Annotated in this window: 40 protein-coding genes, 1 tRNA gene and 1 pseudogene (1 of these 42 running past the window's edge); 18 read left to right on the plus strand and 24 right to left on the minus strand. The window is 59.5% G+C overall.

From position 1 onward, the window contains the following. Positions 1 to 83: 83 nt before the first annotated feature. Together A9Q02_RS24085 and A9Q02_RS03000 are read left to right on the plus strand one after the other, a co-directional pair. Complete coding sequence (locus A9Q02_RS24085) at positions 84 to 242, plus strand: hypothetical protein (protein WP_172450564.1); 159 nt, start codon at positions 84 to 86, stop codon at positions 240 to 242. Between the two features lie 646 nt (positions 243 to 888). Beyond that, positions 889 to 3,972: a hypothetical protein gene (locus A9Q02_RS03000; protein WP_097650883.1), complete on the plus strand. Its 3,084-nt coding sequence runs from the start codon at positions 889 to 891 to the stop codon at positions 3,970 to 3,972. A 147-nt stretch (positions 3,973 to 4,119) separates the two neighbouring features. Here the strand turns inward: A9Q02_RS03000 and A9Q02_RS03005 are convergent, their stop codons facing one another. The 11 genes from A9Q02_RS03005 to zigA form a co-directional block, all read right to left on the minus strand. Beyond that, positions 4,120 to 4,341, minus strand: a complete 222-nt coding sequence (locus A9Q02_RS03005; RefSeq protein ID WP_097650884.1) for an antitoxin family protein — start codon at positions 4,339 to 4,341, stop codon at positions 4,120 to 4,122. 94 nt (positions 4,342 to 4,435) lie between these two features. Next, positions 4,436 to 4,765 (minus strand): hypothetical protein, encoded by a 330-nt coding sequence (locus A9Q02_RS03010; RefSeq protein ID WP_097650885.1) that lies wholly within the window; start codon positions 4,763 to 4,765, stop codon positions 4,436 to 4,438. 15 nt (positions 4,766 to 4,780) lie between these two features. Next, a complete protein-coding gene (locus A9Q02_RS03015; RefSeq protein WP_097650886.1) occupies positions 4,781 to 4,975 on the minus strand; it encodes a hypothetical protein in 195 nt (64 codons plus the stop codon). Between the two features lie 388 nt (positions 4,976 to 5,363). Beyond that, entirely contained in the window at positions 5,364 to 6,581 is a 1,218-nt protein-coding gene (locus tag A9Q02_RS03025; RefSeq protein ID WP_245860237.1) for a sugar ABC transporter permease, read from the minus strand. A gap of 34 nt (positions 6,582 to 6,615) precedes the next feature. Then, positions 6,616 to 8,136, minus strand: coding sequence for an ATP-binding cassette domain-containing protein (locus A9Q02_RS03030; protein WP_097650887.1), 1,521 nt, complete (start codon positions 8,134 to 8,136; stop codon positions 6,616 to 6,618). A 13-nt stretch (positions 8,137 to 8,149) separates the two neighbouring features. Beyond that, positions 8,150 to 9,208 carry an RRXRR domain-containing protein gene (locus tag A9Q02_RS03035; RefSeq protein WP_097650947.1) on the minus strand — a complete coding sequence of 353 codons (1,059 nt, stop codon included), beginning with the start codon at positions 9,206 to 9,208 and terminating at the stop codon, positions 8,150 to 8,152. Positions 9,209 to 9,546: 338 nt separating this feature from the next. Beyond that, entirely contained in the window at positions 9,547 to 10,692 is a 1,146-nt protein-coding gene (locus tag A9Q02_RS03040; RefSeq protein WP_097650888.1) for a sugar ABC transporter substrate-binding protein, read from the minus strand. 455 nt (positions 10,693 to 11,147) lie between these two features. Then, positions 11,148 to 11,462 carry a hypothetical protein gene (locus A9Q02_RS23560; RefSeq protein WP_141508677.1) on the minus strand — a complete coding sequence of 105 codons (315 nt, stop codon included), beginning with the start codon at positions 11,460 to 11,462 and terminating at the stop codon, positions 11,148 to 11,150. Positions 11,463 to 11,476: 14 nt separating this feature from the next. Further along, positions 11,477 to 12,706, minus strand: a complete 1,230-nt coding sequence (locus A9Q02_RS03050; protein ID WP_097650890.1) for an FAD/NAD(P)-binding protein — start codon at positions 12,704 to 12,706, stop codon at positions 11,477 to 11,479. Positions 12,707 to 12,715: 9 nt separating this feature from the next. Beyond that, entirely contained in the window at positions 12,716 to 12,958 is a 243-nt protein-coding gene (gene rpmB, locus A9Q02_RS03055) for a 50S ribosomal protein L28 (RefSeq protein ID WP_097650891.1), read from the minus strand. Further along, positions 12,942 to 14,219, minus strand: a complete 1,278-nt coding sequence (gene zigA, locus A9Q02_RS03060) for a zinc metallochaperone GTPase ZigA (RefSeq protein ID WP_097650892.1) — start codon at positions 14,217 to 14,219, stop codon at positions 12,942 to 12,944. Before zigA ends, rpmB begins: the two co-directional genes overlap by 17 nt. Positions 14,220 to 14,493: 274 nt before the next feature. Here zigA and A9Q02_RS03065 point away from each other — a divergent pair, with 274 nt between their 5' ends. After that, positions 14,494 to 15,429 carry an apurinic/apyrimidinic endonuclease family protein gene (locus A9Q02_RS03065; RefSeq protein ID WP_097650893.1) on the plus strand — a complete coding sequence of 312 codons (936 nt, stop codon included), beginning with the start codon at positions 14,494 to 14,496 and terminating at the stop codon, positions 15,427 to 15,429. Positions 15,430 to 15,630: 201 nt separating this feature from the next. Here A9Q02_RS03065 and A9Q02_RS03070 read toward each other — a convergent pair whose 3' ends face one another. The 3 genes from A9Q02_RS03070 to A9Q02_RS03080 all read right to left on the minus strand — a co-directional run bounded on the left by A9Q02_RS03070 (position 15,631) and on the right by A9Q02_RS03080 (position 18,174). Next, the gene (locus A9Q02_RS03070; RefSeq protein ID WP_172450567.1) at positions 15,631 to 16,566 is read right to left on the minus strand and encodes a YihY/virulence factor BrkB family protein; all 936 of its coding nucleotides are present in this window, start codon (positions 16,564 to 16,566) and stop codon (positions 15,631 to 15,633) included. Further along, positions 16,550 to 17,608, minus strand: a complete 1,059-nt coding sequence (locus A9Q02_RS03075) for a patatin-like phospholipase family protein (protein ID WP_097650895.1) — start codon at positions 17,606 to 17,608, stop codon at positions 16,550 to 16,552. The genes A9Q02_RS03070 and A9Q02_RS03075 overlap by 17 nt, the downstream gene beginning before the upstream one ends. A gap of 200 nt (positions 17,609 to 17,808) precedes the next feature. Continuing rightward, a complete protein-coding gene (locus tag A9Q02_RS03080) occupies positions 17,809 to 18,174 on the minus strand; it encodes a VOC family protein (protein ID WP_097650896.1) in 366 nt (121 codons plus the stop codon). Positions 18,175 to 18,554: 380 nt separating this feature from the next. On the opposite strand from A9Q02_RS03080, the gene A9Q02_RS03085 reads away from it, so the two are divergent. Continuing rightward, complete coding sequence (locus tag A9Q02_RS03085; protein WP_097650897.1) at positions 18,555 to 18,875, plus strand: DMT family transporter; 321 nt, start codon at positions 18,555 to 18,557, stop codon at positions 18,873 to 18,875. A gap of 96 nt (positions 18,876 to 18,971) precedes the next feature. Next, positions 18,972 to 19,057 (plus strand) — tRNA-Leu (locus tag A9Q02_RS03090). A 438-nt stretch (positions 19,058 to 19,495) separates the two neighbouring features. Here the strand turns inward: A9Q02_RS03090 and A9Q02_RS03095 are convergent. Next, positions 19,496 to 21,763 carry an NB-ARC domain-containing protein gene (locus A9Q02_RS03095; RefSeq protein WP_172450570.1) on the minus strand — a complete coding sequence of 756 codons (2,268 nt, stop codon included), beginning with the start codon at positions 21,761 to 21,763 and terminating at the stop codon, positions 19,496 to 19,498. 193 nt (positions 21,764 to 21,956) lie between these two features. Here A9Q02_RS03095 and A9Q02_RS24090 point away from each other — a divergent pair, with 193 nt between their 5' ends. Continuing rightward, positions 21,957 to 22,154, plus strand: a complete 198-nt coding sequence (locus tag A9Q02_RS24090; RefSeq protein ID WP_135478179.1) for a hypothetical protein — start codon at positions 21,957 to 21,959, stop codon at positions 22,152 to 22,154. Between the two features lie 441 nt (positions 22,155 to 22,595). Then, the gene (locus tag A9Q02_RS24785) at positions 22,596 to 23,432 is read left to right on the plus strand and encodes an ATP-binding protein (protein WP_097650899.1); all 837 of its coding nucleotides are present in this window, start codon (positions 22,596 to 22,598) and stop codon (positions 23,430 to 23,432) included. 390 nt (positions 23,433 to 23,822) lie between these two features. Here A9Q02_RS24785 and A9Q02_RS25295 read toward each other — a convergent pair. Further along, positions 23,823 to 24,587, minus strand: a pseudogene (locus tag A9Q02_RS25295) (site-specific integrase); the annotation flags it as partial. On the opposite strand from A9Q02_RS25295, the gene A9Q02_RS24795 reads away from it, so the two are divergent. The 7 genes from A9Q02_RS24795 to A9Q02_RS03135 all read left to right on the plus strand — a co-directional run bounded on the left by A9Q02_RS24795 (position 24,468) and on the right by A9Q02_RS03135 (position 36,479). Beyond that, on the plus strand, positions 24,468 to 24,926 hold the full coding sequence (locus A9Q02_RS24795; protein ID WP_245860258.1) for a hypothetical protein: 459 nt from the start codon (positions 24,468 to 24,470) through the stop codon (positions 24,924 to 24,926). The pseudogene A9Q02_RS25295 and the gene A9Q02_RS24795 sit on opposite strands and share 120 nt — an antisense overlap. A 743-nt stretch (positions 24,927 to 25,669) precedes the next feature. Next, positions 25,670 to 26,194, plus strand: a complete 525-nt coding sequence (locus A9Q02_RS03110; RefSeq protein ID WP_097650901.1) for a hypothetical protein — start codon at positions 25,670 to 25,672, stop codon at positions 26,192 to 26,194. Between the two features lie 45 nt (positions 26,195 to 26,239). After that, positions 26,240 to 27,784: a PD40 domain-containing protein gene (locus A9Q02_RS03115; RefSeq protein ID WP_097650902.1), complete on the plus strand. Its 1,545-nt coding sequence runs from the start codon at positions 26,240 to 26,242 to the stop codon at positions 27,782 to 27,784. A gap of 77 nt (positions 27,785 to 27,861) precedes the next feature. Then, positions 27,862 to 30,207 (plus strand): WD40/YVTN/BNR-like repeat-containing protein, encoded by a 2,346-nt coding sequence (locus tag A9Q02_RS03120; RefSeq protein WP_097650903.1) that lies wholly within the window; start codon positions 27,862 to 27,864, stop codon positions 30,205 to 30,207. A 90-nt stretch (positions 30,208 to 30,297) separates the two neighbouring features. After that, positions 30,298 to 32,085: an RCC1 domain-containing protein gene (locus A9Q02_RS03125; RefSeq protein WP_172450573.1), complete on the plus strand. Its 1,788-nt coding sequence runs from the start codon at positions 30,298 to 30,300 to the stop codon at positions 32,083 to 32,085. A 22-nt stretch (positions 32,086 to 32,107) separates the two neighbouring features. Continuing rightward, complete coding sequence (locus A9Q02_RS03130; RefSeq protein ID WP_097650905.1) at positions 32,108 to 33,352, plus strand: RCC1 domain-containing protein; 1,245 nt, start codon at positions 32,108 to 32,110, stop codon at positions 33,350 to 33,352. A gap of 16 nt (positions 33,353 to 33,368) precedes the next feature. Continuing rightward, positions 33,369 to 36,479: a WD40/YVTN/BNR-like repeat-containing protein gene (locus A9Q02_RS03135; RefSeq protein WP_097650906.1), complete on the plus strand. Its 3,111-nt coding sequence runs from the start codon at positions 33,369 to 33,371 to the stop codon at positions 36,477 to 36,479. 671 nt (positions 36,480 to 37,150) lie between these two features. On the opposite strand, the gene A9Q02_RS03140 is transcribed toward A9Q02_RS03135, so the two are convergent. Continuing rightward, entirely contained in the window at positions 37,151 to 38,170 is a 1,020-nt protein-coding gene (locus tag A9Q02_RS03140) for a tyrosine-type recombinase/integrase (protein WP_097650907.1), read from the minus strand. A 47-nt stretch (positions 38,171 to 38,217) separates the two neighbouring features. Next, positions 38,218 to 38,442 (minus strand): hypothetical protein, encoded by a 225-nt coding sequence (locus A9Q02_RS23565; protein WP_141508678.1) that lies wholly within the window; start codon positions 38,440 to 38,442, stop codon positions 38,218 to 38,220. Positions 38,443 to 38,746: 304 nt separating this feature from the next. Between A9Q02_RS23565 and A9Q02_RS03145 the strand changes: the two genes are divergently transcribed. The 4 genes from A9Q02_RS03145 to A9Q02_RS03160 are packed head-to-tail and all read left to right on the plus strand — an operon-like array spanning position 38,747 to position 43,720. Beyond that, the gene (locus tag A9Q02_RS03145; RefSeq protein WP_097650908.1) at positions 38,747 to 39,589 is read left to right on the plus strand and encodes a hypothetical protein; all 843 of its coding nucleotides are present in this window, start codon (positions 38,747 to 38,749) and stop codon (positions 39,587 to 39,589) included. Beyond that, a complete protein-coding gene (locus A9Q02_RS03150; RefSeq protein ID WP_097650909.1) occupies positions 39,586 to 40,821 on the plus strand; it encodes a BREX system ATP-binding domain-containing protein in 1,236 nt (411 codons plus the stop codon). Before A9Q02_RS03145 ends, A9Q02_RS03150 begins: the two co-directional genes overlap by 4 nt. Beyond that, positions 40,785 to 42,155: a BREX system ATP-binding domain-containing protein gene (locus tag A9Q02_RS03155; RefSeq protein WP_097650910.1), complete on the plus strand. Its 1,371-nt coding sequence runs from the start codon at positions 40,785 to 40,787 to the stop codon at positions 42,153 to 42,155. The genes A9Q02_RS03150 and A9Q02_RS03155 overlap by 37 nt, the downstream gene beginning before the upstream one ends. Next, complete coding sequence (locus A9Q02_RS03160; protein WP_097650911.1) at positions 42,152 to 43,720, plus strand: DEAD/DEAH box helicase; 1,569 nt, start codon at positions 42,152 to 42,154, stop codon at positions 43,718 to 43,720. Before A9Q02_RS03155 ends, A9Q02_RS03160 begins: the two co-directional genes overlap by 4 nt. Positions 43,721 to 43,738: 18 nt before the next feature. Here the strand turns inward: A9Q02_RS03160 and A9Q02_RS03165 are convergent, their stop codons facing one another. The 6 genes from A9Q02_RS03165 to A9Q02_RS03195 form a co-directional block, all read right to left on the minus strand. Continuing rightward, positions 43,739 to 45,718 (minus strand): phospholipase D-like domain-containing protein, encoded by a 1,980-nt coding sequence (locus tag A9Q02_RS03165; protein ID WP_097650912.1) that lies wholly within the window; start codon positions 45,716 to 45,718, stop codon positions 43,739 to 43,741. 123 nt (positions 45,719 to 45,841) lie between these two features. Beyond that, positions 45,842 to 46,738 carry a hypothetical protein gene (locus A9Q02_RS24800; RefSeq protein ID WP_245860260.1) on the minus strand — a complete coding sequence of 299 codons (897 nt, stop codon included), beginning with the start codon at positions 46,736 to 46,738 and terminating at the stop codon, positions 45,842 to 45,844. A 378-nt stretch (positions 46,739 to 47,116) separates the two neighbouring features. Then, a complete protein-coding gene (locus A9Q02_RS03180; RefSeq protein WP_097650915.1) occupies positions 47,117 to 49,531 on the minus strand; it encodes a hypothetical protein in 2,415 nt (804 codons plus the stop codon). Positions 49,532 to 49,601: 70 nt separating this feature from the next. After that, on the minus strand, positions 49,602 to 53,732 hold the full coding sequence (locus tag A9Q02_RS03185; protein WP_097650916.1) for an EVE domain-containing protein: 4,131 nt from the start codon (positions 53,730 to 53,732) through the stop codon (positions 49,602 to 49,604). A gap of 149 nt (positions 53,733 to 53,881) precedes the next feature. Continuing rightward, complete coding sequence (locus A9Q02_RS03190) at positions 53,882 to 54,883, minus strand: N-acetylmuramoyl-L-alanine amidase (protein ID WP_172450577.1); 1,002 nt, start codon at positions 54,881 to 54,883, stop codon at positions 53,882 to 53,884. Between the two features lie 71 nt (positions 54,884 to 54,954). Continuing rightward, positions 54,955 to 57,671, minus strand: the 3' portion of a protein-coding gene (locus A9Q02_RS03195) for an OmpL47-type beta-barrel domain-containing protein (RefSeq protein ID WP_097650918.1). Its footprint extends 1,510 nt past the window's final position; 2,717 of the gene's 4,227 nt are visible here — the last part of the coding sequence; its start codon lies off the right edge, out of view; its stop codon occupies positions 54,955 to 54,957.

The raw sequence follows: 57,671 nt of genomic DNA on the forward strand, positions 1-57,671 counted from the left end.
TCGTGAGGCAACGAGCCCGACAAAGTAAGATTCTCTCGTGAGGCAGAACGGGCGGCAAATCTAGTTGACATTTAACATGTAGTGTGCGGGGGGCGCAGCGGCATCCCATCGGCGGCGTGCTCGCCCCAAACGAGAGTCGCGTCTTTCCCGGGCCACCCGAGAACATCTGGAACAATAGCTCCTCTGATCCGGGCTCCCTCTATGATCCGGCGGGCCGCCTGGTCAGCTACTGGCCGGATTGAGCCGCTTGGCTCCGCACGTCTTCACCCCTATCGGGGTACCATATCGCCGTCGGCATTGCCTCGGCCATCCTGGTTGTCATGGTGCTTGGCGTTCTCGTTCTGCTGATCCAACGCCCCCCCCTCCGTGAGCGTACCCGCTCCCCCTCCCACACCGTCAGCGGCTTGTGTCATTAAGTCGTGATCGCAAGGTCACATTGGATCCAAACCACTGGCACCTTGCTCACTTTGGATCGAGCCGCTAGAGTCAACAACGTGGATTCCGAGTCTAAAGAAGAGACACTGCGTGGTCGAAAACGGCCCAGGAAAATCGCAAAGGCTCCTCGACACTGGTGAACAATAAAGAGCACTCCTTTGTAGAGTGACATGGTATACTAGTTGTAACACTGAAAGTACACGAGAGTCGCATAGGTGATAGTGCAATGCAGTGTCTCTGATCAAATATTCGGAGGCTGTGCTCACATACAAGAGTCAAAGGTAAGATCGCAGTAGCGCATAAGGAACGCTGTCACGCTGAACGAAGTGAAGCGTCCCTGCCGAGATGCTTCGCTTTGCTCAGCATGAGGGAAACCGGCACAGTGTGACTTCTGCGGTATTGCGGGTCCGCCTTCGCACGCTCATCGCCCTGCGCTGGAACCAGGAACCCCCGATGACCAGAACCCGCGCTGCTCTCGCACCGCTCCGGCGCCTGCTCGCCATAATCCTGCTGCTCTGTTTGCTGCCCGCCCCGTCGCCGGCGCGGGCCGCCGTCGGCTTCGACGTGATCACCCTGCCTCCGAACCCGGAGCTCCAGGCGCTGGCGGGCGGCCTGATTGATAACAACGGCACGGTCTACTTCCTTGCCCAGATCTCCAGCACCATCGGCGTCTACCGGCTAATCGCCAACAGCGTCGAACCCTTCCTGCTCGACGGCGCTCAGGTGCCCGCCCAGCTACCCTCGGGGATCGGCACCAGCATTACGATCAACCGCGCCGAGCCCTGGTTCGTGGACGCGAGCGGGCGCGTTTATTTCTGGATCAACGAGGCCGGGCAGAGCCTGATCACGCGCGCGCTGCGCCTGGAGGTCGGCGGCGGCTTCACGCTGCTGCCACTCGGGCCGCCTGGCAGCCGCTTCAGGCCTGAGCACCCGACCAGCAATGGCCGCTGGCTCGCCACCGAGCCCGCCGAGGTTGAGGGGGACTCGGGTTTTATCGTCTACCGCAGCGATGGCGTGAGCAGCCAGGAAGTGCTACGGCGGCCGTCCACGCGTACTTCGTGCAGTAACGGCAGGCTCGCCGCTGCCAGCAGCAACGAGTCGCGGGTGCGCATAAACGCCAACGGCAAGGGGGTGATCCACGAGATCCTGAGCACACTGGTCTACCCCAACTCCGACTGCAGCGGGCCGCGCCCGCGCTTAGAGCAGATCGGCTTTCGTATCAGCAGTCTGAACGGCACCACCCAGGTCGAACAGCAATTTTCGACCACCGAAGTCAGCGCCCTTGAGGTGCGCAGCCTCCAGTTGAATGACGCCGACAACCTGATCTACGCGCTGCTCACCTTTGCGCCGAACGACACCTGGAACTTCAGGCTGGTGCGCGACGGCAGTACCCTGCTTGAGCGCAGCGGCAGCGGCCAGCCTTCGCGTTCGATCAGTGCCACCTTCAGCAGTGCGCTGCTTCAGCCCGACGGCAGCGTGGTCTACCAAATGGCCCCCGGCGACGACCCGGCGCAGCCAGCCGGCGGGCTGTTCCGCGACTCCACCCTGATCCTCGCCGGCAACGATCCGCTCTTCCCCGCCCCGATCAGCTTCAGCTTCCTGTATCGGGCGAGCAGTGGGGGCGCACTGGCAGCCAACTACTTCGACCCGACGCTCAGCCGGGCCCGGCTCGTACTGCTCTCGCCCACCCTCGGTCGCTGGATCAACGGCGACGGCGGCGCCTGGAGCGACCCGACCAACTGGGCGGGCGAAGAGGTGCCGGGCCAGGGCGACAGGGCGCTGTTCAACCTGGCGAACACCTACACCGTCAGCACCGGTACGCAGCAAGTGGGCAGTGTGGAGGTGCAGGACGGCGAGGTAACCTGGACGGCAGGCGAGTTGGCGATCATCGGCGCGCTGCGGGTGGGCAGCCGGGATGGGCAGGGCGAGACGAGTCTGTCGGTCGTGGATCGCGTGCAGGTGGGCGAACTGTACGTGGGCGCGCTGCCGACCAGCGCCACTGACGACGAAACAAACGCCATCGTCCAGATTCTCGCCGACGGGCAACTCGACGTGAGCGGGCCGCTGGTAATCGGGCAGGCGGGCCGCGCCGGCTTCGGTCTCTTTGGCGGGAAGCTCACTACGGGTGAAACGAAACTTGGCGTTGGCGGGGTGGGGCGATTTGCTACCCTCGTGGGGGGAGAGTGGGACTCGGGCAGCCTGCTGGTGGGCGAGAGCTACCCCGGCTACATCAGCCTCGTCGGCGGCAGCGCGTTGCAGAGCAGCAGCGCACGCATTGGCGGCGCGCCCTTCTCGCCGAACTTCGATCCCGCCTTCGACCCCAGCGGCGGTGAGGGCGGCTTCTCGCAGGTGTCGGTCAGTGGGGTCGGCTTCGATGAGGCGATCAACCCCACCAACCCGACAAGCTGGAGCATCCAGGCCGGGCTGGAGCTCGGCAGCGGCCACCCCGGTAGCCTGCGCATCAGCGATGGCGGCAGCGTGCAGGTCGCGGAGACCCTTGCGGTAGATAATCTGGCACCGGGGCTGCCGGTCGCGTTGCCGCCCGGCTCATCAACATGGAGCCGCGTACTGGTCGGCGGGGTTGACGAGAGCCTAGAGCAGCCAGCCACGCTGCTGATCGGGCAGGATCTCCTGCTCGGCAATACCGCCGGGGCCGTCTCCAGCCTGCGCATCGTTGACGGCGGCATCGTCGATATCGGCCGTTCGCTCTCAGTCGGCCACCAGCCCGGATCGCTGCCCATCGTGTTCGTGGAGGGCGCGGGCGCGAGTCTCACGGCTGGGCAGGGGGCCGGCGCGAGCTGTAGTATCGGTTTCAGTGGAACCGGCGATTTCAGGGTGAGCGACGGCGGGACTTTCCGCTGCGTCGGCCCGCTCTTCATCGGCCTGGGCGACGACGAAGCGTCGCTGTCGGTTGCTGGTGCGGAGAGCCAGACGCGGGCGCAGCGCATCGAGGTGGGTGCCCCGGCCAGCGCCGAGCCTACCGGCGCCGGGGCAATCGAACTGGACGGCGGGCGCGTCGTTGCCGACCAGAGCCTCACCATCTGGGAGAACGGCACCCTCGGCGGTAGTGGCGAGGTCGTCGGCACGCTGGTGAACCACGGCACGATCAACGTGGGGCTGGAACCCCTGCCGCCGAGCGGCAATCTCCAGACACTGGCCGCGCTCGGTGCCCAACCGGGCACCCTGGCCATCGTAGGTGCGGCGACCTTTCTACCCGCCAGCAAGCTACGGCTGGATCTCGTCGGGGCGGACCAGTACGACCAGTTGACTGTCAGCGGGGCGGCGCAACTCGATGGCGAACTCATATTGGCGTTCGGCGAGGGCTACGCGCCCCGCGCTGGCGACAGCTTCGCGTTCGTCGGTGCCGGCAGCAGCGCGGGCGCGTTCTCGACCGTCACGGTGACCGGTCTGGCACCTGGATGGCAGTTCAACCTGAGCAGCAGCGGCGGCGTCACCACGCTGCGCTCGGAGAGCGACGCTGTGGCTACCACCACCCCGACGCTGCAGCGTGTCTACCTGCCCCTGGCCCGCCGCTAAGGGGCCTGGCGCACGCTGAACGTGTAGGTACCAGTTTCTTCTGCTGAGCACGGAGGTCTTGCGCCACCTGTACGGCTTTCGGATGCAACGCATCCCGCACATTCGCAAGGGCAATCGCGTAGGCGGTGTCCAAAAACACCTCATGGTTCATGGCGGCACCTTGCCGCCATATACATAGGTATCGAGGTGAAGCGACCAATCGGCTGGACCTTCCAGCGCGAAGGCTTCAGCCACATCGAGGAAGGAGCGTGCCGCTGGCGGCGCTTCGGCGATGATGGAGCGTTGAACTCGAGTGTTTGGGGGTACGTTGATCGGCTGCGTCGGCAAAAACACGTGGCCATCAAACACCGCATCAATGGTCGTTGTCATCACATCCTCCCTGCTTGCTTTCCATGCCGCCCACATACGGAAACACCGTTCCAGAAGCCATTGGAGCATAGAAGGGGAGGACGGAACGACAAGCTCATGCTCTGGCACGAGCCGTGAGCAGCGGGGGTGCATGGACACGATGAAACATCACGGCAGAAGATCGCTGCGTGCTCAGCGCCGCCTGCGTTGGGGTGGCCGCCGCCCGCTGGAGCACCCGCCCCAATGCAGGCGGTACCTCGCGCAGCCGCGCCACCGCGAGCGTGTCCGCTGCGCCAAAGATGCCCTCCAGCCGCTCCAGATGTTCCTGCGGGCCGACAGACACGCCCACCACGAGCGTGCCCTGGCGCCGCACCATTGCGACCGTCGCGGCGACCATGGTCGGCGGTTCGTCCGTCGGCACCCCATCGTGCAGGTACAGGATCAAGCGCGTCGCTTCGGGTCACCGTGCCAGCACGGCGTGCGCCGCTGCCAACGACGCACTGGCACGCTCCGCCGTACTATCACCATACAACCCGGCGATCAGGGCTTTCGGGCCTTCCGCCTGCGCCGGCGTCGTCCACGTGCGCAGCCAGGTGACCGGCTGATGCGGGCGGTTGAAATGCCGTACCGGTTCGTCTGGGTGCAGGTCATGCACCCGCTGGCCCCGATCCCCCGCGAAGCTGATGGCCAGCCTCCTGGTAGCGCGGTGCCGTCTGCGCCAATCATTCACGTTTCGCTCGATACCTCATCAGGGACCTCACGAGACACCCTACGCTCTCTAGGTTCACTTGCGTTGGGTGACATTCTTCGTGAGGCAACCATCCTGTCAAGGTTACATCGAACGTGAGGCGATGTTGCGCTCTGGTTTCCACAGAGCAGCGTTACCTTCCATGCCGATGGCTCAGCCGATGTCTCCGCAGAGACCCACGATCTCTGGCAGGCCCGCCAGATCCTTGTGAGGTATCGTGAACTACGCCCCGAGGGCTAAAATGCGCCGAACGGCAAACACATGTGCCGTTCGGCGCCTTTCATCCCTTGTTGACCTAGCGTGCGGCGCGCCGCGTTGCCACGTCGAAGATCACCGCAGCCGCCAGTACCACGCCACGCACGATGTACTGATACGCAATACCGACGCCCATCAGGTTCATGCCACTGGTAAGCGAAGTCATAACCAGTGCACCGATGATTGAGCCGGTCACGCGGCCTACGCCACCCGCAGCCGAGACGCCACCCACATAGGCCGCCGCAATCGCATCAAGCTCAAACAGCGTACCGGCGGTCGTCGTTGCTGATTGGAGCCGCGACGCAAACAGGATGCCGGACAGCGCCGAGAGCATACCCATCGAGCCGAACACAATGTAGGTGATACGCTTCACGCTGATCCCACTGAGTTCGGCGGCTTCGGGGTTGCCACCGACCGCATAGATGTGCCGCCCCAAGACGGTGCGTGTCGTGACAAAGTGGTAAATGCCAACCACCAAAAGCATCACCACAACCGTCCACGACAGCCCATTAAAGTTTGCCAAGACCCAAGTAATCCAGCCCACAATCCCACTAATAAAGAGTAACTTGAGGATAAAGATCGCATTTGGCAGAACTTCGAAGCCATACACAATCTTCTTCTTGCGACTAATCAGTTCGTTATAGATAAAAAGCCCTATGGCGATAATGCCAAGCAATAAGGTGAGGCTATGAATCTGTTCAAATGGCCCACCAAGCGGCAAATCGGGAATAAAACCGTTCCCAATCGCATTAAATGCCGCATCGGGAATAATAATCGTGCCGGTTCCTTCGGTGGCGAGTTGGAGCATCCCCCGGTAGATCAACCAACCCGCCAAGGAAGCTACGAACGACGGAATGCCCAATTGGGCGATCGGGAACGCAGTGATCAAGCCGGCCAACGCGCCCAGACCCAGCACCATCGGAATGACAAAGAACGTTGGCAGGCCCCATTGCACCAGGGCAATCGCCGCCACTGCGCCCAAAAAGCCTGCTAAAAAGCCCACCGAAAGATCAATGTGGCGGATGACGATCACCAGCGTCATGCCGACGGCCAGCACCGCAATGTAACCTGTCTGATTGAGCAGGTTGCTCAGGTTGCGTGGCGAGAGAAAGATCCCGTTTGTGGTGATAGCAAAGATTACCATGATCACAAACAGGGCAATATACATCCCATAGTCGCGGATGTTCTGACGCAGTACCTTACTCAGATCCTGCAAAAACGACCCCGGCGTCTGCGCTTCAGTCTTCCCCGACATCATCGTTGTGACTCCTCGGTCAATGCTGACCGTCCACTCAGTTCGTTGCCAATTCCATAATCTTCTCGGGGGTGGCCTCAGTCACCAACAACTCGCCGGTAATCCGCCCCGACGCAACTACATATACCCGGTCACTCATCCCCAGCACTTCGGGCAGTTCCGACGAGATCATAATGATGCTCATGCCTTGATCGACCAAGCTATTCATCAGGGTGTAGATCTCGTATTTGGCCCCGACGTCAATCCCACGCGTTGGCTCATCCAGGATCAGCACATCTGGCTTTACAAAGAGCCATTTGCTGAGGCAAACCTTTTGCTGATTACCGCCGCTGAGATTCGAGATGCGCTGTTCGACGCTCGGCGTCTTGATATTCATCGTCGTGCGATACTCATTGGCGATCTTGACCTCGGCGTTGGCATCAATCACGGTGCGTTGGGCCAGGGCACGCAGGTTGGCAAGGGTAATGTTTTGCTTGACATCTTGGATCAGGATCAAGCCATTGCCCTTGCGATCCTCGGTGACGTAGGCAATCCCGGCGGCAATCGCATCGGAGGGACGCCGCAATTGGCACGGCTTACCCTTGACCTGAAGCTCGCCCTCAATCCGGTAATGGGGCGAATTGCCGAAAATGCTCAAGGCCAGTTCGGTACGCCCCGATCCCATCAGGCCCGCAAATCCGACGATTTCGCCTTTGCGCAGGGTGAAACTGACGTTGCGCAAGACTTGGCGACCCAAACTTGGGCTGTAGGCGCTCCAATCACGCACCTGGAGCACGACCTCACCGGGTTGCTTATGCTCACGCGGCGGATAGATCTGTTCAATCTCGCGCCCGACCATATGCTTGATCAAGACCGGCTCGCTGACCTCACCTTCGTGGGCATCAAGCGTACAGATCGTCTGCCCATCGCGCAGCACCGTCACGCTATCGGCAATCGCGATCACTTCCTTGAGTTTGTGCGAAATGAGGATGCAGGTCACGCCCTGATCGCGCAGACCACGCAGCAGATCGAGCAAATTGGCGCTATCATCTTCATTCAAGGCGGCGGTCGGCTCGTCCAGGATGAGCAACTTCACATCACGACTGAGCGCCTTGGCAATCTCGACCAGTTGCTGCTTGCCGACGCCCAAATCCTTAATTTTGGCTTCGGGATTGACATCGAGGCGCACTTTGGCGAGCATCTGCGTCGCCCGTTTAATCGTCTCGTTCCAGTCAATCAACGCCCCTTTGCGCACCTCGTTGCCCAGAAAGATATTCTCGTACACTGTCAGTTCAGGCACGAGGGCTAGTTCTTGATAAATAATTGCAATCCCGACGCGCTCACTATCGCGGATGCCCCGGAACTGCTGAACTTGGCCGGCAAAGCCAATCTCACCGGTGTAGCTACCGTGCGGATAGACCCCGCTCAACACCTTCATCAGCGTAGATTTGCCCGCACCATTTTCGCCAACCAGACAATGAATCTCGCCCCGCTTCACACTGAAGGTGACATTATTCAGGGCCTTCACCCCAGGAAACTCCTTGGTGATGCCCCGCATTTCCAGAATAGCAGTGGTCATAGATAGCTTGCCTTTAGGCGCGGAAACCCAGCCGCTTTAGCGCTGGGAGGAGCGCCCTGCTTGAGACAGCTTTAGCTCGTATCCGCCATGAGGCAGTACAAAGCATCTGGCAGTCGGATACATGTACGGTCTGTGTCAGTCGCTTGCCAGTCTGCATGTTGTGCAGGCTGATCCGTCCTTTGTACGTGCCTCCCACGTAGGCTACTCCCCACTTCGGATGGCGCACCCATGATCCTCGTTTCAGTCCGAGGCTACGTGTACCGCCATACGGTTTACGGACACCTCCCTTCTCTGGTTGGAGGCGATGGAGTTGCCGCCGGTGGAACCGCAAAGGGACAAGATAGAGCATGTTGATGCTCGTCGGCTTTGAAGGCCCGCCTAGGGCGTAGCTCGCCAGCACAAACGAATCGACACAGTGCGCATCCCATTGATCGCTCGTTTTGTCTCGACTTTTCTTCAGTCCTGCCTGCTCTCTTAACGACTTGGTGTAGTGCGATGGAACGGCCTGGACAGGCGCGATCTGATCGAGTTGGTCGTAGCCCCACAGCTTGCCAACCTCAAGCGGGCTGAAAGACGCATTCCAGCGGCGTTTGCCCTCCAGCGTGATAGCGGCAATATCCTCAATCACAATGGCCGTGATGGGGTAGTAGCGAGCAAGCCAGCGAGCAATGCGAACCTTCCAGCCCCAGCGGGACCGGGTTGAAGGTGGTATGCCGCCGCGTGCCCGGTTTTTGCGATTGGCACGGCACGGCGTTTTGCGATAGCGCCTGGTCCGGCGCATCTGCCGTCTTGTTTCGACGTGTTCCTTCACCCAGGTGACAGCATCAGCCTGAATGTTTAGGATGGTGTGCTGCTCAGTCTGAAGGGTGTAGGCCTCCTTCTTGCTTCCGGGGTCTATCCCGAGCGCTATCGGCTGGGTTTCGCCGGTCTCTCGCTTGGTCAGCACCAGGTAGCAGATTCCACGGTCAAAACGTTTGACCGCCTTTCCGTTACGAATAAGCTGCCGAGCGCGTGCCGCGTGACAAGGCATCAGCCGCTCGCCAGTAGCACTCAAAACCGGAATATATTGCATAGTGATCACTCACAATCTCGCCCGAAGGCGGCTAATTATCCCTTCGACACTGACCGACCGAGCGGGTAGGGACTAGGGAGGCATCTCTACCGTCGTTTGGGCTGCCACGCCCAGCCGGTTCAGTATGTGTGTCTAGTCAGGACTTGCGTTGTGGGTAAATGATTGGCGTTCGTTTACTCCACAAGCCCAGGAGCTTCAGTCCTGGGTTCTTGACCTGTGCTTCTCGCCTCGTTGGCTGATGGTCAGTCCTTGGCCTCGCGGAGGTTTTGGGAGGGCCAAGCCCTCCCAAAACCCACGGACCGGCAGGTGAGCGTGAGCTTCCATGCCGGTCGAACCTCTTACGGCAAACCAGTGAAGTCACTGGCCTGATAGTAGCCGGAGTCGATCAACTCGGCCTGGACATTGTCACGGGTCACTGTAACCACGGGGGCTTGGACGGCGGGTACCTCAATCCGTCCGTTGTTGTAGCTCCCCGACGCTTCAGGTGTGCCATCGGTCAGCAGGGCAATCGAGGCGTCAATCGCGCTTTGCACCAGGGTGCGCACGTCCTTGAAGACGGTCATGGACTGCTTGCCATCAATGATGTACTGGACGGAGGCTTGCTCGGCGTCTTGCCCGGTGATCAAGAAACTGGTTACAGCTGGGTCGGTGGCGAAGGTGTCGGCGATGGCGCGGGCGGTACCGTCGTTGGGGGCCAAAACGAACACGTCACCCTTGGCATCATCAGGCGCGGCGGTCAAGTTGGCCTCAGCCAAGGTCTTGGCAGTATTAAAGTCCCAATTGGTCGTGATCTGCCCAATGATCCGGGCCTGCTGTTCGCGGGTGAGCGTCGCTTCATTGGACAGGGCCACAGCCTCGGACGAGTTGGCAACCACAAAAGTGCCATCAGCAATCTTGGGCTGCAAGACACCCCACGCACCTTCGAAGAAGATGAAGGCGTTATTGTCGGTGGCGGCCCCGGCGTAGAGATAGAGCGGGTTGCCGCTGCCAGTGGCGTTATCCACCAAGAACTGCGCCTGCTGGGCACCGACGGCGATGCTATCAAAAGTTACGTAGTAGTCAACCGCGTCAGTCTCGCGGATGAGCCGGTCGTAGGAAATGACCTTGACTCCGGCAGCACGGGCAGCGTTGGCCGAAGCGGCGGCAGCTGTCCCGTCGTGCGGGGTGATGATCAGCACTTGGATGCCCTTGGTGATCAGCGACTCAACATTGGCCTGTTCGCGGGACGAATCGCCCTGGCTAAACAGAATCTCGACCTGATAGCCAGCGGCTTCCAGAGCTTCCTTAAAGCGGGTCTCATCCTGGATCCAGCGCGGCTCGTCACGGGTGGGCAACACAATTCCGACCGCGAGTTCGGAAGCGGGCGAGGCGGTAGTGGTTCCAGCGGTGGGCTCAGATGGAGCAGCGGGAGTTTGAGCGCCACAGGCAGCGAGCAACAAGCTCGCGATCAGCGCGAGAATAGCGAAGACACCTTTGTTTCGCATGGGTGCATGTCCTCCTAGACAGCAATAAAGTTCAAATAACGCAAACAACCGACGACGAACCGAACCTGAGCACCGAGCTAGAGCATAAAGAGGATAAAGATATAGATGGTGAGCGAAAGCCTCCTTTCGCTGTCGGCCCAATACTTTGGGTAGCAAAGCGTTGCAATTATACCACTTTTGCGTAGGAAATTGGTATCCGCATGGCGTCACGAAAGATCTTACTTTAGGCAAGCACATGCCTCATGAGTTCGATGAAGATATGGTCGTGGGCGCGCCCACGACCGTCCATGCTGATCCTGGCTCCTGCGGCCTCTAGCTTGCTCGTGAGCTGCGGACTGGTGAAATGGCTATCAGGTAAAACACAGCGCCCAGAAAATGGTGAGTGGGACTTGCATAAGGATGCGTTGAAGCACAGCGGTGAAAGAACTATGTTGAGGCGCAGTAGCGATCAAAGTTTACGGTTCTGGGACGAGCGCAAGAAAATCCGCCGCACTGATGATCGCGATGCCGCGAAAGACGCCAAGAGGCAGCAGATGCTTGCGATCGCCAGTCACGATCGTGCGCACTTGCAGGAGCAGCGTTTTGTGGCTCTTGGCCGACGGCGTGATGAGAAATTTGTGCTGTTTGCCGTTGGGGTACTTCCGGATGTGCTGCCCCAGAACGTCGAACCCGTCCGCGATATGCGTGAGGCTGGTCTTCTCGGGCGAGTTCGATGTGGACGGGCGATGCTTGCGCACACCGGCCCTCACGGGTGGGCGCATCAAGATCAAAGAAGCCCAATTCTTTAGAATTGGGAGTTGTCACATTTGCCAATAAAACGTGCCCCGGCGTGACGCGCTCCGGCGATATTGCGTGCGACTGGTCCCAGTTCGAGTTCGGCGAGCGCCCCGGTGACATAGAGTCCCGGTGCCCAGACGAGTGATGGTGAGACGCATGGGTAGCCGCAGGGCGCGGTGGGCAGTTCGTAGGTGGCAATCGCCTCGTCGAGCCACGCACCGCCAGGGCGATGGGGGGCAAAGCCGGTTGCCAGCAGCACGTGGTGCGTGTGGAGCGTCAGGTTCGGGAGTTCCAGGCTCGTGGTGCCATCTGGCTCAACCCTGGCCTCGCCTACTTCACCATGCATGATCCGCAGCCAGCCTCGGCGTTCGGCGCGGCGCAGGGCACGCGCAACGTCGTCGGGCATGCTGCCGGGACGTCGGGCACCAGTGATGAGCGCACGGCGGCGGCAGACGTCGGGCTCATCGTGGAAACCACGGAGTTCCTTTGGCCCGACCCAGCCCGGTGGGCTATCAAAGGCCTCGATGCGCAGCGCATGGCGCATGAGGAGCGTCACCCGTCCCGGGGTTGCCTGGGCGAGCGCCACGGCCACCTGGGCGGCGCTTATCCCTCCCCCAATGACAACCGTGTGATCGCCTGGGTTCCCGTTGGCCCAGAGCGATTCGGACGAGGCGGCATCTTCACGTGAGACCGGGCTAGGATCGCATGCGTCGGGCTCATAGAGATGGCGCACACTTGCGCCAGCGGCTCGCAACGCCTGCGCCCATTCCGGCCAGCGTGGTTGCTCGCCGGTACTGAGGGCGAGCAGCACATGCCGTGCTGCCAGGCTCCCCTGATTGGTCGCGACATGCCAGCCCTGTGCGGTGCGTTTGAGGCCGGTTGCACGTCCTTGCAGATGCATCTGATCAAGCCCGTGCTGCTTGATCAGGTGCGCGCAATGGTCGCGAAACAGCGCGAGGGCGGGGCGGCGATAGGGGCCGCGAAACTGCGTGGTTTGCACCCCACGCCGTCGGGCGAAGTGCCAGAGATCGTGCGGATCAAGCGCCAGATGATGCACCAGCGTTGAGCGCAGATAGGTCATGCCAGGGGCCGAGGTGCAACGATCCCAATGGGCGAGCAGATGCGCGTGTGGATCGAGGATGCGCAGCCGTTCGGCGGCAACCCCGGCCCGGGCCGTCAGGACAAGCGCCAGATGGGTGCCGTGGAGGCCGCCGCCAATGATGAGCCAGTCGAGCATTGGCGTTGCTCACCGTTCCACATCTTTGAGTTTGAGACCACGGTCACGCAGCGCGAGCATCAGCCCCTTCTTCTCGATCTCGCGCAGCGCGGCCGCCGACAAGCGCAGGCGCACAAAGCGTTGCTCTTCGGGCACCCAGATCCGGTGATAGTGCAGATTCGGCTCCCAGCGACGGTTGGTACGCCGTTTTGAAAACGAGACATTGTGGCCGTAGGATGGTTTGCGGCCCGTCAGATCACATCGTTTTGCCATTGCTCACGCTCCTTTCGTACGTGTCGTCGTCGTCGTCGTCATACGCATCGAAAAACTCCCATGACCCGAAGGGATCCTCGAAGTGGGCCCATTCGTCAGGGCCGAGAGCCATTTCGCGTTCGGTCAACAGACAGGCATCGAGTTCAGCGCGCAAGGCGGCCTCATCGAGATGCTGCCCAATCAGGACAAGCTCCTGGCGTCGGTCGCCCCAGGTCGGATCCCAGCGCTTGACGAGGAACAACTCGTGCTCGGGATCATCGGGCACGGCCTCTTCGGGCAGCGCGGCCCACCAGCGACCACCTGGCTCAACGCGACAGGCACCGCCGGCCTGTGACCAGACGCCGTTCAAATCCATGCGGGTAGCTAACCAGAAGAGCCCCTTGGAGCGGAGCACACCGGGCCAGGGCTGGTTGATCAGCTCCCAGAAGCGCTGAGGATGAAACGGACGCCGGGCGCGATAGACAAAACTAGCGATGCCGTACTCCTCGGTCTCGGGCACATGCTCACCGCGCAGCTCCTTGAGCCAGCCGGGAGACTGGGCGGCGTGTTCGAAGTCGAAGCGACCGGTATTGAGCAGCGCGTTGAGCGGCACCTGACCAAAGCTGGAGCGCATGATCTGGGCCTCGGGATTGAGTTTATGCAGCAGCGCCTCGAGCTGATCAAGCTCATCGGGCTCCACCAGATCGGTCTTGTTGAGCACAAGAAGATCGGCGAACTCGATCTGATCGATCAGCAGATCGACCACCGTTCGCTCATCGCCTTCACCGGCATCGATGTTGCGGTCGCGCAACTCATCGAGCGACGCAAAATCCTGGGTAAAGTTAAAGGCATCGATTACCGTCACCATCGTATCGAGACGAGCGAGATCACCGAGATTGACGCCATCAGGCCCGGGAAAGGTAAAGGTCTCGGCGACCGGCAGCGGCTCGGCGATCCCGGTCGACTCGATTAGCAAATAATCGAAACGACCTTCGCGGGCGAGGCGCGCCACCTCAACGAGCAGATCCTCGCGCAGGGTACAGCAAATACAGCCATTAGACATCTCGACGAGGCGCTCTTCGGTACGGCTGAGTGCGGCCCCCCCACCGCGCACGAGCTGCACATCAATATTGACCTCGCTCATATCGTTGACGATCACCGCGACACGCAGGCCCTCACGATTCGCGAGCACATGGTTGAGCAGCGTCGTCTTGCCCGAGCCAAGAAACCCTGAGAGCACCGTCACGGGCAGGCGGTGCGGAGATACGGGAGTTGCTGTCATAAGTGATACATTCTATCAATAGTTTCTAACGAAAAAGAACGACTCAAGGCGAGTCGGTTATGCTGGTAATGATAGAATATATCATTGTGCTTGTCAAGGAGCGAGCGTCAAACAAGTAGGGCGCTTGCGGGATGCATACACAGAAGATGCAATCGCCCTGGTCAAACAAGGTGTGTCCGTGGTATCGGGCGGCTTGACCGCCCCACAGCACGGACATACCTATGGTATAATCTACACGGAAACGTATAAAACCCCTCGACTAGGGAGGTCTGGCATGGTACGACTGGGTTTTGTCGTGCGGGCGATTGGGCGTCCGGGGTTAGCCAGTGGTGGCAGGCGCGAGCGGGGGGCGCATTTGAGCCTGGATCTCGCGCGGCTCGGGGATATGGTGGGGTATCTGGGACAGATCCAGGTGCGCTACTACCGGGCTGCGTTAGCGCTCACGGCACGCGACGGCTTTGGGCAACTCGCGGCGTGTGCCGATCAACTCGATCTACTGGCCGAACAAGTTGCGCAGGCGGGCCTCCGCATCACGCTGCACCTTGAGCATGGGCTCACGCTGGCGACCGCTGATGCTGAGCTTGCGCAGCGGAGTGCGGCGACGATCGAGGCGGCGGCGGCGCTGCTCGCGGCGCTCGATGGGCAGCGCCGTTCAGCGCAAATCGAGGGCATCGTTGTTGCGCATCTTGGAGCGGCAGCGGATGATCCGCTGAGTTACCGTCGCTTTGCGCTGCGCTACCGAGCACTTTCGCCGCGGGCGCGGGCGCGTCTGGCGCTGGAGCATGAAGCCAACGGGCCGAGTCTTGGGCAATTGCTGGTGTTGCACGAGCAGTGCGGGGTACCGCTGGTCTTTGACACGTTGCACTGGGAACTGCACAACCCCGAGGGCTTCAGCCTGCCTCTTGCGCTCGGGCTGGCGCTGGCGACCTGGCCGCCGGGGACGCGGCCCGAGGTTCACCTGAGCACGCAGCGCACCGAGGCGCACCTCTTGCCGGGGCGAGCCGGGACACCGATGCGCATTGTCGCGCCGCGGGTGGGGCAACATGCCGACTTCATCGCCCCGGGCGACCTGATCCGGCTCTTGGTTGCGGCGCGTGGCTTGCCGTCATTTGACATCATGCTCGAAGCGAAAGGGGGTGATCTGGCGCTCGCGCGCTTGCGGAACGACCTTGCGCGGACGGCGCCAGAGCTTGCCGCGAGGCTTGACTGAGGTAGCGGGCAGGTAAGACGAGAAGCAATCCCTTTTGGCGCAAAGGCGCAGAGGCGCAAAGGTTTGATGGATCTGCATCCACAGCTTCGCGCCGCTGCGCCTTTGCGTCACCTTATCCGGCCTTATTGGCAGGGCACAGCATCAAGGCAACCAGGGCTTGCCAACGGGGAGGACAGCGAGGCCAAAGAGATCCTGGAAGAATCAGGTGGAAGCAGCATTGCGTACGAGCAACTTGGTCAACTCGGCGCAACTAAAGAGCACAAGCGCATTGATGTAGGTCCAGAGTTGCAGTGCAAAGATCGTACCAATCGCGCCATAAATGCTCACGCCACTAAAAAAACGGATATAGAGTCCGAGGCCATAGGTCGTGATCAAGACCGCAACGGCGCAGACAAAGCCGGGCACAACAATATCGCGTAGGCGCAGGAGGACAGGGGGCATCACCCAGAGCAAGAGCATAAAGATCAGGCTATAGAGAAAGAGCAAGATCAACGGAGCGAGTAGCGAACTCAGGGTACTGCCGATCAAGGGCAGATCATTGAGTAACGCACGGGCAAGATTGAGCAGAAGATAGATGAGCAAGCCAACGGTTGCGATCAACGGGGCGACAAAGACGATGCCAAACGCGATCAAGGCATCAACAATGCGTCCCGGCAGCGTTGCGCGGAGACGGCCCAGCGAAGACGTCGTTGGAGGGACGGGTTGCTCATTGCGCCAGATCCAGCGGAAGGCATAGCGGAGAAAGCGAAAGCCCGAGGAGGCGCTAAAGAGCAGCATCCCAACGCTCACCCCGGCGATGAGCAGCGACTGATGCTGCACCCGTTCGAGGAACGTCGTCAGAATCTCGGTAAAAGTCGGGCCGACGAGTTCCGTCATCTGACGAACAAAGCGATCGGCGGCGACCGGATCAACCACACGGAGCAGGAGACCGGGCAGGGAAATAATCAAGATGAGCAGCGGCACGGTCGAGAGCGTACTATAGTAGACCAGCGCCGCACTAAGGGCACGGCCGCCATCGTCTTTGAAGGCAGCGTAGGTGCCCCGCAGCAGGATCAGCAGGTAGGCGAAGTCATGGCGGATCTTCTCACGTACTGAATCGAGCATCGACGAGGGACGACGCTCAGGTTGCAGCGACATCGGCATTCCAGTTCGCAAGAAACGCATCAGCCTGAGCCTCGCCATCGGCGATCAGATTCAGCAGAAAATCGCGATCGCGGTTCAGCTTGGAGACATAATTGAGGCTCCCCTTCAGATGCGGGCTCATCTCGATCGAGTGAATATCCACTGCTTTCAGCCCGAGATCTTTGAGCTGCCCCTGGCGCACCCATTCTGAAACCTTGCGAATCACATCGAGTTCGTGGTTCAGCGAAAGATTACCAGCAAGCGAATTGCGGCGATCCTCAATCTCTTCGATGCTCATTGGTTCCTGGGTAATGCGCTGGGGATTAATGCGCACCACCCAGATCTCATCCGGCTTGAGCGCCGTATCAATGCCCACAACAAGCTGGCGCACCGGCGGATTCTGCGAAAAGAGCCCGTCCCAATAGACTTCATCATCGATCTTGATCGCCTGGAACAGGGTGGGGAGGGTGGTTGAGGCAAGCACCGCATCGGTACTAATCTCGGCCTTCATCGAGTCGAAGGCTTTAAACGTGCCGGCCATGACCGCAATCGCACCAAGCAACAAACGGGGCTGATCGACCGGTTGTTGGATTTCATCGACATGAAAATACTTGTCAAGCAACATCCGCAGATCGAGGAACTCGGGGCGGGGCGCAAATTGCTTGAGCAGGTCATTAGCCAGCACCATCTGCGGCGTATACGGGCTCGACTTCAGGGCTGGCAACTTGCCGCGCACCTGCATATTGAGCAAGGTCATCGTCCAATCATTCCAAAAGCGTTCCCAGGGCAACTGAGGCGCATTATCGAGCCAGAAATCTTGGATGATCGCGCTAATCTGCTCGCGCTGCCATTCCCCCCGTTCCACCTTGATCAAGCCATACCAGGCGAGGGCGGCACAGATAGCCCCACCGGAGGTACCAGTCAACGCACAGATCTGATAGCGGCCGTGGGCCTCATCACGCAGCAACGACTTCAGCACTCCGGCCGTAAAGGCCGTATGGCTGCCCCCGCCCTGACAGGCAATCGCGACCCGGCGTGGACTTGTTTGGCTAGACATCACAGTTTCCTCAATTCTGTACGCGCAAAAGGTTGGGCCGTGTTGACGCAAAGGCGCAAAGGCGCAAAGGCGCAAAGACGCAAAGACGCAAAGACGCAAAGACGCAAAGACGCAAAGACGCAAAGACGCAAAGCTATGGATGGAGCTAGATCAAACCTTAGCGCCTTTGCGCCTTTGCGTCAAACTCTCCGAGCCTTTACTTACGGAAACGGATGGAGAAAGCGTTGGATTTCGACGCGATAGCCATCGGGATCGCGGGCAAAGAAATGATAAATCTGATAGCGCGGATTTTCGCGGGGCGGAGCATCGACTGAAACCCCGCCAGTGGCGAGGCGCTCATACCAGGGATCAACCTCGTGGGTCACGAGGGTCAGGATCAAACGATCATCGGGCGCAAGCGGCCCCTGCTCGTGCTGACAGAGACCAACAAAGGCACCGGGTGCCACCTGATAGATCTGAATACCGCCCTGATCGAGCACCAGCTTTAGTCCCAGAATATGGTGATAAAACTGATAACTACGTGACAGATCGGCGACTGGAAAGAAGAGGATATGACTGTCAAACATCGCGTGTGTCCTTGCCAAGAAGACGAGTTATTTGACGCAAAGGGGCAACGCTGCGGATGTTGTTTGACGCAAAGTCGCAAAGGCGCAACGCTGCGGATATTGTTTGACGCAAAGGCGCAAAGTCGCAAAGGCGCAACGCTGCGGATGTTGTTTGACGCAAAGGCGCAACGCTGCGTATAGAGATGCATCAAGGCTTAGCGCCCTAGCGCCTTTGCGTCAACACGACTCAACCGTTGGCTTGAGCGGATTATCCTGGGGTATTATATAGCAACCCGAACGGGTTTGTAAAAGGGGTTTGTGTTGCTGCGGCAGCGCCTGGGCAGGGTTTTGGGGCGTAACCCCAGTTCACTGAAGACCAATGACGAGTAAGGAAGAACAACATGGCATGGATTGTCCTCATCATCGCGGGCCTCATGGAAATGGGGTGGGCCTTGCTCTTAAAACAGACGCAAGGGTTCACGCAAGTGGGACCAACGATCGGCTTCATCATCACCTTAAGCATGAGCATGGCGCTGCTCGGCTACGCCTTACGCACGCTGCCGGTGGGTACCGCGTATGCGGTCTGGACAGGCATCGGGGCCGCGGGCACCGCGATTGTCGGCATGATCTGGCTTGGCGAACCACGGGACGCACTGAAGCTCATCTCGTTAGCCATGCTGATCGGCGGCATCATCGGCTTACGGATCAGCGCCGGGGAGTAGATTTTGCCGCAACAGGTTCAGCTTTGCTGAACCTGTTGCGGCAGCCATGGCAAAGAAGCACATGGTTGATCGCATGGTATAATCAGGGGAACGTCAGCCGGAGTGGCGAAAAGGCAAACGCTGCGGTCTTAAAAACCGCTGGGGGCAACCCCTTACGGGTTCGAGTCCCGTCTCCGGCACCAGCATTGCAAAGCCATGAAACGCCTCCGGGCCGGTCGCCAAGATCGGCCCGGAGGCGTTTCATGTAGCCAATCATGTAGCCAAAGCCGGAGCGTTTGTAGCCGTCCACGGCGGTGTGTAGCCATACGCCAGGCGTGCGTTGATGAGGTGCTCGGAAATTCCTTACAACTCCGAGCCTGCTCCGGCCACCCCGACACTGAAGTTTACCCCATAACGTATCCCGCACATCCGAGCGATTTCACGCGATACTCTAACCATCGGCCCAAGCAATGATAGCCCAGGAGGTTAGAGATGAACGGCAACCGCACCGCCCGCGACTACCGAGCGACGCTCGCCCTTACCGCCTTCGTCCTGTTCGCCTTCGTGCTGCTCACCGCGCTGCTGGCCCCCGACGCTATCCCGCTGCTAAGGGGGCTGAGCGCGCGAAGGTGGACGAGGCGTCAGACCGCTGGCGCGTCGCCCATCTCATCGAGTCGACGCAACTCCTCGCGGGCCTCGGCGAGGTCACGGCGTAGGCCTATTCGTTCAAAGAGATCAATTGCCTCGGCAAGCGCTGCCTTTGCGGCATGGGTATTCTCCTGCATCGCGCACAGACGCGAAGTCAGACGTAAAGCGTATGCGAGCTGTTCGCGATCATGGTAGTGGCGTGCTAGCCGAACACTTTGCTCAAGTGCCTGTTCGGCACGCTCGATGTTTTCTTCATCCAGTTCAAGCGCAGCGAGACGGATCTGGTTGAAGAGCATGTAGCGCCCATAGTTATGCGCAACGGCCTCGTGGAGTGCCTCCTGGAACAGCGCACGGGCTGCTTGCTTCTGTCCTTGGTAGTATAAGCACAGACCTACCCATTGACGACTTGTCACACTTCGATAGTGGGAGAGCTGTTCGGGTTCAGCAAGAATCCTTCGCCAAGACATTTCAGCCGCTTTAACATCATCAATGGCAAGAGCATATGCACCGAGACAATGGTGAACGAGGAAGAAGGTGTCCCCAGAGAGAGGTCGGTTGTGGATGCGATGTTCAAGTGCTTGGCGAAACTCCGTTGCCTCACTAATTTTTCCCTGTCGACTTAACATCTGAACTTGATATGCGAGCGCACGAACCTCTTCAATGAAATTTTCTATCTTTCGCACTGCTTCGAGCCGCATCAAGTTTGCATCAAACCATTTATCCCATAACCCTTTCACATAATAATAGTACATAGAACCGTGCCCGAGTTGGAGGACATCTTCATAGCAACGATTGTGGTAAGCCCACTTCATCGCCCAGAAGGTTGTCTCGTGTTCCAGATCGAGCAGTGATAATTTTTCCACTTCATGAGGGCAATGGCCTACTTGTAGTGCAAGAGTTACACACCAAGAAACCCATCGTTCGCGGGCATTACGCTCAAATAATGGCTGGTCGGCCAAGCGCGCCATGGCAAAGGCAAGAACCAGAGGATGAATGGTGTAGCGTGGTGGATGATTGAGATCATCCTGCTGCACATCAAGCAGCGCAAGATCCGCGAGACGCTCTACTGCTCGGTCGAAGGCAAACCCCTGGACATCAGCGCTGGCACTCAGTGCTTCGGCGCTCGCATTGGTTGGGAAGAAGGTGGCAACCAGAAGCACGCGTCGAGCGGCTTCGTCAAGGAATGACCAGGCACGATCAAAGAGGTCAGCGAAAAGCTCGCCACGCGCCGCATACAGATCATCAACCACCTGCTGCAAGGGTCGCCGTTCGTATTTCAGCAGCCCCAGGGTGATGGTCAAGGCTTTGGGGTTGCCGCCCGTAGCGGCGAGCAAGGGTTCCACCTGGGCTGGTGCGCCAATGAGTTGATCAATCTTGAGCAGGCGCGCCCGTTCGTGGATCAATTGCCACGCTTCACCATCGCTCATCCCGCGCAACTCAACCGGCCAGCCGCCGCGCCGATATTCGCGGCGGTATTCGCGGGTGGTGATCATCGCTTTGCTTGGCTCTGGCAAGTTTAGAAGCCAGGCGATCAGGGCGCCGTCGGTGATGGTCTCGACGTTGTCGAGGCAGACGAGCACGCGCTGGCGGCGTAGCAGTTGCTCGACCTCGCGGCGTTTTTCGTCGTGCTCGAACTGGGTGAAGCCGGGGTAGTCGAGCGTGCGGGCGATCTCGTCGAGCACGATGCTGAGGTTGGTCGTGCCTGGGCGGTCTTTGTCGCTGACCCAGACCGCCGCATCGAACCGTGCCGGGCTGTTCTCGTCTTTCAGGCAGGCGTCGGCAACTTCGCGGGCGAGGCTGGTCTTGCCGTTGCCGCCCAGGCCGACGATGATTACCGCCGCCGAGCGTTTGCTCAGGCCGTCCAGTACCTCAGCAAAGGCTTCGGCACGCATCACAAACTGGCTATAGGTTGGGGCCGGCAGGTTCTGGTAGACGCGCGGCGGCCGCGGGCGCGCCGGGCCGAGGGGACAGAGGCGGTCAAGCAGTTGGTCGGCCTGGTGGTACCGTGCGGCGTGCAGGAAGCGCTGGAGCCATTCGCGGGAAAAGAGGCCGCGTCGAACGGCAGCTTCGGCGATGATTTCGATGGTGCGCGGGTCGGGGGGCAGGGAGCCGGCCTTGTAGCGCTGGATCGCTGAGCCGGCCAGTCCAACTTGCTCGGCCAGTTCCTCCTCGATGATCGGCGCGGTCTTGCCTTCATAGGTGGCAATGCTGTTGATGGCCCCCTTGAGCAGGCGGCCAAAGGTTTCGCTACGGTTACCCATTGTCTTCTCCTGGCAGTTGCATTGGCTCACTTGACCATGTTGCCGTGTCGCCACGCGGAGATGTCGGCGCAGGCACGCCGAAATTTCGGTGTCACCACTGGGGAAAGTTCCGCGTTGCCTGGGGGCCATATCCGCGCTGGCCTGTAGTTTACTACAGCCAGGAACAGTGTCCACGCCGAGAGGAGGCCCCCCGATGGAAATTTTATCACTGATGGCCCTGGTCGTCGCTCTTGCGGCCCTGCTTGGCGGATTCTTTCGCAGCCCGCCAGCGCCGCAGGTCATCTACATTCCGGTGCCCCAGCCCGAGCCGTCCGCATCGGGTGGCGGTTGCCTGCCTCTGATCATTACCGCGCTGGTGATGCTGGTGCTGTTGGGCGTGATCCGCTTCTGAGGGATAGGCGGGCCGCTTGTTCTCGAACGAGATGGTTGATTCTTTCAGCCACGAAGGAACGCAAAGAACGCAAAGAACACCCATTGGTTGATTCTTTCAGCCACGAAAGAACGCAAAGAACGCAAAGAACGCAAAGAACACTCATTGGTACTGCTTGACACCTGGGGGCAGCATTGCCGCTGGGAGCGTGGGCGGGCCGCCCGGGCTCCCAGGAGACAGGAGACGTTGGAACAGGCACGCTCTTTGGCGGGCGCTCAGGCCGTCTACGAGCCGCCCAGGTGGCATACCTGACCCTGTCAGCAAGCCGTAGGGTGTCAATGCTTGAACCGAAAACATCACAGGTGCGCTCTTGGGAGATACGGCGGCGAGGCGCTCGACCGCTACTTCGCAAGCCGGTCGCCCGAGAGCCGGGCACGCCAGCGCCATAGCTCTGGAACCGAGATGCTCATCGGCCTCAAGGCGGTGGCCGAGGATCCGCAGACTGGCGAGGCTCGCCCCACGCACGCCGGCCTCCTGATGTTCGGCTACGACCCGCAGCTTTACCTGCCGCAGAGCGAGGTCGTCTGCATTAAGTACGCCGACACCCAGGGCATCCGCACCTACATCGACCGCAAAAACTTCGTGGGAACGATGCCTGAACTGATCGACAAGGCGAGCAGCTTCCTGCGACAGTATATCCGCGTGGGAGCCACCATCCGCGGCTTTTACCGCGAGGACGAGCCCGAATATCCCTATGAAGCCCTCCGCGAGGCGGTGGTCAATGCGGTGATCCACCGCGACTACGCCCGCTCCGGCGAGACGGTGCGCGTCTTTCTGTACTCCGACCGCGTTGAGATCCGCAGCCCGGGGGCCTTGCTGCCCGGCGTCTCACTCAACGACCTGGTCGCGCTTCGCGTCACCTCAGTGCCGCGTAACCCTGTACTGGCCGGCCTGCTCCGCGATTTGCCGGGGTACATGGAGCGCATTGGCTCCGGTATCCGCTTTATGCTCCGCGAGATGGAAGCCCTGGGCCTGCCGCCGCCGGAGTTCTCCGAGCACTTCGACTTCGTCGTGACCTTCCGCAATGGTGGGAAGGGGATGGAGCCGGAAGGGCTGAACGAGCGCCAGTTGAAGGCGCTGGAGATGGTGCGGGTGGCCGGGAGCATCAGCACCAGCGAGTACTGTGTCGCGACGGGTGTCTCGCCAAGCACCGGCCTGCGTGACTTGACCGAACTTGCCGCGCACGGGCTGCTCGTTGCCCGTGGAAAGCGCCGGGCGAAACGTTTCTACCTGCCCTGATCCGTTTCTTTTTCGCCACACCATTTCGTCAGGCTTGACGAAATAGTGTGGCGAAATCGTATGTTTCCTGTCGTTGTAATGGCGCGTGTGCGGCACCATCACCGCTTCTTGCCCGGGATGCTCGAACCGCGTTGACTTCTGCCCGCCAATTTCGTCATGCCTTTTCGTCACCGATGACGAAATCGGCGTGGAAATGCTCCCCTCCCAGTCGGCTGTCTCCGGCGCCGAAGACGTCGGGGGATTGGGCGGGGGCGCCGTTGTCGCAGCGCCAGGGTCTCCCTCAGTTAACAGCCCGTCGAGGATGTTGACCGCCTCGCGCTGCACTTCGGGGAGCACGTGCCCGTAGGTGTTCATCGTGGTCGAGATTTGGGAATGGCCCAGGATCTCCATCACCACGCGCGGGTGAATATCTTGCTTGATCATCAGTGTGGCGCAGGTGTGGCGCAGGTCATGAAAACGGACGGTCTTCGGCAGGCCGGCCTTCTCCAGCAGCGCCTTGAAGTGCTCCGTCAGGCTCTCTGGTGCGAGTGGCGTGCCAATACGCGAGGTGAAAACCATCCCGCTCTTGCTCCAGTTTGCCGCAGCCTTCTGCTCGGCCTCCTGACACGCGCGGTGTTGCTTCAGCGCGTTCACCAGGCGCAGCGGCAGGGCAATCGTGCGGACACTGGCCTCGGTCTTGGTCGTGCTGCGCTCTAAGCGACCATTCTGGCGCTGCAATGAGCCAGAGATGCAGATTGTGGCCCCGACCAGATCGACATCCTCCCAGCGCAGCCCGAGGATTTCGCCTTTTCGTGGACCGAGCCCCAGGGCAATACGGTAGAGTGCCTCCAGACGATCCCCCTGGACAGTGTCAAGGAGTTTCTGCGCCTGGACCGTCGTGAGCGGCTGGGCTTTGAATGTGACCTTGCCAGGGATGTCCACCAGGGTGGCGACATTGCGCACGACGTAGCCGTAGCGGAGGGCCTGATTCAGGGCGCAGCGCAGCGTTGCCCGCACGTTGCGGATGGAGTTGGACGAGAGCCCGTTGTCTGCCAGATGGTTGAGCATCTTCTGGACGTGGTCAGGAGTGAGCCCGGTGAGTTGAAGCGTGCCTACCGCTGGAATGATGTGGTGCTGGACGTCCTGGGCATACTTGGCGTACGTTCGCACGCGCACCTGGCGCTTGACGGTCTCCTCAAGCCAGGTCTTCAGGAACTGCGTAACGGTCTGTTGCTGCGGCGTCAGATTGACGCCGGCGGCCTGGTCGCGATGGATGGCCTTCAGTTTGGCCGCAACCTCTTTGCGGGTCTTCCCGTAGATCACTTTGCGCGTGCGCTTGCCATTGACCAGGCCCAGGTCGACGGACGCGCACCACTTGCTGTCGCTGTCGCGCTGGTAGATGGCCCCTTCTCCGTTGCCGCGCCGTTGTCCTGCCGATGTTGTGTCTTGACAAATGGCTCCACCTTAATCGTTCACTGGTGTCCACGCACCCCCGCTGCGCACCGCGCTGCCTAAAGCGGTGCGCAGCGGGGGTGTTGCGGTGTGAGGGCGCGGCGCAGGGCTGCACGGCGGTCAATGGGGGGCAGGGATGGCGTGGGTGCGGTGCTTGGCAGAACATGCGGTCAGGGCAATGGGGCGTGCGCGTGCGGTATGTTGGCTCCCGCGAGCGCATGCCTCTGAGCATGCGCGTTTTCGGAGGTTTTGCCCCGATCCCGCTGGTAGACCCGTTGCGTGATCGTCGCAAGATGCGCTCGCCCGGCCCCTTGGTTCACGGGTTCACGCAGCGGTGCCAAGCCCCGTTTCGGCCTCCCCGGATAACGCCATGCTTTACGACCTTTACGAGTCGTTTTCTTTGTGCTTTTTTCCACAAAAAAACATGTCACTGCTGCGTGGATGGTTTTTAACCAAACAGGACTGATTTCTATGCTATCTTCATCGTGCCCATCTTCCCTCTCGCGACGCCGACCTGGGCCGACGACCGAGCTGCTCCTGCATCAGGGTGCTCGTTGTTGTCGGTGTGACTGAGCGTGGTGATCTCCGCGGCCCGTCACCTGCATGCTGCATCTTGCTCCTCGTCCCGGTTGTTGACGTGCCACCAAGTCTGATTCCGTGTCCATCCGTGACGATGCGCTGCCTCTTGCCACGCGGCGAGGGGAGGGCGCCAGAGGTGGTCGCCGAAGCCCCCACCAGCCATAGCAGGGGGGCGGGACTGGCTCCGGGTGATCGGTGTCGTTCGCCCGTGCCAGAGAAAGCCAGCGATGCAGCTTCGGAGCCTCGGAAGCATGGTGGGAAGTCTGGCCGCAGGCCCGGTTGGGGCGCTGCTCGGCGGCCTGGCGGGGGGCCTCGTCAGCGCAGCGGCCGACCAGGTGCTCCCCGGTGCGTCGGGGATCCTCGCCAATGCGCTCAGCGCATCGGGCAGCGAGGCGCTGCAGACGGCGGGGCTCCGGTTGCGGGAGGGCAGCACCCCGGCTGAGCGGGCACACCTGAATCACGATCTGCAGACTGCCTTGCGTGCGGCATGTCTGGCGGCCCTGCACGACCTGGGTGGGGCGGTCAGTTTTCCTGCGGCGTGGATGCCCGCCCCCACCCTCCGCTCAGGGAGAACGTTTTGGGCTGGCGATAGCCTTTCCCTCCCACCCGCCCCTCGCCCCCACCAGGGTGGAGGGGCGTTTTCCTGCACCGCCATCAGGTGTTTGGGCATCACCGCTCCTCGCTCCCACCAGGGAATCAGGAGACAGGGGGGCGAGCTTCCGCCACTGCTAGGCGGCCAAGCGCTCAGGTAGGCTCGAAGTCAAGGGAGACACATAGCGACAAAGGAGTGCAAGACCATGCAACGTTTCTCACTGGTGTTGGGGATCCTCATCGTTGCGCTGCTGCTGGCGCTGCCTGCTGCGCCGTCTGGCGTGCAGGCCCAGGCGGATCAGGGGCGGATTGTGTTTGTTTCGTATCACGAAGCAGAAGGTAAGCGTGCGATCTCGGTCATCAATCCCGATGGGAGTGGCCTCACCCGCTTGACTTCGTTTGATACTCGAGGTGATTATGCGCATCCGGTCTGGTCGCCGGATGGAAGCCAGATTGCTTTTACTATCTATCAACAGTTTAGAGCCGATGCCTGGCACAGCGATATCTATGTCATGCAAGCCGATGGCAGCAATATCAGACGCCTGACGAGATTGGATTGGGCGTCTCAGCCAGTTTGGTCGCCTGATGGTCAACGCATCGCTTTTATTTATAGCGAAAATGAATCGGCAAGAAAGCTTTTCACGATGCGTTCTGATGGATCAGACATCGTTGAAATACCGATATTCTTTCAACTTAATAACGAACGGCCAAATTGGATCGCTGATCTTGCTTGGCATCCTGATGGGAATAGAATTTCTTTCTCATCTGTGGATGTACGCGAGGGAGAAGGTGTTACATATCATTATAACTACTCAGCTATTTATATAGTTGATAAAAATGGCGGTGCTGCTCAGTTCTTAACAGCAGGTAGCGCCCCAGCATGGTCACCCGATGGTAGCCGCTTGGCGTTCATCGCTAATACCGCTGGTGATGTTGGCTTCTTGTTTGTAATGCCTGCTGATGGTTCTAGCGCAGCTCGCTGGATCAACGAAGACGATTTTTTTGAGGCTTATGAGCCCACATGGTCTCCTGACGGCAGCAAAATAGCTTATTACGGCATGGAGTTGGGAGGAATTGGCATTTTTATCGTCAACGCCGACGGATCAGGGCGGTTTAAGCTCGTTGATGATGGTCGCTCCCCCAACTGGTCGCGCCCAGCCGGGTCGCCTGCACCAGCCCCACCGCCCCCGGCGGGTGACGAGCGCTGTTTTGCCGAGACCGGTTTCTGCATTGCGGGGCGCATCCGTAGCTACTGGGAGCAGAATGGCGGCTTGCCGGTCTTTGGCTTCCCGCTAACGGAGCAGCGCGAGGAGATGATTGAGGGGCGGGCGATCCAGGTGCAGTGGTTCGAGCGCAATCGCCTCGAGTTGCACCCGGCCAACCCGCGCCCCTACGATGTGCTGCTGGGGCGGCTCGGTGCGGATCGTTTAGCACAGCGCGGTTACGACTGGCAGGCGGTCGCACCCGAAACGCCCCAGACTGGCTGCCGCTTCTTCGTCGAGACGGGGCGCAACGTCTGTGGCGACATTCTGGCCGCCTGGCGCGCTAATGGCCTTGAACTCGACGGGCGTCCCGGTTTTAGCGAAAGCGAAAACCTGGCGCTCTTCGGCCTGCCGCTCACCGGCCTGATCACGGAGCAGTTGAGCGACGGACGCGAGTACCAGGTGCAATACTTCGAACGTGCCCGCTTCGAGCTACACCCCGAGAATGCGCCCCCCCTACCACGTTTTGCTGGGCCTGTTGGGGAGTGAGGTGCGGGGTGGACGGTAGGCGGCAAAAGTAGTTGGTTAGCGTCGGCACCATAGCAGTAATCAGTAAGGAGAAGCTTATGAAACTGCACCTCTTGAGGAAAAATGCGCTCGGAACGCTGGCAGTCTTCGCGCTACTTGTGTATCTCTGCTCACTGACACCGTTTTCCCGTGTGCAGGCGTCTGGTGTTATCTCTGACTGGACGCCGATGACGATAACCGATTGGGCTGGACTAAATGGTGTCTGGGGTAGTAGCGCCAGCGATGTCTATGCAGTCGGTGAAAAAGGCACCATCCTGCATTACGACGGCAGGGAATGGCAGCAGATGATCAGCGGGACGAGTACGCAAGATGGCGTGGTGTTAAACAGTGTCTGGGGGAGCAGCAACCGTGATATTTTCGTGGTCGGAAGAGGTTTCAGCACGACGAGTGGGCTAATCCTGCATTACAACGGCGAGGAATGGCAGCAGATGCCTAGTGGCACAAGAACGCCGTGGCTTTATGGGGTATGGGGTAGCAGTGTTAGCAATGTTTATGCAGTGGGCCACGCTGGCACGATCCTCCACTACAACGGCAATAGCTGGAGTCCGATAGCGAGTGGGACAAGCAGTGCTCTGAAGGGCATCTGGGGCAGTGGGCCGAACGACGTGTTTGTTGTGGGCGACTCTGGCCTGATTATGCACTATAACGGTGTATCTTGGAGTGAGACGACCGCAACGGATTGGCCAATCAATAGCGTCTGGGGCACAAGTGCTAGCAATGTGTTTGCCGTTGGCAGTGGGGGGATTCTGCACTACAACGGCATTGGTTGGCGCTTGATACCAAGCGGGACAACAGGCGAGTTGCGTAGTGCGTGGGGCAGTGGGCCAAACGATGTGTATGCAGTCGGCGATGATTACTACAACAAAGGCACTATCTACCACTACAACGGTAGTAGATGGGAATTTATTGATAATTTTGGATGGCGAGTGAATTCTGTATGGGTTTCAGACACGAGTAACGCATTTTTTGTTGGCAGGAGAAGTACAGTAGGTTTTATTGTACACCATAAAGACAGCAATTGGCATGTGATGGACTATAACAATTTGAACGACATGGATTATGATGCTATGTGGGGCACAAGTGATCATAACATCTTTGCGGTAAGAGACCAAACCAGCAGTCAACATCGACCGATCTTACACTACGATGGAATGAATTGGAAGGTCATGCCCGTCCCGATGAATTACTATCATGCTTCTCTGTACGACATCTGGGGTAGCAGTGCTAGCGATGTCTTTGCCGTGGGATATACATGGCCTTCCAACGGCTGGAATGGCACGATCCTCCACTACGATGGTAATAACTGGGAAGCTATGACCAGTGGGACGGACATGCGACTGTATAGCATATGGGGTAGTAGTGCCAGCGATGTCTTTGCCGTCGGCTGGAATGGCACGATCCTCCACTACGATGGTAATAACTGGGAAGCTATGACCAGTGGGACGGACATGACACTGTATGGTATATGGGGTAGTAGTGCCAGCGACGTCTTTGCCGTCGGCCGGAGTGGCACGATCCTCCACTATAACGGGAGTAGCTGGAGTCCAATAGAGAGTGGGACATCGCGTTTTCTAAGGGCCGTCTGGGGCAGCGGCCCGAATGACGTGTTTGTTGTGGGCGACTCTGGCCTGATTATGCACTATAACGGGAGTAGCTGGAACTCCATGGCGAGTGGGACGACCCGAGATCTGTATAGTCTATGGGGCAGCAGCGCCAACGATGTCTATGCCGTCGGCCAGAGTGGCACGATCCTCCACTACGATGGCCGAGAATGGCAACCGATGATCGCGGCACCAGACGAAGAGTTTTCCGGGATGTGGGGCAGTGGCACAAGTAATGTATTATTCGGGCTGGGGAAGTATAGCATATTCCAATATGTCTCCATTCCTCAGATTGTAGTTAGCTCGCCGCAAGTCGCCGCTGGAAGTATCAACCCAGGCAGTCGCCATAACCTGCTTTACGCGCTCAAACTCGATGTCACGAGTGGCGATACTATCCTGAACGATTTGAAACTCACCACACAAGGTACGTATCGGGCCGGTGAGATTACCAATCTGCGGCTATGGTATTCGAGCGACGCCACCTTCGATCCAGTTAATGACACACTGCTTGGTCGTGTCAACATCCCTACCGCACGCGGAGGAGTCCAGACCTTCTCCAGTTTCAACCGGCAGAAGTTGACCCAAAACAGCAGTAGCTACCTGTTTGTCACTGCTGATGTTGCTGCGGATGCACAAGCAGGGAGCACGGTCGCGATCACCGGGCCTTCAATGAGAGACATCAGCTTCTCCGTTGGCATCGGCACAGGCGTACTTGGTAACGGCGGCGCACAGGATATTAGCTCTAGTGCAAAGAAGGTCTACCTGCCGCTCGTGTGGCGCTAGTATGTCAGTGGGCTGCGACTGTCCTGCTGCGATGCGGCTTTGCTGCACCGCAGCAAGACCATGTGGCATCAGCTTAAGGATAAAACTATCATGACGCACCGCTTTTTCACGTCGCTCGCGGCCTTGACGCTCTTCGTGCTCGTGTTGGTTGGCGGACTACCCGCGTTGCCTACTGCCGCCACTGCGGCACCGCCAGTCTTGGCTCAAGTGATCGCGGGATGGTCTCAAACGTGTGTGATCAATTCCGCCGGGCAATTGTACTGTTGGGGTGCAAGTTCAGAGGTGCCGAGCGACCTTGGCACGGTTAGCCAGGTCAGCGTGGGTGGGGGTCACACCTGTGCGATGAAGGAAGACGGGGCGCTGCGCTGCTGGGGGTACAACGACGAAGGCCAGGCGACGGTGCCAGCCGACCTCGGCGCGGTCAGCCAGGTCAGCGTGGGTTCTCACACCTGTGCGGTGACGGTGGCAGGGGCAGTGCGCTGCTGGGGGTATAACTTGCACGGCCAGACGACAGTACCAGCCGATCTCGGTGCAATCAACCAGGTCAGTACGGGTGCACATCACACCTGTGTGGTGACGGCGGCTGGGGCGCTGCGCTGCTGGGGGAACAACGAGTTCGGCCAGAGGACGGTACCGGGCGACCTCGACGCGATCAGCCAAGTCAGCGCCGGTTCGTTTCACACCTGTGCGCTAACGACGGACGGGGGGGTGCGCTGCTGGGGGTATAACTTGTCCGGCCAGACGGAGGTGCCAGGCGATCTCGGGGTGGTCATCCAGGTCAGCGCGGGAAGAGATCACACCTGTGCGCTAACGACAGACGGGGCGCTGCGCTGCTGGGGTTCTAACTCGCATGGACAGCTGAGGTTGCCGGCTGACCTTGGCCCGGTCAGCCAGGTCAGCGCCGGGAGTGGTGGGCATACCTGTGCGATAACGACAGACAGGGTGGTGCGCTGCTGGGGGGCAAACACGTACGGCCAGGCGACGGTACCGGCTGACCTTGGCCCGGTCGGCCAGGTCAGCACCGGTTTCGATCACACATGCGTGCTGACGGCGGATGGCGAGTTGCACTGCTGGGGGCGAAACGAGAATGACCAGACGAAGGTACGGGACGACCTCGGCGCGTTTAGTCAGGTCAGCGCAGGCGGAAGTCACACCTGTGCGATAACGACAGACGGGGCGCTGCACTGCTGGGGTTCCAACGGGAATGGCAAGGCGACGGTACCGGCTAACCTTGGCCCGGTCAGCCAGGTCAGCGCCGGTTCGTCTCACACCTGTGCGATAACGACAGACGGGGTGCTACGCTGCTGGGGATGGATGGGATCTGCGGCTGTGCCGGATAACCTCGGGGTGGTCAGCCAGGTCAGCGCGGGTTCTCACACCTGTGCGGTGACGGTGGCAGGGGCAGTGCGCTGCTGGGGAAGAAACAGTGAGGGCCAGGCGGAGGTGCCGAGCGACCTCGGCGCGGTCACCCAGGTCAGTGCAGATTGGCGGCACACCTGTGCGGTGACGACAGACGGGTCGTTACGTTGCTGGGGGTGGAACGGAGGCGGCCAGGTAATGGTACCGCACGACCTTGGTACGGTCAGTCAGGTCAGCACGGGGTGGGAACACACCTGTGCAGTAACGACAGGCGGGGCGCTGCGCTGCTGGGGTTCTAACTCGCATGGACAGCTGAGGTTGCCGGCTGACCTTGGCCCGGTCAGCCAAGTCAGCGCCGGTCGGTTTCACACCTGTGCGATGACGGCGAACGGAGCATTGCGCTGCTGGGGGAGCAACGGCTCCGGCCAAACGACGATCCCCCGCGATCCCTTGCGGGTCATTGAGATCGTGCCGCCAGACTTCAGGCACAGTGTGTACCTGCCGCTCCTTCAACGATGAGCGTCGAGACAAGGAAAAAACTATGCGCCCAACGATCAAACAGTTCACGCTGCTGGGCCTGGTGCTGGCCTTGCTTGGGCTAGGGCAGTTCACTGGTCTGTCAGCAGCAAGCTGGAATGGCCCAGCCAGGGAGGCAGGGCTGACCCAAACCACGACCCCGCTGACCGGAATTGTGCAAGTCTCAGCCAGTTTTCACACCTGTGCATTGACCTTGGAAGGCGATCTGCTCTGTTGGGGCGCTAACAGCAGTCGTCAGTTGGGTGATGGAACCTTCAACCATCGCCTGCTTCCAATGCGTGTGGAAAGACTCGAACCCAAGGCCCGTGCTGTTGCGACGAGTAACGGCGAAACCTGTGTTGTTACCACTGAGGGGGCGGTGCTGTGCTGGGGCTCGAATTTGGACGGTCAATTGGGTAACGGTACCACGCAGGGTAGCTCATGGCCAGTCATGGTCAGCGGCTTGGATCGTGGCGTTACTGCTGTCAGCGGAAGCTATGGCCACTTTTGTGCCCTTACACTCGAAGGCGATGTCTGGTGTTGGGGGCGCAACGATTATGGGCAGTTGGGGGATGGGACAACCGAACAGCGGCTTACCCCTGTCAAGGTTAGCGGACTGAATCGTGATATAGCTACGCTTGCCGTAGGCAACTACCATACCTGTGTGCTTACCAACACAGGAGGGGTGAAGTGTTGGGGGCAAAACTTCGCGGGGCACCTTGGCGATGGAACACGCGAGAATCGTGCTGAACCAGTGGCTGTCGTTGGCCTCGATCAGGGTGTCAGCGCGATCACGCTGGGACTAAACCATACGTGTGCGCTCACCGATGCGGGGGCAGTACTCTGTTGGGGTGGAAATATCTCTGGTGAGCTTGGTGATGGCACCACGATCGGTCGCCTCACCCCAGGGCTTGTCAGTGGCATGGAGCAGGGGATTACCGCTATCTCGGCTACAGAACAGCATACGTGTGCTGTAACCGCGCAAGGTGGAGTAGTGTGCTGGGGCAAAAACAATGAAGGCCAATTGGGTGATGGGACGACAACGCAGCGACCCATCCCAGTAGCGGTGACTGGTCTTCAGAGCGGCATAACTGCAGTTGTGACGGGAGGGTTGCACACCTGTGCGCTCATGCTGGACAGGAGTCTGCACTGTTGGGGGTACAACGTGTATGGGCAGTTGGGTGATGGCACGACAACGCGACGCCTGACGCCGGTCGGGGTTGTTTGGGAAGCGCCACAATCGGTCTTCCTGCCGCTGGTGCGCCGCTAGACTAAGGAGGCATTACATGTCTATCCGCAATCGTTTTCTGATGAGAGTCGCTTCGTATGATCGATTCCATCGCTTGGCGATGAGCACGCAACGACTGCTACGGCTAACCTGCATCTTGCTGCTGACTGCCATCATCTTGGGCGAACCGGCGACGGCAAGCACCCAGGGGAGCGGCTGGCAATGGCAGAACCCGCTTCCTCAGGGGAATCATCTCCTGAGTATCTGGGGGATAGACGCCAATAACATCTGGGCGGTAGGAAACGGTGGGGTTATCTTGCGCTGGGACGGCCAGACCTGGCAGGCCCAAACCAGCGGCTTCGGGAACGCACTTACTGCGATCTGGGGAACGAGTGCTCGAAACATCTGGGCCGTCGGTACGGATGGCATCATCATCCGGTGGAACGGCAGCACATGGTCACGCTACCCTACCCCCACCCGAAGTCAGCTTAACGCGATCTGGGGAGCCGATGCCAACAATGTCTGGGCAGTCGGTAACGACGGCACGATCCTGCGCTGGGACGGCAGTACATGGTCGGCTGAGACGAGCAACACATCCAGGCGCCTCAATGGCGTCTGGGGCACAGACGCCGGCAATATCTGGGTGGCAGGCAATAACACCATCCTGAAGTGGGACGGTACACATTGGGTAGAAAAACACCAATCGCGCATCCTATTCACTGCCATTTGGGGAACCGATGCACAAAACATCTGGGTCGTCGGCACTGCTGGTACTATTCTGAAGTGGAATGGCTGGATCTGGTCTGCCGAACACGTCAATACGAACGAGACGCTGTACGGGATTGGGGGTCTGGACGCTGAGCATGTCTGGGCCGTCGGCGAGCGTGGCGTCATTGTCGCCAGATCCTTTACTGCTGATAGCTTTGAGGTCAGTTGGCGCCTGCAGCGGGTCGACTCACCTCCACGGCTCAGCGCGATCTGGGCTCTCGACGCAAATAACGCCTGGGCCGTTGGCGAAGCTGGCACCATCCTCGAATGGAAGGGTATCACATGGCGTGACCAGCAGCGGATCTTTGAGCGCATGACGTTCAATGGCGTTTGGGGTGCAGATGCTGATCACGCCTGGGCGGTTGGCAGTGCTGGTGCTATTCTGCAGTGGAATGGCGCTACCTGGTCGGCTCAGACGAGTGGCACCACCCATGCGCTCCGGGCTGTCTGGGGGCTGGATGCCAATAATGTCTGGGCGGTGGGCGAAAATGGTACCATCCTGAAGTGGGATGGCACAGGCTGGGAACAACAACTCAGCGGCACAACCGATAGCCTCACGGGTGTCTGGGGCCTTGATGCCGAGAATATCTGGGTTGTGGGCCAGGGGAACACGATCCTGAAGTGGGATGGTCAGGCCTGGGATGCGCCGCCGCAGATGGAAAACCGTCAGAGACTCCATTTCGAAGCGCTCTGGGGTACCGACGCCGACAACATCTGGGCCGTCGGCATGCAAGGTATTTATAAGTGGGACGGCCAGACCTGGGAAATCCAATTATGGGAGCAGGAGAACTTGTTTCGGGGGTTCAAGGCTATCTGGGGTACCGACGCCAACAACATCTGGGCTGTTGGTCGCAAAGGCGTTTATAAGTGGGATGGCCAGACCTGGGCGGCGCAGTCCTTCGATTTCGAAGGGCACCTCCTCTCGAGTGTGTGGGGCTTAGATGCGAATAATGTCTGGGCGGTGGGCGAAGGAATTTTCAAGTGGGATGGCCGCGCCTGGTCGCGCCAGGCAAGCGAAGAAGGGCACAGGATCTTCGCCGTTGGGGGCAGTGACGCTCATCACGTCTGGGTCGTCGGGTCAGGGATCCAGTTGTGGAATGGCGATCAGTGGAGCGACGCGGATCCAAACCTGCCTAGGATCGACAGTCTGATCGGGATCTGGGGTGCGGATGCCCGCAACGTCTGGGCGGCTGGAAGCAATGGAACGATTGTTAAGTGGAACGGTCGCAAGTGGGTCAAACAACGCAGCAGTACGAACGACGCCGTTATCCATGCTTTCTGGGGATTCGATGCCGACAATGTCTGGGCTATCGGAAGACAAGGCTATAGCTGGTTGCCTGATCATCGCGGCATCATCCTGAAATGGGACGGTCGCACCTGGGCGCCGCAACCAATCGGTTCACCGCCGTACCTCACGGCGATCTGGGGAGCCGATGCCAGCAATGTCTGGGCTGTCGGATTGAATGGAACCATCCTGAAATGGGATGGACGTACCTGGTCGCCCCAGGTGAGCAGCACCAGCGATGACCTCAATGCCATCTGGGGGCTGGATGCCAACAATGTCTGGGTCGTAAGTAATGAAGGCGCAGTGCTAAAATGGGACGGTTTGGCCTGGACAGAGCACTCCAGGTTAGGAACAACCGAACTAACAAGTAGACTAACCGGCATCTGGGGGACGGATGCCAACAATCTTTGGGTCATCAGTAATAACAGACGAATGTATGACAGTAGCATTATGAAGTGGGATGGCAGCGCCTGGCACCAGCAATGGAACGCTCACCGTAACGAGCACATGATCATCCATCTCTACGGAATCTGGGGACGGGATGCCAACAATGTCTGGGTCGTAGGGGAAGATGGCTACAGTAGTGGCATCACACTGCGCTGGGACGGCAACTCCTGGCTCGATCAACACATAGGCGTCAGCTACAGCCTGCGTGGGATCTGGGGTACACCAACCAATAATCTCTGGGCGGTCGGCGATGCCGGCGTCATCCTCTATCATGGCGATTGGCCGATCATCAAGCCCAGCCTGACCTGTAACTTCTCCGAGGGAGCTCCTGGAAGCGCCTTCCTGATCACGGGAACCGAGTTCCCGGCACGGACGACGGTGCAGTTGCAGATCAACGGCAGCGACATCGGCAGCGTCAGTACTGATCGCAATGGGCGCTTCACGGCGCTTCTCCAGACTGAGGCGACAGCGCCAGAGGGTTACTACGTGGTCAGGGCCAACACGACTGCCGTGAATAGCGGAGCAAGCGTGTGGGGAAGCTATCGGCTGGTACATACTACTCCGCTGCGTATGCCGCCGAGCGACGCGCCTGCAGGAATCGCGATACCGGACAATGTTCCAGCCCACGCTCGGTTGCCTGTGCTCCATCTGCCATTGGTACGACGTTAACGGCGTGCAGTAATGGTTTGCTCAAAGCAATCCACAGACCTCCGAACCTGCAAGCGCATGCGTAGTCTCCACTCCTAACGATGTGGCAAAAGGAGAACCTCTTGACTCATCACTTTTCCACGTCGTTCGCCGTTCTGACGTTCTTCGTTCTGTTGTTGGTTGGCGGACTACCCGCGCTGCCCACGGCGGCAACTGAATCATCGCCAGCCCCTGAAGCTACTGCGCCGCTCGCATAGGCACATCCCGTGCTGTTGCGATTCGCGCTCAGTGCCGACCACAGCTTCCCGGCCAAGCTCGGCTCGATCACTCGTACCAGCAAGGTTGTGCCGGTGGCCGAACCTCTCGCTTCCGCTGACCACAGCCTCCCTTGACTCCTTCGCCGGAAAGGTGCCCAGAACTTGCGACGCCTACCGCCGCACCCTTTGGCACTTCCGTGCCAACGCACTGGCAAGGATCTCTTGCAACGAAATCGTTCGCCAGTGCTACCGGCTCTGGCTTGCAGATCGATACAACAACTGGTGTCGGATCGAACGAACGAGATGAAGCGCGAAGGCGAACCTGAGTTTGCGCTGCGCCCGGACGCCCGCCCCAATACGCCATGTCTCCGGGCGTGTCCTCACATGACCACATATGTACCCTAAACGCCCCACCGACAACGCAAGCATCCAGGCTCATTCTGCCGGCGCAAAGAAGGGCACTTCGACAAACTCAACTGCTTTGCGTTTGGCCGCTTCGCCCCGCCGGTCGTAGCTGGCCGTGGTCGTCACTTGCGCGTGCCCGACCAGTTGTTGCACTGTCGCCAGGTCAATCCCGGCATCGAGCAGTTCGGAGATATAGGTGCGGCGCATATCATGCGGGGTACAGGCGGGGATGCCAGCTTCCTGGGCTCGGTTGGTCAGGATCAGGGCCACCGCTTCGGCAGTGATCCGTTGGGTGCTAAAGCGGCCCCCTTTGTAGGCCCGGATGAACATGGCCCCTGGATGGGTGCCGCGCACCCCGAGCCAGACCTCCAGTGCGGCGCGGGTGCCGGAGGGTGCCCAGACCCGGCGATCTTTGTTGCCTTTGCCGCCGCGCACCAGCAGTTCGCCGGTCTCGCGGTGATAGGCCTCCAGATTCAGCGCGGCCACTTCGGCGCGGCGCAGGCCGGTGCCCCGGATCAGCGCGAGCACGGCGGCATCGCGGCGACCGAGCGGTGAGGGATCATCCGCGCAGGCCCGCAGCAACGCCCGTACCTCGCTGGGGGTGATCACGCGCCCGGTGGGTTCGCGGTGGCCTTTGACGGTCGGCACCAGCACGGCCCGTTGATACTCCTCGGCGGGGAGCTCGCCCAGCCGGAAGGCTTCTTGCAAGACCCGGCGCAGCGCGGCGAGGATCTTGTTGGCGGTGGCCGGGGCGTAGCGTTCGACGAGGGTGGCGCGGAGCGCAATGGTGTGGGCGTAGCGCACGGCTCCCCAGGGCGTGTGGAGGCAGCGCACGTCCTGGCCGTCGGTCGTGCGCACCTCGGCCACGCCGAGCAAGGCGGCCACGGTGTTCAAGGCTTCGCGCATGGTACGCCGGGAGCCGGGGGTAAGGTTGGCGAGGTAGAGGGCGGCGGCGTTCGGGCGACCGGTGTCCGAGTCACGGGCGATCAGGTCGCCCTCGCAGGGTGGTTCCCAGTCAGTTGGTGGGGTCGGCGGGGCCGGATGGGTCATGGGGGCCTCCGTGGACAATAGGTTGTGAGAATCGTCATTCTCACGACTTATTCTACCACCTCACCCGCCCCCGGCCCGCACACCCGTGCGCCCTCACCGCTACGGGGAAGAGCCGCAGGCGCACGGGCGCGTGGTCGGATCGTCGAGCGGCGCAGGGCGTCGCGACGACCCTGTGCCTGGACATCGGGGGCGAGGATCAGCCTGGTGGCTCCGTGCTCGTGTGGCCTGGGCGTCGATGGACGAGCAGGGCTGTTCGGCGTACCTGTGATCATTGGGGATGCGCAAGCGCGCCTTCTTCGTTTGCGTGGCCTGCGGTGCGGTCGGGAGGTTGGGGACGCTGGTATCAGTGCAGCACCGGCGTAGCGCAATGGATGGTGCGGCCAGTACACTCAAGCATGACTTCGACTCGGAAGAAGGCGTTAAGAGTCTGGATACAAAATGGTAATGTGAGAGTGTTAGAATATCTTATATGATTGCATACCAAAGCACATGGTTAGAGCGTCTCTCACATGTCTTTGCAAAGCACATATAACTATCGTATCTGTGAGTGCCAATGTTGGCTGTGTGAGGAAACCTATGACTACCCCGGTCGCGATTGAGGACATTCTCAAGGCCCTGCCCACTGCATCGGCAGATACTGCCAAGTTGCCCAAATTGCTGGCTGAGCTCAATCGCCTGGACAATGATCGCGCTGCGAATCTCGCGAAGATTAAAGGGATTGTGAAGCAACTCAATGCAGTCGATTCGAAGGATCACCATCCCCAGATTGTCCGACTTCGCGAATGGGTAATGGCTTATGAGAGCGAGATCAGCCAGCTCGAGCAAGAACTGCGCCAACGCTTTGGCAAGGAGCTTGCTATTAGCTTGCGTGATCTCGATCTTACGCTGACAGGTCAGTACCCTCTGCTTCATGCGAACTTCTTTACCTTCCACATGCTTGCAGACCAGAGCAAGGTGGAAATCTGGTATGGCTACGAGCAGGAATTGTTGGATACTGCCCCACTGCTAGCATCCGAAGTGAGCAAGCGGGTTACCCGGATTCTCAAGCAACTCGGCCGTTCGTTGCGACCAATAGAGTACTTGGTTAAATTAGAAGAGGCTATCCGGCGAGTACCCCACAGATCAGATTTACCTGGAGTACCCATCATCAAAGTTCTGCCTGAAATCGCTCATCTTCTCCAGAGTCGTAGTTACTATCAGAACCCCATTCGTGAACATTACCGCAGCTACAGTCGGGCCGATTTTAGCTATGACCTAGATCGCTGTCGCCGCGATGTGGAGACTCGCGGGCGTGTGCAACTTACGATTGCAACCCGTATGTACACCCGAAGCCGAGACGACTTCTTGTGGATCCCAGATGTCAATGGGACGGGCGGAACAACCTACTCTCACCTCAGTTTGAAGGAAACAGTGATATGAGTGACACCAATCTCTCGCCCTTGCTCGCTCTGCGTATCATCCAGGCGCTTGGTGGTCCTGGCACACCGCCTGAGGAGGGACTCCAACACTTTTCGGTGGGACTGGATCCATATCTCAATGTGCTTGATGATGAATATCTTGATCGCTACATCCAGTATGGTGGTGCAAGCTTTAAGATGGTGGTTGGCATTTATGGCGGTGGCAAGACTCATTTTCTCTACAGCTTGCGTGACCGAGCCCGAGCTAAGCACTATGCCGTTTCCTACGTGAGCCTGAAGAGTAGTGGCGAAAGCCCTTTCTATGCGCTTGACCTGGTATATAAGGCAATCGCGGCTGGACTACTCCCTCCTGATGATGGTACTGATCAGCATATTGACCGTGGTATTCGCTCATTTCTCCGGGCATGGTATGGCAAGCGTCTGCAGACATATCAGACACAGGAAATGAGTCTGGATCGAGCCCGTGAATGTCTTGCTGATGACATTCGGCAGATTGATCTTCCTAACCTAAACTATCGAACTGCGGTCAGAAAAGCCCTTGAGTCGTACCACAATAACCGGCAAGAAGCCTTTGACCAGGTGTGTCAGTGGCTTCAGGGCGAAGGGTTTGACCGGCGTGCCCTTCAGCACTATGGCATCAACCAGAAGCTTGATCGGAGCACTGCGTTCCCAATGATTCGTGCCATGGTACGCATGGTGCGTGAGTTGGGCTACAGTGGCCTCGTCGTGCTGCTTGATGAGGCGGAGCGTATTCCTAGCCTTAGCACGCGAAATCGTGAGCAACTCCTGAGTAACCTTCGTGAGATGATCGATGAGTGCGGGCAGTCCTCGTTCGAGGGCATGTTCATAGTCTATGCCGTTCCTGATCAAAACTTTCTCGAAGGTCGCACCCAGGTCTATGAGGCTCTGAAACAGCGCTTAAGCACCGTCTTCACCGAGATCAATCCAACTGGGGTCAAGGTGATGTTGGAACAGACGGTTGGTGACCACACTATGTTTCTTCATACCCTTGGGACGAAGCTTGCACAGATCTACGAGGTTGCCTACCAGTGTTCATTCGACGCACAAGAACTCAACGAAATGGTGATCATGGTGGCCGATTGGGCCGAAGATCAACGTTTCGGTGACGAGGGCTATAAACGACTATTCGTGCAAACGATGGTTGCGGGGCTTCATTATCTCAACCACCACGGCATATGCCCAACCCTTACAGAGATCACCAGAAAGCCATAGTCATGACATCTCACACCATCCATCATCCGATCCACGGTTCAGGGGTTGTGATCGGACAGCGCTTTGCTGGCTTTGAGCTTCATGTACGCTTTAGCAACGGTCGCGAACGATACGTGCGTGCCGATGAGGTACAGGCAGAGGCACCAGCGATGCAAGAGCTAGATCCAGTTCAGGTTGCACATCCCACTCGGCAGGTATGCTCGGGACCTCCTGTTCCGCGAGGCATTATCGAAACTCTTCGCCTGGGCATTGTGCCTGAAAATCGGGTACAAACGTTCACTTTCGGGCGTGATGCTGAGCTTGCTCAACTTCAGGGGTGGCTAACCGCCGAAGATGATGGCGCACGCATTATCCAGGGTACCTATGGCACAGGCAAAACGCACATCCTCAACTACTTGCGACGGTACGCCCTGAAAGAAGGGTATGCCGTCGCGTTCATCGAGATGGACACGCAAGAGTCACCCTTCTCGAGGCCAAAGCGCGTTTATAGCCAGGTCGCCGAGAGTCTGACCTATCGCGATGCTCTCACCGGACGTCACCTGGGGTTTAAGGACTTAGTGCGGTGCGCCGTCTACGCTGGCCTGACCCGTACGCATCCGTACTTCTCCCATCTCGAGACACACCTTGCGGATGAGGCCGTGTGGAACTGGATCATGGCGCGTGAAGATATACCTCGGCCCTACGATGTTAACCACGCCTATAACAGCTTACCAGGACTCTACAATCACGGAACTGCTGCAAACATCTACACCAACCTGCTCTCTGGGCTTGGTTGGTTCTGTCAGCATCCGAAGCTAAGTCTCAAAGGCCTCATTCTGATCTTCGATGAGAGCGAAACTCTTTTTGGTTATCAAACGCGAGACTCGAGTGTAAAGAGCTTTAATTTCCTTGATACACTCCTTGCCGTTGCTAACAATGATCCTTGGATGCTTGGTCATCCACAAGATAGGGGGTTTATCACAAGTTCATACGCATGGAATATTCCCTTCTTGTACCAGCCAATCAGTGGTCTCAAGCTTGCCCTTGCCTTCACAAGCCTCTATAATGCACCTACGGCCGTCAAGGAATCTCTCATTGCAACTTCAGTGGAACAGATTGTCTTGCAACCGCTTGATGAGGAGGCACTCTACCATATCTTTGAGAAGGTTCGCGGGTTCTACCGCCAAGCATATTGTTTCAAAAGTGATGCTCTCCCTCTCGATGTGGTCTTCCAGCGGGTTCTGGAAAAGACTCAACAGCACGACTCGCTCCGGATGAAGATCAAGGGCTTCGTTGAAGCCCTTGATCTCCTCCGACTGCATCCAGGTGTGTCCCCTGATGAGGTGCTGGTGTGAATGACCGTGATTGTACACGAATATTGCGTACTCGTCTGCCTCATGCCTGGCGTCCGTTCTTCGGCAGTTACGGTAGACTCACTTTGACCCAACTCGCAGCCATACCCTATGTGCTGGATGGGGCTCAGGTCGTCTTGATGGCACCGACTGCGTCTGGGAAAACCGAGGCAATTGCGGCCCCAGTTTCCCAACTTCACCGGAATGAGGGTTGGGAAGAACTTGCTGTCATATATGTGGTTCCGACCCGGGCTCTCGCGAACGATACTCTTGTTCGTGTCGGTGGCCCGGTCAGCGATATGGGATTCCGCATTGAACTCAAACATGGTGATCGCCCGTATCTTCCGCAAGCGCTAGACTGGTTGATCACAACTCCGGAGTCACTCGACTCGCTCCTGTCCCGACGTCCGCAGATGCTCAAGTCAGTTCGGGCTATCATTCTGGACGAAATCCATCTCCTCGATAACACCTATCGTGGAGACCAGCTGCGCATCCTTGTCACACGCCTCCAGGCACTGACCGCAACCCAACTCAAAATCCACCTTATCTCAGCAACCCTTGCCGATCCAGATGCGGTTGCAGCACGCTACGTCACCAGTGCGACAGTTGTGGCGATCGATGGACAACGATCGGCGTCACTCCAGTTTGCTGCCAACCACACCGATATCAAACTTCTTGCCCGAACCAAAGGTTGGAAAAAACTGCTGTACTTTTGCAACAAGCGTGAGGGCGTTGAGCTTGTTGCTCGTGACCTTGCAGAAATCTGGCAACCCTACCCCGTGGTCGCTCACCACGGCTCACTCAGCCGTCAAAGACGTGAAGAGGCAGAGCAAGTTCTCCGTGAAGCACGGGTCGCTGTTGGAGTTGCAACATCAACCCTCGAAGTTGGGATTGATATTGGTGATATTGACGCAGTCGTGCTTGCCGACATCCCCTGGAGTTGTTCTGCGCTATTGCAGCGCATTGGGCGGGGTAATCGGCGATCTGGCAAGATCGAGGTGGTTGGCATCAGTACTGATATTGCAACTCAGCGTGTCTTGTCGGCAATGTTTGATATGGTAACAGGTGGCTATCTCGATCCCAGCCCCTATATCCTTGATCGTTCGGTAGTCGTGCAGCAAATTTTTTCCATTCTCTTCCAGCAGCAGGGGAGTGGTAGTGACGAACATGAGCTTGCGGCCCTTCTCCACCATCTGGCGCTTCCCTCTGAGGTTAAGGCCATTCTGAATCATTTAGCAACGCGGGATTGGCTCGAGCAAAAGAGTAATAAGTGGTTCTTAAGTACGACTATGCTCGATAAGGCTGAGCGAGGGGAAATCCACTCTAATATTCCAGATTCTGCTATGTACCAAGTCATTGACGTAGAGTCGAATCAGCAGGTTGGTTCCGTTGCAGGGGTAGTTGATCAAGTGTTCCTCCTTGCGGGTGTAATCTGGGAAATTCTTGATGTGCATTATCCAGTGATGCGCGTCCGACGATATCGGGGTTCGGCTGATCCTGCCGTGTTTAAACGCCATCCGCAAGCCGGGCGGTACACCTCCTTCCTCCCAGTTCATCTTCGGCGCTAAACTGGATCCAAGGGCGTATCACCTCGATCTCTTCCATCGGAGAAGCATGTGTTGCCACATGCTCATCGGTTCACCTGGTTGCAGCAAGGGGGTGTCAAGAAAGGTTTCCAGATCCGCCTGGGTGAAAATGATCACGTCGCCCTGCGAGCCTGGGTTAATCAGATAGTCCGGGATGTCTTTGCGCAGCTTGCGGGCACTGACGATATCATCAAGCTTCAAGATGACTTTGCCTGCCTGGATGCTCCATGCGCTCGGCTTGTGACGGTAGAGTTGTCCCAATTCATCTTTCACCTTGTCGTGCTTGGCCTGCACATAGTCGTTCATGCTGACGGTGCGACACCACGCAGGCAGCGCCCCCTGGCGATGCTCCGCGAAAATCTCGACGAGGATCGTTGACGAGAAAGCGAGGATGTCGGTGGGCGGCTCATCCTGAAGCTGCTCCAGCACCCGCCGGAGGTACTCGCGGTAGAGCGCCGTCCCGAGGGCGCGCTTGATCTTCTTGATCTGGCTTGCCAATTTCCGGCTTTCGCCGGTATGATCAGGCAGGGATGCGCCGGTGTAGATGATCAGGGAACGCTTGCGGATTTCGGTCTCGAAGGTGTCCTTTTCGGCGTTCATTGAGAGCACCGTGATGGGGTACTCGCGGAGTTGCACGGAGTCGTCTTTAATGAGCGCATTGACGTGGTTGTCGAAGCGTGTCCGATCTAGGTCGTCAAAGACCATCGGGTAGCGTCGATTCTGCTCACGAAGTCCGGGAATGTTGCTCTTGGTCAGCCAATCATTAGGCAGGAAGCCTTCCCGTCCAAACATCGACACCAATAACGTGCGGATGAGTTCTGACTTGCCGCAATTACTCTTGCCGTAGAGCACTCCGAAAATGGGGTAATCCATCAGATACTCGTCACGAGCCAGGGCGCGGTTGCGGAAGTCGCAGATGAATGGCCCCACGTACAGCCAACTCATGAACGTGAAGTAGTCGCGGGCAAGCCGGGCCGGATCGCCACCGCGGAACTGGGTAAAGCCCTTGAAGTACTCGGTCAGACCGTCCACATCGGCTTGCACCGCCGCTGGAGGAGGGACAAGGGCATATGGCTGGCCGGAGAGCACGACTTCGCTCCGCTCCCGGTAGATGCTGAGGTACTCCTCTGTGTTTTCCGTTTCGGTGCGGGAGTTACTGCGGACATACTGCACCACCCGGCTGGTTGTCCCGCGATCCAGGCGCACGACCCCGTGCTCCGTCGTCAGTACGGAACTCAGGCCGGTGTAGTGCTTTGGTGTTTTCTGGCTCAGGGCCTTTTGCACGGGGGTTGGTGCTGGTGAACGGTCAGACACGATGATAATCTTTGGCACCTCGCCGCCTGGACGGCCAGCGGAGAGGGCTGGGAGTTTCTCAATGTCGATCACGTCGTCGAGCACGGCTGTCTTCGCAATGCTCGTGGCCGATCTCTGGCGGATGTGCTCATATTTGGCACAAAAGTAGTCCCAGGCACCGGGATCGTTGTCGAAGCAGAGGTAACTTTCATTCTGTGTCCCGGTAAACGCCGCGTCAGAGAAGTTTGCTGACCCGGTGATCACCCGGTGACCTGCTGACCCTTCAAGCAGAAAGAGTTTCTCATGCGAGATCATCTCCTGCACGACGTAGAGTCGCAGCGCCCCTGATTCAATCTTCTGACGGATGTGAACGTGTGCCGTGCGCTCTGTGATGAGATCGCGGAGCAGGAACTCCTGGTAGTGGAGGTATTGCGCCATGCCGTTGAGGATGTCCTCGCGGCCAAAGACAATCTCAATGTCCGCAAGCGCAGCCGCTGCATGATTGATGATCGCGACACTGTTGGAGTAGGTCAGCACCCGGAGGGAATCGTAGCCTGCAATAAGTTCGGGGAACGATGCCTCCTGCTGGGCAACGAACGATGCCTGGACGATCTGGAGTTTGGGCCGTTCATCTAATTCCCGAAAGAGTGGCCCCTCTTGTTGCTGCGCTGCTTTTTTGGTTCGCACGTTATCCTCCTCATCCTGCTAGGGTTTAGTGGCCCTCGTCACAGGTGATAAAGCGAGTGATGGGGTGAGCAGGTACGGGCCTCCCCCATCCATGTGCGCTACAGGCTCGCTAGGTCGCCCGCCTCATCGCGGCGTGATCGTCCAGGCTCCATCGGCTGTGATGTCCCAAAAACACCGCGAAGCCTGACCAAAGACGACCATGTGCTCGCTGTCAACGATGCCAATGTCATTGACGAGCAGATCATCGTCCGTATCACAGCGCAGGAACACGGCGAAGTTGCTGCCACCCTGGTGCGTAAAGTGATAGGTTTGTCGCGATACGGCGGGCGTGAACCAACCACGGATGTCATCGCCCTGCCCTTCAAGCGCATTCCGGGCCGCTTCGTCCCAGGCGAGCGGTGTGACTCGGATGAGCCATGGCCCATCGGCATTGATCTCGAGATCGTAGGTGCCAGCGGGAAGATAGCGATGGCCTGCATAATATCCGATCTCATTCACGAGCAGTTCGCGCTCATCCTGTTCGTCATAGGCCAGTACGGCAAAGTTGCTCCGTCCTTCATGGCCGAGATAGATGCGTGAGATCATAGGCACGGTAAGCGCCAAGACCCGCGAACTTGTCCCGGTGAAGACTTCCGGTGGGATGGGGGTCGGGATGCTGGTCGGCGTGCTGGTGGGTGCGGGGGTGCTGGTGGGTGCAGGGGTGCTGGTAGGCGCGGGGGTGCTGGTAGGCGCGGGGGTGCTGGTAGGCGCGGGGGTGCTGGTAGGCGCGGGGGTGCTGGTGGGCGCAGGGGTGCTCGTGGGTACGGGTGAATTCGTTGGTTCGGCTGGTGCTTGGCGTGCCTCCATGCGTATGACAGACACGGGCGCACGTGTCGAAGCCTGGGCAGCTTGCAGGGTGATCACGTTCGTTCCGCCCGCCGTCCGTTGACCTAGCTGAAAGCCGACAAACATGCTGAGCGCGATCAACAATCCGAGGGCCAGCAAGACCACGATGAACTCAAGCGGTGATGAGCGACGCATAGGAACCTCCTTGGGCTGGGGCGCTGCTGCGATGCGAAGACGTGCGCCATAGGGAGATGACACCGGATCCTGATCCAGGGGCATGAGAAGTGCCGCTATGAAACCACCTCAGATTGCTCCTCTTCTGAGTATGGCACGACCATGTGACAACGAGTGTCACACGCATGCATCGATGGCTCTGTTTTCGCCAACACCACGGGGATCGCTGCAGGGGCGCTTGGCGGCAAAAAAGGCCGGTTGTTTGACGCAACGGCGCAGAGGCGCAGAGGATTTACATATCTTTGCGCCTTTGCGCCTTTGCGTCAATACGGATCTGTAGGTGCCTTTGCGTCGTTGCGTCAAAGTGGATGGAGTTGGGCAAGTTTCGCTCGTTGCTGTTCAACCTCCAACTGACGACTGGTTCGCGTGCGCATCGTCTTGTTCCAATACCGGCAGAGGCCAGGCCAGCAGCAGCACATTTAGCGCCCCTACCCGCAATGGCCCGCCCGCGCAGAGCGTGCGCAGCAGTTCACGGAAACGGTTGCGGGCGATGGGCGTGGTATGGGCGGCCTGATTGCGCGCCCGTACCAGGATGTCGATTTCGGGGATCAGTTGTGCGATGTTGACCACAAATGCGGTATCCTCAGGGTCAACCTGGCCTACCCAGACCTGCGCCAGGTGCGCGGCAATGCGCGCCCACAACGCTGGGTGCTTGCGGTAGACGCCACCTAATGCGCCGAGCGTCGGTTTGCCATATGGAAAGTCGGCCCCTGTGATGCCAGGGATGGAGAGGATGCGCCGCTGCAACTCGCGCTCGAGCACGCGGGCGACGTGGATGATGGAGGCTGAGTAGTCGTTGGCCTGCACGTCGTCGAGTTGGTCGCGCAGGTAGATCGCCAGCGCGAGCGATGCGCGTTCGGTGGGGCCGATCAGGGGGAGGGTGCGATCCAACCCAATGTCGCCGAGTTTGGCTTCGTAGCGCCCTAGATCATGCAAGGCACCGGTGATTTCGGCGAAGCGGCGGGTCAGTCCTTCGATGCGACTGACGGCATACTCAATGGCAGTTTCATCAAGCGTTTCCAACGCGCCTACCGCAAAGAGACGATCCAGTTCGCTCAGCAATTCGTGGGCGGTACGTGGTGGGCGCACGGGCGGTGTCGCCCCGACCTGGCCGATGATATGGCACAGTTGCTCGTCGCGGCAGCAGTGATGGCTACGACTGACCAGATCAACGCGCCAGGGGCCGATATGTGGCTTCGGGCAGACCAGCAGGTCTTCTGGCGCGAATGCAGTCCCGTCGCGCCCCAGCATCGCTCCGCGCTCGCTTAGGCTCAGCGGGTCGAGGAAAACGCCGTGGCAGGCTACCGGTACTTGCGCACGCAACGCCTGGTGCGCCTCGTCAAGTACTGCCACCAGGGTGGCGTGCGTTGCGGCCAATCCGCCAATCTGCGGGCATGCCCGCCAGATCGTGATCGCTGCATCCGGACGTGTGCTCTGCGCTGCTGCCGGTTCAGGCCATACCCGGTAGAGCGGGCCGACTGCTGCGGTCGCACTGAGTTGTTCAAGAAGGTCGCTGTCCTCCAGGTCAGCCGGGCGTTCAGCGCTCTGGAAGGCAAAGAGCAAGGCCCCGCGACATTCACCCGTCAGCTGTAGGTCGGCGATCATGCGTTTGATCGTTCCCGACGGCGCACGGACACTATCGCGAGGCTTGTAGTACTTCGCATCGAGCACATACCCTGGCTCACGCCAGATCAGGCTGCCCTGCTGCCTCACCTCGGCCCGCCCGTCGCGCTCTAGGTAGAGATCGGGCCTGACGCCTGGAGCCTGATGCCAGTGATGGGGAATAGTGCGGTCGTGCTGGAGCCAGTAGACCCGTCTGTCGTCACCCTCACCCCAGTGGAAGCGCAGTCGCATCGTCCCTACGTGCCAGATTTCTCGCACGCCCCGTCTTTCCAGCAGTTCGGCGAGTTCGTAGAAGAGCCAGATCTGATAGAGGTAATTGTCACGGGCTGGATCCGCACCAAGCATGGGGGGAGCGTTGGCGGATAGGTTGCGCTCAAGGAGGCGCAAGCCTCTGAGGTTACGCCGCCAGGCCAGGAGATCATCGTAAGCGCTGTTGTGACCAGGCACAAGGTGCGCCTCGACCGCTCGCTCTAGATCGATAGGCCGCTGTTCGGCATCACCGTTGGCGATGGCTTCAGCCTCACGCACCAGACCAACAAACTGTGGGAAGGCCAGTTCACGGGTCACCTGTTCAAGCATCTCGTGCAGGGGATGGCGCAACGCCATAGCGCCAGCTACCTCTCGTTCGGCATCCAGGCGCACCTGGATTGCAGCACGATATTCCAGCAGAGTCACCACTGTCAAGAGATTCTCGGGGGTTGCAAAATGACGCCGACGCTGGCGGGTATGCACGTGCAGAGGCGGCTCACCAGGGCGATCACGTAGACCCGCAGCAAGCGTATGTGCCCAGTCGATGCGCCCCCGCGGCGGCAATTCCTCTATCAGTCCCTCGCGTGGAGCCAGGAAACTCAGCCGACGCTTGATGCGTGGCAGGATGGACGCAAGCAGTTCATCACGCAGATAGATCAGCACGGCGAGTTCGCGGTACGGGTGCAAGACCGTGTAGTGCTCATCGTCAAACAGGCTTCCCAGGCGTGGCGCAAAACTGCTGCCCAGTCGCCGCACGTCGTGGCGTAAGAGCAACTCAACCATTCGCCCCTGGAGCCAGAGGAACGCTTCACATTCCACGGATGAAGGATGAATGGTGAAGGATGCAGCGTGGGCCATCTCAGCACGCGCCTCGTCGCTCATAGTTTGCCCCGTCCGCGCTGTTCTTCTGCCGGAGCTTGGAGACAGAACTGTTTCATCCGTATAGTCTTTCCTATAAACCTCGCTCGCCGATCAAGTCGCGTAAGCGCCGTCGAAATGCGCCTGATGGCGGCAAGGCAAGGGCAACATCGCTGAGGAAGACCCGCCCAAGCTGCGCAGCGCTCAGCAGAGTCTCTTCGCGTACGGCAAGGTCGCTCGTGCCGTGGATGGCCGTGTCACGCTCACGCAATGCGTACAGGTAGCCAGCACGTCGCCCGGGTGGTAACTCGCGCACAATCGCTTGCACTGCCGCCGCAAACTCTCCTGGCTGACCGGCGTGCTCAAGGAGGGCGTCGAGCGTGCGCTGCTCGTCGCGGCTGAGCACCTGCAACTGGTCAGCCAGGCCGTCGGCTAAGGCCGTATCCAGCGCTTCGTCCCAAGGCATGCCTACCCGCACCCCGGTCAACACATTCAGATAGACGGCAACCACCTGGGCTGTGCCGAGTTGGCGGAAGACCCGGATAGCGCTAAAGATGCGCCAGAACGACTCCAGGACAGTCGCGACCTCGGGTGTTTCAGCCTGCCATTGGTAACGCCGTGGTTTGTGCGCGTCGGTGATTGGCTCGACGCGAAGCACCCCCGGCCAGCGAAAGCCCCCCGCCGCATCGTGCTGTTCAATCGCGGCGAAGCCATCGTCCCGCATCCGGCGGAGCGCCTCCTTTAGCGCGATACCCTGTTCGAAGATCGTATCGGCCGGCGATGGTGGCAGCACGTCGATGAAATCGAAGCGGCGCTTCATTGCCTCTGAGATCTGGTTGAGGAAGTGGCGGTCGAAGCTGTTGAGGGTGCCGATGATGCGAAAGTCACGTGGGAGCGGAACCTCGCGCAACTCACCCTCACGCGTCGGCACCGCCAGTGTCGCCTGTTGTCCCCCGCTCAAGGTCGTGAGCAGGCTGCCGAAGGCGGCGTCAATCGGGGCACGGGTAAACTCATCGATCACGAGCCAGATCCCTCGGTAGCGTCGGCCTTCGTGATGACGATCACGGCGGAGAAAGCCACTTGCCGGTGGAGGCAGGCGTCGTCCACGCTCGGTGTCCTGATAGTGCTGGAGGAGCACCCGCGTCAGAACCCCATGTTCAATGGTATAGCTCAGGGCACCGCTCGTGCTGTCGAGACGGGGGCCAATGCCGCCAACGACATCACGTACGCCCCAGTCTTCGGTCGCAGTAACGACGAGGGCTGCATAGCCATGTCGCTGCTCGGTGACCTGTTCGAGCGGCGGTAGATCTGGGCTAAAGGTGAGTCGCTGGAAGGTGATGGGGGCTTCGCGCCAGAGCAAGCTAGGGAGCCGCCGGGCTAGTTCCGTCTTGCCTGTGCCTGGCGGCCCGCTCAATACCACGTGGCGTCCTGCCAGCAGTGAGCGGTATATGCGACGGATTACGGCATGATCAAAGAGGAGTTCCTGCCCCAGTTCGTCCATACGCTCTTCAAAGGCTTCGACTGGCGGTAAGGCTGCGTCGGTAGCCAGGTGAGCGAGGTCGCTGCTGAACGTACCGCTACGCTCGTCTTGCAGGGTCGTGAATAAGTGTGCGTAGGCCAGACTCGCTGGATCAGTCGCTTCCGCGAGAGTCAGGTCAGGGAGACTCGGCAACCAGGCGTCACCGTCGACGGTGACCAGGCCTGCCTCGGCGTACCAGCCGACGAGTCTGATTGCATCAGCCTCACCGAGTTCGGGGGCGAAGTGCTCGACTGGTTGGGGGGCCTCTGTTGCCGCCAGGCGTGGCAAGATCGCCTGCGCTGGAAGGAGATACTGCTCTACTGCACCCTCCACCGGGGCGAGCAATGCCAGCGCACAGAGCCGCAGCAGAGCCGTTTCGTCGCCGCTCACATAGGGGCGGCTCCGGTAGTTCTTTGGTCCGGCACTCATGATCAGTCGCAACTGGAGCAACTCAGCCACCAGATCGTCGGCATCGAGTGCCGCGCTCAGCGGCGGATCACTCGCCTGCGCCCGTGCCAACAGTTGCTCGGCGGTCAACTCTGTGTCGCCCATCCCGCGGGCCAGGCTGAGATACGGAGCCAATTGCTCCCATCCGGTCGGCAGTCGACTGGCGCTGCGCGGTTCACCCGCGTCATCCACCTGGAGCAAGCTGAGCAGTGTGTGGTAGTCGTCGCGGCTCAGCGGCATAACCGTATGCGGGTTCTTGATCCGGTTATAGAGATGAGTATAGTTGGCGTGGCGCAAAGCTTCGAGCAGATTCTGCGGCTCGGCAGGGGCATCGGCCCAGGCTACGCGCAGGTATTGGGTAAACTCATCGCCGAGCGTCGTCGCCGCACAATCTGCCCGTGGCCGTTCGGGATCAAAGGGACTGGTGACCACCCCGATCCCACCGATCACCCCACCCTGGACGTAGGCGACCACGCGGTCGCCTGCACGAATCTGGTGAAAGCGCTTGACACTCTGATTCTGTGCATCGAGCGGCCACCCAATCGCGATCACCCCATGACGTCGGGCGTTCTCCCAGAGCTCGCGCGGAAAATGGATCCGCCAGCAGCGTGCCGTCTCCTCGGCATAGATCTTTGGCGAACGCGTCGGTGGCTCAGACAGCACGGCGGGAAGTTCCAGGTCATCCGCCGCGTCGGCTGCGGTGGCTACTGCTGCGAGCACCCAGCTATTCCGCCCCCGGTTGTGGAAGCGCTCATCGCGCAGCAAAATGCTGGCAAGCGAGAGCTGCGGTGTCTGACCGCGCAACTCGGCCAGTCCCTCCATCTGAATGCGCGCAAGAAGGTCACTGAGGTGGAGGGGGCCGCCACCAGCGCGTGACAGGATCGTGAACGCAGCATCAGCAATTGTCATGTGAGTTCCCCTCGGCGCACCGGCAACAGTGGTGGGTCGGTCGTGTGGATGCATTGCTGGCGCAACGATCACCTTCATGGCCTCCTGAAAGGCCGCATAGTCGGTGCTGCTGGCCAGGATACAGATGATGCCATAGCGATCGCGCTCAAACGTGAGCGGCGGGCTGAAGCCCCGGAGTTGTTCTAAGCGCTGACCATCAGGCTGATCAGCAATCCTGAGCAGGATCCCACCGCGCTTGTTGACACGCCCCCAGACGCTGCGGCTTCCATCGAGATGAACGCTGAACCGTTGGTTGGTCGACGGCGCAAAGGTGACCCGTGCGCCGAAGGTCGTCACCAGCCAGGCCGGGAAGTCCTGCACGAACGCACGATTGAACGGGTCGAGCGTCTCAATCCTGGCCTGCCAGGTATCGATCGGCTCAACCCGCTCGTCGTCGAGGGAGAGCGCGAGGTCAGCGGGCTGGTCATCATCAATGGCGGCGGCAATCAGGCTAGCGAGAGCCACCGCTTCGTCAGGCGTAAGCCGGAAATTGGTGCCCTGAGCGTTCCGTAAGATCGCCATATTGGCGAGCCTGGGGATCTGATGAAGTTCCCGTCGAGAGAGGCGATTACGCAAGACCTGCTCGATCTGTAGGCGTACACGTCGCTCGGTGGGGTTGAAGCGCGTCGCATCGCGGTAGAAGCGCAGGTCGTCTTTCGCTTCCGGCATCACGGCGGGCGCACCCAGCACGCGAGCAACGCCGAGCACCCCTGCGTGAGGGCCGGACTCCCACAGGTAAACCGTGTCACCAACACTGATCTCATTGGCATGCTGGCGGATATTCCAGGTGAGCGTATCCAACGCTGCCAGGGCACCAGGCAAATCGTAGGTCTCATGGTTCGCCTGAAAGATCCAGTCTCGTCTCTCCCGCGAAGGAGGTGGCGATGCGATGGTTAGCCCTTCATCCGTTCCATCAACAAGCCGCATAGAGCGCTCCGAGCGCTCGACCAACGACGAGGTTGCTTCATCCGTTGAAGGGGTAGGCGCGCCCGGCTGATCCCAGGAAGGCGTATACGCGACATCGGCTAGGCGCGCCCGAGCCGCCAGAAGCTCCTCTTCGGTAAAGAGTTCCATAAACTCGGGTTTGAGCATCTGGGCCTCGACGCTCAAATCGAGCCGACCCTTTTCCCAGAGGGTACTGAAACCCTCGGTGGTCTTCTGCTGGTTCAGGATCAGCCGCGCCGTCTCGACCCCACCACGTTCATTGAGCAATTGCAAGAAGCGCGTCGGACGGTAGCCGATCTTGAGCGCTTCCTGATAGGTCGCAAGCAAAGCCTGATGGAACTGGGCGGCGCGATTCGGGTCGTTCATTGAAGAAGCTTTCACAAGAAATACATGCGAAAGCACAGATGTTTTCACTCTCCTATTATGCGTCACGTGGAGCGCTCTTTCAAGATGAACGCCCTCGTCATCCAGGGCGATTGCATCTTCTCTTCACACGCCCCACCATGCCTGACGGATTAGCCCCATCCGCCCATACCGTTGGCGTCAACGCCTCGGCTCTCGCGTACGAAGCCGGCCTTCGCCGGCTGAGTCAGGCCACGTAGGTGGCCGTCTCCTTGTTGGCGCACTGGTTGCTCGGCAGTGTGCCGACTCGCCGAGAGAAGATAAGCCTGCGTTAAGCGTGCCGCCACACCACGTTGAAGCGTTCCATCTTCAAGGTAGCGGTAGAGGTTATCGCCGGGACAGGTGATGAGCGATCCTGTGCGCGGGTCAATGTGTTCGCCACGTGCGTTCAGCGGGATGAAGTCGCGGTGGCCGTGGATCGTGTCGGGTGCGAGGTGGTAGGTAGCGGCGATCCAAGCCATCAGTTCGATAATGGCCGTGATCTGGGCCGAATTGGGTTCTTGTTCCCCAGCGTCATATTTACCCAAGAGTGCGATATGGATGTGGCCCCGGAGATCGTAGTCGGTATTTGAGCTACCCTGTGCGGCCAGCATGCGCCCCTCGTAGATTGTTCCCTCAAGGTCAATGATGAAGTGGTAGGGGATATCGGGCCAGCCGCGGTTGTCCAGGCTCCAGCGCTGCACCCTGCGCAGGTACTCGGGTGCCGGCACGCTTCCGTCAAAGAGGACTCCTTCGTGGTGCAGGGTGATCTGTTGAGGCTGGTGGGAGGTCAGATCCGCCATCGGGTCTACCGCACCCCAGGATGCCCGGCTCACGATCGCAGGCTTCGGCACAGACACATGGGCCTGCACCACAGGCTCGTGCGGTACGCCTTGATCGGGCTGTTGCACCGCCGGTGGGGTGCGTCGAGCTGTCGGGGTTCGCACAAGCGCGATGAACGACGTAGGTGATGGTTGCACCTCTACAGCTGACATCTGATCGGGCTCGCGTGGAGCAGTAGTTCCTGTCGTGGAAGGAATTGCGGGAAGCACCCTATCACGCGAATTCGTCATCCCGACCAATCCGCTCACGAAGCCGACGGTGACAACGGTGCCGAGTAGCCAGATGAGAAGCATGCGGTGCCTTTTGAGGCTATGTGGCGATCTATTTGGTTGGGGATCGGCGTCGTGGCCCTGATGATCCTGTGTCATGGCTCACGCTCCCCAGCAAGAATCGCTTTCACGTCAGTACGAAAGGCTAAGATTGATGGCATATTAGCACCCGGACTCGTAGTTGTCCCCTTTGTGAAGGGGTCGAGCGGCGCGACCTGCGCTAATGTGTAGATTGCATCAGGGGCGATAGTGTGGTGTTGGCAGAGCCAGGCCATCAGCCAGGTGATCGAGCGTACGCTGGCCGCAGTTGGCTCCTGGAGGTCATAGTTGCCCAGCACTCCAATCACGATAGAGCCATCGAGTTGGTAGCTTGGGTTAGCCGCTGCATAGGAGGAGTTGCTTTGCATCATGACGTCGCGGCCAGCAAAGATCGTCCCGTCTGGCGCAATGATGTAGTGGTAGGCGATGTCGGGCCAGCCGTTATTCAGGTGGACGATCTGGTTGGAACGGACACGAGCGGCTAGCGCGTCGCCAGCGCAGCAGTTCCTGGCCTCGTGGGAGAGAACAATGCGCACCGGTGTATGCGGGATCAGCCCGCTACCCGGGGCATCCGCATTCCAGGCCTCCCGTGGCACCAGGGGCGGATCGGCGAACACTTGGGGGCGTGGTAATGTTGTTAGATCAGTATTCGAGGATGGTTGCGTGATTACCCCGCTTACCATCGTTGAGATAGGGGCCACTGTGACCGTGGGTGCAAGTATGCTCGTTGAGGTGGGCTGTCTGGACGATATGGTGGGTTCTGCTGTAGTTGAGGCCACGGTCTTGACCAGTGAGGGCACGTCCGAGGGAAGCGTGACCAGCGTATTATCCAATCGCCCAACAAAGGCAAATATGAACAACAGCGCGAACTGAACGAGCAGCAAGGCCCCGCCCGCGAGTGCCACAAGCTGCGCCCAGAGACGTTGGGTGGGGCTGATGCGGGGGTACACGGCGACAAATGCCCCTCCGAGAAGGATCACCAGGGACAGGGTGATGCCGACGACGTAGCCTGCGAGGCTCTGGGGATTGCTGCGCGTCACGGTGTAGGTCACCACGCTCGAGCGGTTCGCCACATCGTCCTCGGCAAAGGCGTAGAGCATCGTCACCTCGTCTGCGTTGACCGCAAACGGCCCCTGGTAGAACTGGTAGCGCTGCCCATCGGTCGAGTAGAGCACCTGCTTCACACCGGAGCCACGGTCTTCGGCGGTGATCGTTACCAGCCAGCGATCGCCTTGCGGGACGACGAAGATCTTCACCGTCGGCGGCTCGCTATCACTCGCCACCGCGCTGCCGGCTACCATCGTTGGTGCTACACCGAGATCAATGCTCCCACTGTTCTTCGCTTCGGCAGACGGAACCATCGTTGCTGCGACGGTCGCTTGCGCCTGATCGGCACTCACGTCAGGTCGCCACGCCGGGTCATCGCCCAATTCGGAGATGCGCTGCGGCACGCCGCCCGCAGCGCTGATCAGCCAGAGTCCACCCGTCCCACCGCTGATGCCCCCGGCATAGACCAACCAGGCGTTGTCTGGTGCCCAGTCAATCGCTGAACCCCAATACTCATTGCCCAAAATCCGCCGGGGTTCTGCATTGGGCTTCCCCGCATCTATGAGTAACAGCGCATTACGCCAGTTGCCTGACGAATCTCCTTGAGGGCAGTCAGCCGCGATGACGGCCAGCGTTGTGCCATCAGGTGACCATGAGGCATCAAACGTACTCTGGCCTCCTGCCGGCCACGCACAATTATAGTTGCCGTTATTCCAGACAACCTCGGCCTTCCCCGTTGCTAACTGACCCCAGCCCATATCACTGCTTAGCATCATCATCACATGATCGTCAGCCAGCACTTCGATCTTATCGACCACATGGTAATCAGTGGCTACGACAGTCTCTTGACCGGGCTTTATGGCACGAATCACGTCCCATTCACCCACGATCTGATTGTGTTCATGTGCTTTTGTAATCCGCACAAAGAAGAGCGCCCCGTCGGGCGCAAACGATGGCAGGTACTCGTCCTGCCGATTCGAGGAGAACTGCTCTGTGCTGCCGCTCGCCACATCCAGGACGTAGATGTCGTAGTTCCCGGCGCGGTTTGAGGCATAGGCCAGTCGCTGTCCATCGGGCGACCATGTCAGTTGAATGCCACCACGCCACTCGCCTGGCAAGCCAACTGTCCCATCGGTCACAAGCGGCGTGGTCTTGCGGCTGGCAAGATTGAGCAAGTAGATGTTGCCGTCCTGCACGTAGGCAATCTCGCCGGTGGTGGGCACGGTGGGGAGAGTGGAGACGGGTGATGGGCGTGGGGATGTTTGCGCGGTGCTTTCTGTTGCCGACCTTGTCCAGCGCAGGTCGGTCGCATGCTTTGGCAGGTCGATCACCTTTCGTAGCCCGCTGCCGTCTAGATTGACGACCCAGAGCGCTACCTCACCAGACTGGAGTTGGCCTGGGTCGCTGGTGATGAAGGCCAGGGTCTGCTGGTCAGGCGCGAGCACCATTGCGCTCGCGACTTTGCCTGCCACGAGCACCCGGTTGTCGCTGCCGTCTGCGTTGGCGAGGACAATATCATACTGCGGTGACACCGGTTCCGAGCCCCAGACACCCTTACAGATATAGCGGCTGTAGATAAAGCTCAGATCGGCTAACCAGACAACGCTGATCGGGGTGCCGGAGAGCCACGTTGACTCGCTGTTGGTACGCTCCAATGATCCGCTGCAAGCTAAATCCCACGTATAGATAGCGCGCTGACCATCAGGGTGGACCCAGCCTGGATATA

It is taken from the genome of Candidatus Chloroploca asiatica (assembly GCF_002532075.1).
In the GTDB taxonomy this organism is placed as follows: Bacteria; Chloroflexota; Chloroflexia; order Chloroflexales; family Chloroflexaceae; genus Chloroploca; species Chloroploca asiatica.

Coding starts and splice junctions, on each gene's coding strand:
- A9Q02_RS03000 (WP_097650883.1), top strand. CDS start 889: ATGACCAGAACCCGCGCTGCTCTCGCACCGCTCCGGCGCCTGCTCGCC.
- A9Q02_RS03005 (WP_097650884.1), bottom strand. CDS start 4,341: ATGACAACGACCATTGATGCGGTGTTTGATGGCCACGTGTTTTTGCCG.
- A9Q02_RS03025 (WP_245860237.1), bottom strand. CDS start 6,581: ATGATGTCGGGGAAGACTGAAGCGCAGACGCCGGGGTCGTTTTTGCAG.
- A9Q02_RS03030 (WP_097650887.1), bottom strand. CDS start 8,136: ATGACCACTGCTATTCTGGAAATGCGGGGCATCACCAAGGAGTTTCCT.
- A9Q02_RS03035 (WP_097650947.1), bottom strand. CDS start 9,208: ATGCAATATATTCCGGTTTTGAGTGCTACTGGCGAGCGGCTGATGCCT.
- A9Q02_RS03040 (WP_097650888.1), bottom strand. CDS start 10,692: ATGCGAAACAAAGGTGTCTTCGCTATTCTCGCGCTGATCGCGAGCTTG.
- A9Q02_RS03050 (WP_097650890.1), bottom strand. CDS start 12,706: ATGCTCGACTGGCTCATCATTGGCGGCGGCCTCCACGGCACCCATCTG.
- rpmB (WP_097650891.1), bottom strand. CDS start 12,958: ATGGCAAAACGATGTGATCTGACGGGCCGCAAACCATCCTACGGCCAC.
- zigA (WP_097650892.1), bottom strand. CDS start 14,219: ATGACAGCAACTCCCGTATCTCCGCACCGCCTGCCCGTGACGGTGCTC.
- A9Q02_RS03065 (WP_097650893.1), top strand. CDS start 14,494: ATGGTACGACTGGGTTTTGTCGTGCGGGCGATTGGGCGTCCGGGGTTA.
- A9Q02_RS03070 (WP_172450567.1), bottom strand. CDS start 16,566: ATGTCGCTGCAACCTGAGCGTCGTCCCTCGTCGATGCTCGATTCAGTA.
- A9Q02_RS03075 (WP_097650895.1), bottom strand. CDS start 17,608: ATGTCTAGCCAAACAAGTCCACGCCGGGTCGCGATTGCCTGTCAGGGC.
- A9Q02_RS03080 (WP_097650896.1), bottom strand. CDS start 18,174: ATGTTTGACAGTCATATCCTCTTCTTTCCAGTCGCCGATCTGTCACGT.
- A9Q02_RS03085 (WP_097650897.1), top strand. CDS start 18,555: ATGGCATGGATTGTCCTCATCATCGCGGGCCTCATGGAAATGGGGTGG.
- A9Q02_RS03095 (WP_172450570.1), bottom strand. CDS start 21,763: ATGGGTAACCGTAGCGAAACCTTTGGCCGCCTGCTCAAGGGGGCCATC.
- A9Q02_RS24090 (WP_135478179.1), top strand. CDS start 21,957: ATGGAAATTTTATCACTGATGGCCCTGGTCGTCGCTCTTGCGGCCCTG.
- A9Q02_RS24785 (WP_097650899.1), top strand. CDS start 22,596: ATGCTCATCGGCCTCAAGGCGGTGGCCGAGGATCCGCAGACTGGCGAG.
- A9Q02_RS24795 (WP_245860258.1), top strand. CDS start 24,468: ATGGTTGAGCATCTTCTGGACGTGGTCAGGAGTGAGCCCGGTGAGTTG.
- A9Q02_RS03110 (WP_097650901.1), top strand. CDS start 25,670: ATGCAGCTTCGGAGCCTCGGAAGCATGGTGGGAAGTCTGGCCGCAGGC.
- A9Q02_RS03115 (WP_097650902.1), top strand. CDS start 26,240: ATGCAACGTTTCTCACTGGTGTTGGGGATCCTCATCGTTGCGCTGCTG.
- A9Q02_RS03120 (WP_097650903.1), top strand. CDS start 27,862: ATGAAACTGCACCTCTTGAGGAAAAATGCGCTCGGAACGCTGGCAGTC.
- A9Q02_RS03125 (WP_172450573.1), top strand. CDS start 30,298: ATGACGCACCGCTTTTTCACGTCGCTCGCGGCCTTGACGCTCTTCGTG.
- A9Q02_RS03130 (WP_097650905.1), top strand. CDS start 32,108: ATGCGCCCAACGATCAAACAGTTCACGCTGCTGGGCCTGGTGCTGGCC.
- A9Q02_RS03135 (WP_097650906.1), top strand. CDS start 33,369: ATGTCTATCCGCAATCGTTTTCTGATGAGAGTCGCTTCGTATGATCGA.
- A9Q02_RS03140 (WP_097650907.1), bottom strand. CDS start 38,170: ATGACCCATCCGGCCCCGCCGACCCCACCAACTGACTGGGAACCACCC.
- A9Q02_RS23565 (WP_141508678.1), bottom strand. CDS start 38,442: ATGATCACAGGTACGCCGAACAGCCCTGCTCGTCCATCGACGCCCAGG.
- A9Q02_RS03145 (WP_097650908.1), top strand. CDS start 38,747: ATGACTACCCCGGTCGCGATTGAGGACATTCTCAAGGCCCTGCCCACT.
- A9Q02_RS03150 (WP_097650909.1), top strand. CDS start 39,586: ATGAGTGACACCAATCTCTCGCCCTTGCTCGCTCTGCGTATCATCCAG.
- A9Q02_RS03155 (WP_097650910.1), top strand. CDS start 40,785: ATGCCCAACCCTTACAGAGATCACCAGAAAGCCATAGTCATGACATCT.
- A9Q02_RS24800 (WP_245860260.1), bottom strand. CDS start 46,738: ATGCGTCGCTCATCACCGCTTGAGTTCATCGTGGTCTTGCTGGCCCTC.
- A9Q02_RS03180 (WP_097650915.1), bottom strand. CDS start 49,531: ATGAGCGACGAGGCGCGTGCTGAGATGGCCCACGCTGCATCCTTCACC.
- A9Q02_RS03185 (WP_097650916.1), bottom strand. CDS start 53,732: ATGAACGACCCGAATCGCGCCGCCCAGTTCCATCAGGCTTTGCTTGCG.
- A9Q02_RS03190 (WP_172450577.1), bottom strand. CDS start 54,883: ATGCTTCTCATCTGGCTACTCGGCACCGTTGTCACCGTCGGCTTCGTG.